Genomic DNA, 57,671 nt, shown 5'->3' with positions numbered 1-57,671 from the left:
GTGCGGCAGGAGCAGCCTCAACTACCAGATCTGCGAGTTCCGTCCCGGTCATCGTTCGTCCGGCAGCCCCGGTCACCGTCTCCCACACGGTCGGCGGGACATCGTCGATCCCTGGAGTCCGTGGCTCGATCTTGGCCCTATCGGGAAGCTCGGAGGTGGCGCCCTCGCGAATGTCGTGTGTGACGACATGCGCAGCGAACTCCCGCGTGGCCTTGGCGTGTTCCTCTCTGAGCTTCGTGGCCTCGCTGATCTCGTCCGCGTCCAAGCACCGGGTTGTTCCGCAGCCGAGAGGTGCCCCGGACCGGGTTCAGCCGTTCCTCCAGCCATGCGACTTTGTCACCCGCTACGCGGCGTCACCGATCACCGGTTCTGACACATCTCAACGAGCGGGCACGCATGTTGGAGAAGGTGCGGGAAGTGGTCGGTGGCCGGTTGTCACCGGCCTTCCGGTAGCGCCATGACCGGTGGGGCGGCACGGGCGGATGGGGCGTGTGCGCCTGGTGTGTCTCATTGCGCTGTCGGTGCGCCAATGGCTCGCACGTGGTCGGGCTGGTGATAGTGGTCGAGGAACGAGGTATTCCCCTTGCCCGCCTTTACCTTTGAGCCGGAGGCCCTTGATGGTGTCACAGTGGTTCTATCCCGATGATCTCAAGGACGATCTCCAGGGCATCGCGCTGCCGCCGGAGCGGCGCGCTGAGGCCCTGGCCTGCGCCTGGGAGTACAACAGGTGCGTGGTTCCGCAGTTCACCAACTGGGAGCGGTACATCGCTCTGGCGCGGTTGTGCGAGATCGCCATCGTCGCCGAGGTCTTCGGCGACCACGTGGATGTCCTGAGTGACGGGCCCCTCCTTGGACATGATGTGGACGCGCTCCTGGACATCCTCTTCGGACAGGGTCCGATACGCGAGGAGATGGCCCGGGAGTACCGGTGCTGCCTGCTGATGATGACCGAGAAGTCGACCGGGCGCCGCGACACCCCCTTGATCCGCCGCTACATCGAGGCGCTGGCAAGCTCGCCGCAGGCCTGGTTCCGGCTTCGTGACTGCGACGGCCTGTCACGCTTCTACATAGCCGCCGCCATCGCCTGCAACGATGAGGATGCCTGGCTCAGCGAGGAGGAGAACCAGCTGCTCGCTGAGATCGGCGTGGTCCTGTACGACGCCGTCGCGTTCCACAAGCACCGCGCCGAGGGTGAGATCCACAACACCTACGCCTATGCGGGGGCGGAAGAACGCACCTACGCCTACAGCACCTACCGTGAAGTGCTGTGGGCCCTGGACACTCACTGGTCGCGCTCCGCTGCCGGGCGCTCCGCGGTCAACTTCGTGCGCCTGGTCGGGGGACCGATCCACCAGATGATGCGCCGGTATCGCTTCGTTGAGGACGATCTGATGGTGGGCAGACCGGAGACCGGCGACGTGGTGAGCGAGACCCGGAACAACGTCAAGCTCTGGTACCGCCTGGACGCGGATCCGGCCCCGGCGGACGACAAGGCACGCTTCGAGGCCGTGATGGCGCAGGCGGACCGGGTTCTGCTTCCCGGTATGGCCGAGCTGCTCGAGCGCCCTGAGCGGGACCGGTGCCCCGACTGCCGGTACCGCGACTCGTACGGAGCCGAGGCAGCCGGTAAGTTCGGCGGGGTGGAGCTGTGCTCCGCTTGCCGCACACGGTGGCACGACCATCTGCATTCCTTCCCCGAGCGCGCCTCACACGCCTACCGGGCTCCCACACGGTCATGAGGACCGCATCCCGAGCCGCTGCCGGACAGCACGCAGGTCCGCTTCGGTGGTGCGGCTTGCGAACGTCGGTCGGCGGGCGAAGCTGAGCGCACCGCGATAGGCGCGGCCTGCCGGTCTGGACTGGAGTGGGCTCCTGCCAGGAACGCGTGGCTGTAGCCGGCCCGGTGGCGGGGGGCCCAAGGGGATACGGGCCCCCCGGGCCGTACGCCGCCCTTGTGCGATGGGCACTCCTCGCCATGTCCGTGGGTGTGTTCTGCATCCAGTTCGACTGGTTCGGACTGAAATTCGCCCTGCCGCGGATCGGCCGCGACCTGCACGTGGGCGGAGGGGGTCTCCCGTGGGTGGTCACTGCCTGACGCCTGAACAGCAGGCGTTTCGCGAGCGGTCCGGCTGGAGGCCGCGGAGCCATTCGCCGCTTCTGCCTCCGGCACCGAGGACTTGCGGGTGACTCTGCGCTCGGTCCAGCGATGGCGCCGGAGGTTGCAGGACTCCGGCGCTGAAGGGCTGCGGTCATCGGGGCCGGTGTCCCTGCCGAGGCTGAGCGACAGGTTGTTCGCGGTACTGGAACAGGAACAGGAACTGGCCAAGGGGCCGGCCGCGTACGGCTGGCCGGACCGCACCTGGACGCTGTCCCGGATCAAGACGCTGATGGACCGCCATTTCCACAGGAGCTTCACGCTCTCGGGCATCGCCCAGATGCTGCGGCGCAACACCTGGGAACCCGCAGACAGAAGCACCGCGGCGGCACTCGTGGCCTGGCTCGTCTTCGTGGACGAGTCCGGATTCCCACGGAGAATCCCGGCGGCGTGGCCAGCGAGAAACAGCGGGCGTACTTCCCGGGCCAGGAAAATCGCACGCACGCGTGAGTTCAGGCCGCCCTGATCAAGGACGTGCTGCGCGCAGGACGGTCATGTCGTGGGAGGCGGCTGCTGCCCCGCCGTCGAGGACTGTCGTGCCCAGAACCCCTCAAGTCCTTCCCTCACGGTGCGGACGTCCAGCTCGGTGCCCACCCGTTCGAATCGGTACAGCTCCGGCACCTTGTACTTCGCCGATATCACCGGGCCGGCCAGGCAGTACTCCTCACCGAAGTTGGTGCTGCCGCAGGCGATGACTCCGCGCAGCAGTGCGCGGTTGGCCTCGATGTCCAGGAAACGGATGACCTGTTTGGGGACCGCGTCCGAGCGCTCGTCGCTCCCGTAGGTCGGGACGATCAGCACGTACGGCACGGTCATCTGCGGCATGCCCTCGAGCTGCGGGTGTATGGGGATGCGTGTGGCGGGCAGGTCCAGCTTCTCCACGAAATGTTTGGTGTTCTCCGAGATGCTGGAGAAATATACGAGACCGCTCATCGGTCACCGCTCCTCTTGCTCGTTCCAGTGTCCGTCCGGGGGCCGGGAGGGGAGGAGCGGCGCGGCGCGCACGGCAGGCCGGTGGAGGCGGCGGAGGAACGGCACGCCTGACCCGGGTTCGTGCGGCTGCCACGTGGCCCTCCTTCAGGGCTTCGGAGCGCGTACGCCGCCGTTCGGCGTACGGAACGGTGGCAGGTCTTCGGACTCGCGGGGATGTCCTCAGGCCTCCCGGCGGGCGTCTGCCGGCTGTCGCCGCCCAGGCCCTGTCCACCAGGGTCCGTGCGTGTGACAGCACTCGTTTCCGCTCACCGCTTCAGGGCGGTCCCGGACTCGCACCCGGCTCCCCCCCTTGATTCGCCGGGCACACAGGTGCCTGGCGATCCACCGACACGATGAACCATACATTTGATTAGCTCTGCTTCAGAGATAGTTTCGGGTAAAGCTTAGGTTTACCTAAGTTTCGAGTGGGTGTTCGAGGGTGGGGGTCTTCGGGACCTCGGATTCGACTCGCTGAGCCGTTTTCGACCGAGGCGGCGGTGAAGTTCATGTCGCGGTGGCCGGCGTTCCGGGCCGATGGTGACCACGATCAGTGGTCGACGGGCAGCATGGGGTCGACGGCCCTGAACGTGGCACAGCGGTGCAGACACTGCTGCGGCAGGTGCTTTCCTTCGTGTTGCGCCGGTACTCGGCACAGTGCACTGCCTGCCACGGGTACGGCACTGCGTCCGCTACCTGCTGGGCAACCGCCCTGGCCTCGGAGAGCTTCGCCCGCTACCTCCGCATCCCCGCAACCGCCCGCATGACCCAGACCCGGATCACCGACGCCGTCTGCCACATCTACACCCAGCCGGGTGTCCAGTTCGTCCTCATCGACGAGATGCACAGTCCGAACAGCACATACCCGACCCCCCTCCCCCTTCACGCCCTGTACCTCCACCAGCGCACCGCGGGCCGCACCGGAAACCTCACAGGACCAACCACCGCCCCGAACACCAACAAGCCCCCTGCGAGCGTCAGTCCGCCCCTCACAGCGGCTGCTCGATGTGGTCCGGGTCGTAGGTGATCGCCGCCTCGGCCTGGGTGTCGAACAGGTCCAGCAGGCCGCTCAGCGGTTCGGTGGGCTGGTCCTGGCTCCAGAGTTCGACGGCCATCTCACCGTGGTACAGCATGGGCCAGCGTACGAAGTGCCGCGGGTCCTCGGGGTCGGAGAGGGCCCGGGAGCGTCGTACGGTGTCCTTGGCTACCTCGATCATCAGGTCCGTGCCGCAGCCGAATCCGTACGGGAAACGTTCGCGGTCCGCCGGGACCGTCTCGATGCGTGAGGGATCCGCGGCGCTGACGCCGACGTGGGCGTGGAGTCCGGCGCGGATCGCCGGTACCTCGTGGGTGCCGTGCGGGTCCCAGGCCCAGGCGCCGTCCGTGTCCTGGCGGACCCGGACCGTGGGAACCGCCTCCAGCAGCGCGCACACCTCCCACGCCTCCACCGACGGGCCCTTGGGACTGGCCGACTCAGGAGCCAGTACACGCAGACGCCCGTCATCGAGACGGTGGTCGACGACCGTCACGTCATCGCGGCACAGGACACGTTTGTCCACCTCCCAGCTTCCCGACGCGGTGACCACCAGGGCGCCCAGGCCCGGATCGAAGGCGAAGAGCATCCCCTCGCTGAACGCCTTCATCCCGAGATATCGCTCGTAGACGGCCGCCAGCCGCGGCGAGACGTAGTGCGTCAGGCGGTGCGGCGCGGGGAGCAGCCGCAGTTCGCCCATCCGACGGCCGGCCGTCGCGAGCGCCTCGGGCACCGAGGTGTTCTCCCACTGCGCGGCGGTGATGGCGCCGGTCTGGACGTCGTAGCGGCCGGCGACCTCGCGCGTGCAGGCGGCGGCGATCAGGCGGTCGCAGATGCCCTGGGCGATGTTCTCTGTCTCCGAGGGATGGCCGCCCTCCATCGTGCACAGGGTCGCCTCGGTCACTTCGCCCGACGCCGCGTCGACGGTCACGACCAGAACCTTGGGAGCCCCGAGACGCGCCATCAGGACCCGTCCCGTGTGGACGGCCTCGGTGTGGCTCATCGTGCTCATCCGCTCGGGCACCTCGACCACGGCGACCGAGTGCGCGATGTTTCCCAGTGAGCCGCGTGCGCGCCGCATCCTCAGCAGCAGAGGCGTCGCCGCCTCTTCGACCCGCTCGCTCAGTGGGGCGCTGCCCTCCCGTACGCGGACGACGGCCAGTGCCACATCGGTTGCCGATGCCGCCGCGTGCCGCACACGATGCCCGCCGCGCTCAAACGTCGCCTCCAGTGACTCCAGGAACGCGGACAACGCGCTACTGGGCGGGTCGTTCTCGACGAACCAGATGGCTCGGGGGCGCCACCAGTCGAGGTGCTCCAGCCCGGTCCGCCGGGGTGAGCTGCTCAGGGGTGGCCGCTTTGACGGCACCGCGTCTGCCGGTACTGACTCCTGTCGCGTCACGAGAACCTCCTTGAGGTAGCGCAATCGGCCCGCGGGTGCGAGACGGACGCGACGAGGAGCCGCCCTTGTGTGACTCGCCCGCCTCGCCGTCACCACCGACGGCCGACGGTCTGCTTGGCGAGGCGCTGATAGCCGGCGAGGAGCTGCGCGCAGCCCCTGTCGGTTGCGAACTGGGCGGCGGCCGTGCGGGCTTGGCCGGTGACCTTCCCGTCGTCGGCGAGCGCCGCGCGCAGGGCTCCGAACAGGGCGTCGGCGTCACCGGGCGGGAAGAGGTAGGCATGGTGACCTGCGGAAAGGGTGTCGCTGATGCCTCCGCTGGATGGGGTGACCACCGGGACTCCGGACGCCATTGCCTCGACGACCGTACGGCCGAAGGTCTCGTACGGCGAGCCGGTGCAGAACGCGTGGCAGGAGGCGTACAGGGCGCTGCGGTCCGTGCCGTGGACAAAGCCAAGGAGGTGGACACGGGGTGAGGCTGCGGCCAGTTTCCTGATCTGGGTGGTGATGTCGCGCGGGCCGTCGCCGGCGATGAACAGGGAGAGGTCCTCGTTGCCGGGTAGGGCGCTGAGCCTGAGGAAGGCGCCGATGACCAGGTCCAGCCGTTTCTCCCGGGCGAGACGGCCCAGGTAGAGCACGCGTTTGCCGCGGCCGTCGTAGTGCGGTGCCAGTCTGGCGAGGACGGCGGGGTCGGCCCGGTCCGCGCCGAAGTCCTCGATGTCGACACCGACGAACGGGACGTGCTCGGTCGGTACGTCACTGAGCCCGCTCAGCGTCGCCGCGGCGTGCGGGGTCGCGCAGAGGGCGGCGTCGAAGTGACGGTACACATGGCGCATGACCGGCCGGAACACCGGCGTGCGCAGATGGCGCCAGAGCGGGTAGCTGTCGGCGAAGTTGAAGTAGTCGCTCTGGTACTGGGCCACGTACGGCACGCCGCGCCGCCGGGCGTGGGCATGTCCCGGCATCCCCCACGAGGCGAACATGAACGAGCGTTCGGGATCGGTGACGACCACCAGGTCCGGCGCGATCTGTTCCAGCGCGGTGTCGATCTGCGCGAGGGCCGCCCGGCGCGGAACGCGCAGTACCGGATACGGCAGCCAGGGCTTGGATGCGTAGGGGAACAGTTCCAGGCCGTGCGGGACCGCCGCCGCGGGCGGCGTGGCTCCGTTGGCGGAATCGGGGACCAGCAGGCACAGACGTACATCCGGACGGGCCGCGAACCAGCGGGCGCGTTCCGCGTTCCCCAGTGCCACGCCGCTGACCTCAGGTGGAAAACTTGCGGTGATCCAGACGACCGTCAGGGGCTTGGGCTGTGCATGTGCGAGCAAGATTTCGACCTGCCCTTCGGTCTCGGGACATTCATGATCCAACGGACAGTGCCGGACCACAATCCATGACCGGTACATGTGATCGATGTCGCCGAGCCGATGTGGACCCCACCTCAAATGGCGAGTTCACAGCTTAAGTTGGGGGTTGTTGATTGGTTCGTGGGAGATCCTCGACAGGGGGACGGATCGGCTGCGAGGCGATCGAAGGTGACCTCGGGGAGCCCGGAAGGCACCTTGCGGCGCTCTGGCATCCGGGGTAATTTCTGTTCGCGTCTTTCGTATCGCAACCCGTGTGACCGTTCCTCCACCGGGGGGTGTGACGAACCAGCCACAGAGACGTCGACGAAACCGGCTCCCAGACCACGCTCGTCTAGGACAACCTCAACCAGGCCCGCGAGATCACCGACCCGCTGGGCAGCACGACCGCCCTCGGCTACGACGCCAACGGCAACCTCACCACCCTCACCGACGCCCGCGGCAACACCACCGCCTGGGCCTACGACGACGCCGACCGCCCGACATCGGCCACCGACCCGTTCGGCGCGCAGGCCCTCTTCGAGTACGACCCCGCCGGATCCCTGACCCGGGCGACGAACCGGTCAGGCGCCTCGGCGACCGCCGAGTACGACCTGCTCGGATGCCCCACGACCACCCAGTACGGCGTCGACGCCGCAGGCCAGGCCGAATCCACCGTCGCCTACGACTACTACGCCAACGACCTCCTCAAGGAGATCACCGACAGCCAGGCCGGTAGTCAGACCTTCGCCTACGACACCTACACCCGGCTGACCTCCACCACCGGCCCGAGCGGCACCGTCGGCTACGGCTACGACGCCGCGGACCGCACCACCTCGATGACCGCAGCCAGAACCACCACCACCTACGGCTACGACCCCTCGGACATCCTCACCTACGTGACGTCCGGCGGGCAGGAGGTCACGTTCGGCCTGGATCCGGCCGGCCGGGAGACAACCGCCACCCTGCCCGGCGGCATCACCCGCACCACCGACGTCATCGAATCGATCTCCTACGCCCGAGACGCCCAGGCGATCGGCGACTCACCTACACCCGCGACGAACGCACCCTCCAGACCGGGCTCACCGGAACCCTCGCCGGTGTCGCGCTGCCAGCCGCCGAGAGCGGCACACAGTTCGGCGACGACAACCGCATCACCAGCTACGACGGCCGCACCTTCGCCTACGACGCCGACGGCCAGCTCACCAGCGACGGCATACGCACCCACACCTGGAACGCCCGCAGTGAACTCATTGGCCTGACCAGGGGAACGGACACCTCGTCCTTCGGCTACGCCCCGCTCGGCGACCGGTGGTCGAAGACCATCGACGGCACGACCAGCCGCTACCTGACCGACGCCTCGAACCCTCTGGTCGAGCAGGACAGTTCGGGCACGACATCGGCGATGGTGGCCCTGGCACGGGACTCGGCGCCAGAGCCGGCGCACGGGCCACGAACTGCAACAGTTTCACCGCCGACAACCCCGTCGTGATGGCCGGCGGCACCCGCAAACCCATCCAGGACGTCCAGGTCGGCGACACCGTACTCGCCACCGGCCCCGAAACCGGCCGCCCCCGCAAAGTCACCGCCCTGATCACAGGTAGCGGCGGCGAACATCTGGTCGATATCACCGTCGACACCAACGGCGCCAGCAAGGCCGGAACCTCCACGATCACCGCCACCGACGGCCACCCCTTCTGGGTCCCCGATCTGTACCGATGGACCGACGCAGGCGACCTCACAGCCGGGCAGTGGTTACAGACCAGCGCTGGCGCCTGGGTCCAGATCACCGCCGTCGACCACCGCACCATCTCAACCACGGTCCGAAACTTCACCGTCGACGACCTGCACACCTACTACGTCAGGGCCGGCGGTCAGGACCTCCTCACTCACATCTCCACCTGCCTCCTCGGCACCAAGAGGCACCGGACGGGCAGCAGCGAAGAGTACGGCTTCGTTGGCGTCGGGAGGTGGAACTGGACCCGCAACAAGCGGTTCATCGATGACGCGCTGGCAAGCGGCAGGGAGATCCGTCTGGTGACCGACCCCGCCGCGCTGAGATACGAGAAGGGCAACGTCTTCGCGAAGGAGCTGAGGTCTCTCCAGGGCAAGGGCTACGGATGGCGCAAGGAAGGCAGCTACTGGGTAGTAGTCCCTGTCAGGTAGACCCACCAGAAACTGAGCGCAGGAGCGTCGTGTCGTGTCCGCATCCAAGTCCTTCTTCGATGAAGTCCGCACTGCCTTCGCCGCCACGGCAGCCGAACTGGAACTCACCGGGCCCGAGGAAAGCAACCAGATCATGCCGCATTCCATCTACCGTGGCTCCGGCGTCGAGTACCGGGTCGGACTCGACTTCGAGAGTGGTGGCTATGTGGAAATCACTGCCAAGATCGAAATGGACTCTGTCCGGCTGAGGGCAGAAGTCGAGCCCCTGGCCATCGCAGCCGGCATCGTGGAGAAGCGCGGGGGTGTCTCCTCCAGCGCCCGGAATCAGAAGCAGATGAGGAAGTCCCTTGTGGGACAGGTCGACTATCTCCGGCGGGTGCATCCCTTCCTCGCCGACCCCGCCACCGCCGAGGACGTCATGCGACGGGCCGGGGCCCGCGAGACGGAGAAGAGGAAACCGTGATCCGGCACCGCGACAGGACCATCACCCGGATCCGCGAACACACCGCCGACGGCATCTACGCCAACTAAACCGCCATCGTCCACTTCGCGGCCGACCTCCCCTACCCATCGCCCCGGGCACGCTCGTGGCTCTCCGTCGAGGATCTGCCGCCCGGTATCGGGCGCGCCGGCGAGGAGGAACTGTGAGCACCGAACCCAGAGCATCGTGGCGTACGACGCCGGCCCCCGCGACACCGAGGGCTGGAAGCTCCACGACGACGGCACCTGCGTACACGGCTACCGTTACACGATCCATGACGGCCAGGGTTGTGACGGGCACTGCGGTCCGCTCCCTCCGTCGGACCCGACCGAGGAGAACCCGCCGCCGGACGTGATAGGCGCGGCCGGTAGGCGCCGGCGGCGCAGGGCCGGGGGCCCGGGTCGCCGTGGCCTGGCGGGCACGCTCGGCGCGGGCCTGCTCTCAATCGGCGCCAGCCGGTCGTCGGTGACCGGCTCTGGCTCGGGGACCGGAGGCTCAAGCCCGAGCGTTGCGGCGTTGTGTCGCTCCGCCGCCTGAGCGATACAGAGCCAGGCTCATGGTATGCGGCGGCGGTGGAGCCGCTCACGCGTGCGGTGGCGGAGGTCGTCCTCGGCATTGTCTGCGGGTGACGGCCTGCTCGGCTGGGTGCGCAGTTCGGTGCCGTACCGGTCCGTCTGTTTGTGGATCTCGTCCGGGCTGGGCGCTGCCGGCCAGACGGAGAGGAGGTAGTCCTCGGCGGATTCGGCGGGGACGCCGTCTGGAGTGGTGTCGCGGCCGCGGGCGTGTATCCGGATGCGGTAGGTTCCCGGTCCCTGCGGCGTCAGGAGGGGGAGATCCGGCGCATCTGCCATGACACTGGTGACGCGCAGGGTGCCGGTTGGCGTTTCCACGCTGTGGTCGATGATCTCGTCCCATGCGTCGGCATCCACGCGTGGGGGTGGCTGCCGACGGACCTGGACGCTGACGTTTACCCAGCCCGTGCTGATGCCGGTGCAGATGACGGCCTGGCCGGGTAGTGAGAACACCAGCCCGTTCGAGGTGTCGAACCCGGTGCGGGAGCGTGTGTCGGAGCCGGTCAGTTCGAACGTGTGGTGGTCCACGTGGACCGGGCTGGAGGCCGTGGCGGGCGCTGACTCCGTCATGCGGCCATGCTAGTGCCGCATCAGGCAACATCGCCCTGTCGACGACGGCGCGTAGGCTCCGATCGTCGGCGTGGCCGTTTCTCCAGATGATGTAGCGGCGGATCATGCTGCCCCGCCCTTTGTGGGTGGCATGTTCGGTTGTCGAGGGTGAAGTAGCGCAGGGGGGTGAACTGGGCCTCGATCCGGTTCAGCCAGGAGCTGTTGGTAGTCAGGTGCGGGGAAGTTGTCACTGACGATCGCGATCCGGACCGCGAGTGGGTAGAGGCTGCGCAGGTAGCGGCAGAACTCCAGGAACTGGGTGCGCCTCCTGGCCGGCTTGATGTGGCCGTAGAGCCTGTCTTTGCCCAGGTCCAGGGCAGCGAACGGATGTCGCACTCCGTCGTAGCGGCTGTAGGTCGCCCGCGCCTGCGGCGTGGTTCGCGGTCGGGGTCCTTGTGCTTGCCTCCGTATGCGGTCCGCTGCCGGCCCGGGTGCGGCATCAGATTGGCGGGAACGAACTCGTCCACGCAGAAGATGACTCCGGGGTTCGCCGTCCTCGGGTATGACCTCGTTGTCGGCGATCGCGTTGAGGTGTTTGACGCGGGCCTTACTGGTGGCGTAATCGGGGTCGCGGGAGGTCTTCCAGGTCTTTGTGCGTTGAAAGGGGATGCCTGCCCTCGCGGAGCAGGATGTGCCGTCCGCCCCTGTGCTTCAGGTATAGCGAGTCGAAGCCGTCGGTGTTGAAGTCGTGGGGCACGTCCCGAACACGGTCGTCGCTGGTGACCTACACCTCGGCGATCCCGGCCACCGTCATGCCCGGCGCGGACAGCAGCACCATCTGAGCCCGCCGTCAGGTCACCACCGACCCGGCCGCCCCTGCGGATGATCCGCGGCAGCCAGGGCCCTCGTCGTCATCGATTTCACGGACCTGCACTCGTATCGCCACCCGGCAGCCTGGCGGGACGGCGCTCGCCGCACCAGGAGGCGTTTTCGGCTGGTCAGCCTGCTGTCGGGCTCCGCAGAACCTACGCTCGTATGAACCCGTGGCTCCGTTCCGCTTTCGCCACGTGCAGCGTGTAGCTCTGGTACCACTCGGCTTGCCCACGCTTTTGCGCTGCGCGGTGCTCGGCGTTGGTCCGCCACTGTGTGAGGGCGTCAGCGTCCCGGAAGTACCCGACGGTAATGCCCAGCCCGCCAGGAGTCTGCGCGTGGTCCATCCCCAGGAACCCAGGGACGTCCTTCACCAACTCTTCCATACGGGCGTTGGTCTGGCTGTAGCCGTTCTGTTCCGGTGATCGTTCATGGCGTCACCGTAGGGCGGGACGTGCCCAACGATTCAGCGTCTTTCCTGATCGGGATACATGAGGGATCGGGTTCCTGACCCGGCTCACAGAACGGTGCAGGGGGGCGGGGGCACCAGGGCGAACGTTCTCTGATGCGGTACTGGGTGCACCTAGTGACGACGATCCACACGTAGAACTCGTCTTTGTGTTCGTTGAGTTGGCCCCTTCGAGAGTGAGACCGCGGACTACGATTCCGTACCCGGTCCGTATCAACTCCGTCGGCCCGGTCCCCGAACGCCTTCCCGCCGCTCGCGGATCACCGTGTGATAGTCGTCGTACCAGGGGGTGGCGGCAGCCACACGGACCACCTCGCGTGCCCGCCGGTAGTGGCCCCGGTCACGGTGTGCCACCTCCAGCACAGCCCACATGCCCAGGACGGGAAGCAGCCAGCGTATCCAGGAGGCCGGGACGAGAGCGGCCACCACCACGCCGATACCTCCGGCCAGGCTGATGGCGATACCCAGTCCCCACATGTAGACCCGGGGCCCCAGCTCCTTCACCTCATCGGCGTCGGTGTCGGCGTCAGGTGCTTCGTCCTCGGGCAGCCTGTAGAGCCAGATGATCCTTCCGAGCGGTACGGCCACCACCGCCGCGAACAGCGGCAGATAGGCCACCGAGGCAAAGGCCACGGCCCTGGCGTCCTCCGCCGGAATCACCCACACCACGACCGCGCAGGCGACAGCGATCACGGCGTGCGTCCAGGGCTGGATGACCTGTCGCGCCGCGAGGGTGCCCTCGGCCTCGGCGAGTCCCCTGATCTCAGCGGTGTATCTCTTGCGTCGCTTCACTTCTCGTGCCCCCCTTCTTCAGCTGTTTGCCGGACTGTCGGCTGGCTGCGCGCAGCAGCAGCAGGTGCCCGGTCCCACCTGTTGTCGTTCTTGGTTCCCGACGAGCACGGTGATGTTCTGGTTCCGTGGATTCGCCTGGGAGTGGATGGTTTTCTCCGGAGACGTCATGTGCTCGTGGATGTCCGTACGCCGGCTCTGGCCGAGGTCAGCGTCGATCATCAGGTCTAACGCCTGGGCCAGTCTGCCAGACCCTCCACGCCGCACTCGCCCGCTCCTGCGTCGCCGCGCTCTGACCGAAGGGCCGCCCATCAAGGTGTCGGGACGACCGTGGGGTTCGTGGCCATTGACCCGCGGACGGACGAGGACGTTCTGACTGGAGGTGGCCGTGGCCGACCGCGAGTGCGGCGAGCCATTCCCAGGTCTCACGGTGGGCGACGGGTTCGGCGGAGGCGACGCCGGCCGCTTTGAGGAGCAGGACGTCGTGGACGACTTTCGGGTCACCGGGCGGCTGCCGGATGCGGGGGCTGCGGGGCGGGCGGGGCCTGCGCGGAGGGGTCCGTGTCGTGGTGCCCGGCCTCGATCGGGTTCTGTCGGGGCGGGTGCGTTGTCCGGTTGGGGGAATGCTCGGCGGCTCAGCTCCTGCTTCTCGGCGGTCTGTCGCTCCGCCGCTTCTGCGATGGCCGGGTCCAGTCGGTGCGGCGGTGTCTGCTGGTGGGCGGTGAGGGCGTGGCAGGGGCTGTCCGGGGCGGTGTCCCGGGTGCGCATCGGCCGGGTGGGCACGGCCGCGGGCGCCGGATGGGTGTGGCTCGGCCCGGGCATCGGTAGGGAGGCGGGCGGCCAGAGGGGGAAGGCCCGGACGCCCGAGGCGTCCGGGCCGGTGGTGCCCTGGTCGTCAATACCAGTACCAGCGCCGGGCTGGCTTGTTGGTGACGAAGGCGTCAGGGGAATCCCAGTGGCGTTCGTCGTGGTGCAGCAGGTAGCCGGGCCCTGGGCCTGATGCGGGCAGACCACCACCGTCAACGCCTTTGCCGCTGGTGGCACGGACAGGCGCGAATGAATGGCAACCGGTGTTCTGGCACCCAGTGAAGCCCACGGGGGGCTACCCCCACCCAGCAGCCTCCCGACTGCCGGATGGGCGCCGCGTACTCCGTCAACCACTCTTGTTTCATGGCTACTTACCGCAAGCCCACGGCCCTGACTCTCTCGGTCGCCGCCGCCATCACCACCCTCACCGGAGTCGCCGCTGCGACCCCCTCACCGTCCGCCGCCCCCGCCGAGGCGTCCATCCCGGCCCTCGACTGGAGGGACTGCGCCAAACCCGACGGCCCGCCCACGCAGCAGTGCGCCACGCTGGAGGTGCCGCTGGACTACAGCGACCCGGGCGGCGAGACAGTCTCCCTCGCGGTGTCGCGGGTACGGAGCGCGGACCCGGGCCAGCGGCGCGGCACGCTCCTTGTCGTCCCCGGCGGGCCCGGTGCCTCCGGGGTGCAGCGGCTGGAGCAGAAAGCGGAAGTTCTGCGGGAGCAGGTGGGTGACGCGTACGACCTGGTGGGCTTCGATCCGCGCGGGACCGGCAGCAGTACCAGGGCGGCGTGCGGGCTGCCGGCCGAGGATCTGTATCTGACGTCCCTGCGGTCCTGGCCCGACGCGGACGGCGGCATCGAGGGCAGTACGGAGCGGTCCCGGCGCATCGCCGAACTGTGCGCCCGTAACGGCGGTGCCGTGCTGCGCAGTATGAGCAGTGTGAACGAGGCGCGGGACATCGACCGGCTGCGGCAGGCGCTGGGCGAGCGCAAGCTGTCGATCTGGTCGACCTCGTACGGAACGTACGTCACGGCGGTCTACGCGCAGAAGTTCCCGCAGCACACCGATCGTGTGGTGATGGACAGCGTTCAGGACCCCGATCCGCACCTGGTGGGCCGGGGCTGGCTGGCGAACACCTCCCGTGCCGTGGAAGACAGGTTCCCCGACTTCGCGAACTGGGCGGCGGACCCGGCGCGGGAGAGCAGCGGGCTGCGGCTCGGGCAACGGCCCGAGGACGTACGAACCCTGGTCGTCGACCTCATGGCGGCGCTGGACCGAGAGCCGAAGGACACCACCCACCCGATCCTGAAGCTGACCGGCAACGGCCTGCGCCAGTCGCTGCTCGACGCGCTCTACGACGACAAACGGTTCACCGACCTCGCGAAGCTGGTCAAGGCCGCGCAGGACCCGGACGGCGTACCGGTGCTCGGGCCCGCGCTGACGCACTTGCTGGAGGACGCTGACGCGGCCGTGTCGATCGCCGTCGTCTGCAACGACGTACGCTGGCCGGAGCCGGGGTCCTCGGCCGGGTACGAACAGGCAGTCGCTGTCGACCGGGCGCTCTACCCGCTGACCGGCGGTATGCCGAAGAACATCACGCCGTGCACCTTCTGGCAGAACGACCAGCGGGAGAAGCCCACCCGGATCACCTCGGACGGGCCCTCCAACATCCTGCTGATCCAGAACCGCCGGGACCCCGCGACGCCGCACTTCGCCGCATCGGAGATGCGCAGGGCCCTGGGTGACCGGGCCAGGATGGTCACCGTCGAGCGCGGTGGGCACGGGGTGTATTTGGGGACGGGCAACGCCTGCGGGGACCGGGCGGTGACGACGTTCCTCACGACGGGCGAGCGGCCGACGGGAGACGTCTCCTGCTCCTCCTAGCCGGCGCACTCCCCGGGCGGGCAGGGCCGCGAGGGCGGGAATCACGATCGAGGTCACGAACAGGGCGGGGTAACCACCCGGATGCGTCACCATCGGTGAGGCCATGAACGGGGGCCAGGGACAGCGCGACACCGCTGGAGAGGAGGAAGATCCCCATGTCCTTGCCGATGGCCTCCGTGCGCGGGCGGACCAGGGTCATCAGCACTCCGTCGGAGGGGTAGTAGCCGCCCAGCCCTGTGCCCAGCAACACCACGAAGACAATCATTGCGGGCCAGATGGGCCAGGTGGGCCAGATCAGCGGCACCGCCCTCCCCACGCACATCACCACCGTGGAGCCGATCACATAGGGCTGGGGCGGCCGGAGCGGTCGGTGAGCCATCCCACCGGGGGCCGGCCAGCAGCAGGGCCGCTATCAGGAGTGCCAGGACCGCGGCGGCCTCGGCGGCGTCGCCCCCGTAGCCGATGTTGTCCTCGAGTTGATAGAGCAGGAAGGCGGGGTTCCCTCACAACTTGCTTGCCTCAACACCGTGTTCGCGGCATGGACGAGCCGGGCGTATCGCTCGGGTTGTGCTGCTGGTGGGCGGGTGCCCGCGTGCGGGCGTGCGTGGGTGCGGCCGTGCCAATGGCCCATGAGTGCGGCGAGGAACGGGGTGGTGGTCTCGGGGCTGTCGGCTGCGGCGGGGTGGTTTTGGAGCAAGCGGGCGATGCCTGCGGGCTGCCGGTGCCAGGCCGCCGGTCGGCATCCTGCGGCACTACCAGCACCGAGCCCTGTCATGGATGCACCGGCTCACCGACCTTTGCCGGTCGACGGCGCGCGTCCAGGCAGCAGGAACCACTTGATCACAGACCGGCACGCAACATCGGCGCCGCCGGGGGTGCCCAGAGCGCGGCTATGCGTTCCCGCAGCTCATCAGGCACAAGATCATCCGGAACACGCAGAACTCCGCTGCTTCCTCTGGAACCTCAGATCCCCAGGCTCCTGTACTTCGCGGGGCGGACGATCCTGGCCGCGCAGGCCGGAGCCGCTCACCTCGACCCGACCGCCTCCCAGCGCAGTGTGTGCGGGCCCTGGCCCGAGTCATCGGCAGGGAGACGGACCACACTCACGACGGTTCGGTCACCGTGCGAGTGTGGAAGGACGGATACCGGCCAAGATCTGGCGGCGTTCGGGCAGGCCCTGGGGCTGGACGTCGGCTATGTCCCGCTGGAGGTGGCCCGGTTCGAGGAGGGCCTCGGCCACGCGATCGGCGCCCCGGCAGCGGCCGGTGTGGCGGGGATCTACCACTACGTCCGCGAAGGCCGGGCGGGCGACTTCCTCGCCCCGTCGCCCGCGCAGGTGGAGGCCGTACTCGGGATCCGGCTCACGCCGGTCGTCGAGTGGATCAATCAAGGCACAGCTCTGGGAGCACTGGGCCCGGCCCGCCGAGTGACCCACACCCGTTGCCGGGCACATCAGCGGCCCGGCAACGGCTCATCCGTCGACACACATCGGTCGACACACTGGGGGGAGACAATGCCGGGCCACATCTGTTCGCGCGAGGACGGAACAGGGGACGGAACAGAGGCAGTACCGATCGCGGTGATCGGGATCGGGATCGGGATCGGATGCCGGTTGCCGGTTGCCCATGGGTCCGGCCGGTTGCGGGAACCGCTCGCCTCGGGCGGGGACGCCACACGATCCGTACCCGCGGACCGCTTCACGGCGGGCACGGTCCTGCCGGCTGGCGTTCCCGTGGCGGGAACGCCAGCAGCCGCAAGGCATCCGGGCCCCGGTGCTCGCGCCAGTCCATGCCCTCAGCAGCGATGAGGGGGAACCGGCGCCGCAGGTCGTGCGCATACGCGCGGATCGTATGCGGCGACATACGCCGGTCGACCAGGTGTTCCAGGAACCGGCAGGCCGCCGTGAGCTATTCGCCCTCGCCGTCGCCATCGATCCATCGGGCTCGCCGTACGACACCGCCGCCGCCTGCCTTGACCATCCGCCCACCGGCCTCCCCGAGCCTGCACTCAGGTGGCCCAGCAAACCCTGCGCTTCGATCGCCACGGCGCCGGTTCAGGTGTCACCCCGAAGGTGTCCAGGCAAGGAGATCCCGGGTCGCGAGCTGTTCAGCATCACCGCCAGCGGCCCCGGCCAGGGCCTGTGCCCCTTCCACGACCCCTGTGCCACCTACGTTAGGCCGTTCGTGTACCCCGTGTGGGCCGGGCCGCACGTCTGGGTACCCGGCGCGGAAGGAGGACGCTGATCGCCGAGATCTCCGTGCTCGCCGACCGGCCGTGGCCCAGCCTGCGAGGCGGGAACAGGAGGCTCAGCGGGCCAGCAGGTCCTGGATCGTCGACGCGATCTCGTCGGGTGCCTCCTCGGCCATGAAGTGCCCCGCTCGGGTCAGCCGGTGGTCCAGGTCCGGGGCCCACGCCTTCCATACCCCGGCGGCGTCGTAGCCCAGCCGCGCGCCCCAGTCCTGCTGGACGACCGTCACGGGCATGGCCAGCTGCGACCCGGCGTCCAGGTCCGCCTGGTCGTGCGTGACGTCGATGTCCGCCGAGGCCCGGTAGTCCGCGACGATCGACGTCACCGCCGCGGCGCTCGCGCGCAGGTACTCGGCACGCACATCGTCGGGTATGGCGGTCGGGTCGTTGCCCCAGGCGTCGAGGAACGAGCCGAAGAACGCGTCCGCGCTGCCTGCGATCATCGCTTCCGGCAGGCCCGGCGGCTGTGCCATCAGGAAGAGGTGGTAGCCGACCGCCGCCGAGACGCCATGCAGGACGTTCCACATGTCGAGCGTCGGCACGATGTCGAGGATGCCCAGGTGCGTGATGGTCTCGGGGTGGTCCAGGCCCGCCCGGAAGGCGACCAGGGCGCCCCGGTCGTGGCCGACGAGGGCAAAGCGCTCATGGCCGAGCGCCGCCGCCAGGTTCACCACGTCGGCGGCCATGGTGCGCTTGGCGTACACATCGGGGTCGGTGGCCGCCGGCTTGTCGCTGGCGCCGTAGCCCCGCAGGTCAGGACAGATCAGTGTGTGCTCGTCGGCGAGCCGCTCGGCGACGTGCCGCCACATCAGGTGGGTCTGGGGAAAACCGTGGAGCAGCACGACCGGGCTGCCGCTGCCGCCGACAGCGGCGGCCAGCTCCACACCGTCCGCACCGGGCAGGCGGATGTGATCGAAGCCGGGAAGGGTGAGCGTCATGAGGGACCGTCCTTTCGGGTCGGGGACTTGACCGGATCAGCTTGCGCGACGGCGATCAGCAACCGATCAGTACGGTTGGGCGCGGCCGGCCCCTGGCACGGAGGATGGGGGCATGCGAATCGACGTGCTCGGTATGGTGCGGGCCCTCGGCGACGACGGCGGCCCGGTCGACCTGGGCGGCCCCCGCCATCGTGAGGTACTCGCCCGGCTCGTCGCCGCCGAGGGACGGATGGTCACCACCGACACCCTCGTCGATGACCTGTGGACCGATCCACCGGCCCGCGCCGTGGGCGCTCTGCGTACGTTCGTCGCCGCGCTGCGCCGCGCCCTCGAACCCGACCGGCCGCCCCGCAGTCCGCCGCGCGTCATCGTCACCGAAGGCCCGGGCTACGCGCTGCGCCTGCCGCGCGAGGACGTGGACGTCCATCGGTTCCAGGACGCCCTGGCCCGAGCCCGCCGCACCCCCGACGCGGTGACCGGCCTCGGTGCGGCACTCGCGGCCTGGCGCGGACCCGCCTACGCCGATGTGACCGACTCCGCATGGGCGCGGCGCGAGCGGACCCGGCTGGAGGAACTGAGGTTGGAGGGGGTGGAACTGCGCGCCCGCATCCTCCTCGACTCGGGGGAAGGGGCCGACCTCGTCGCCGAACTGGGTGCCCATGTCGCCGAGCACCCGTGGCGCGAGCCGGCCTGGGAGCTGCTTGCCCGCGCGCTGTACCGCGTGGGCCGCCGGGCCGACGCGCTGGCCACCCTCCGCCGCGCCCGCGCGATGCTCGTTGACCAGCTCGGGCTCGACCCCGGCGCCGGCCTTCAGCGCCTGGAGACGGACATCCTCAACGGGTCCGCTCCCCCCGAAGGAGCACATACCACGTGGACCGGCCCTGGTGTCCGGCTCGGGCCGCGCACCACCGTGGATCTGGCCCGCACCCTCGCCCTGGCGGGTGGCGACGCCCTCGTCCACTCCCGGCGCGACCGCCTCGCCGCCATCCAGGCGGCCGAACGCACGGGGGACCTCTCCCTGACCGCCCGGATCATCGGCGCCTACGACGTGCCCGCCATCTGGAGCCGGGCCGACGACCCCGAGCAGTCCCGTGCCGTCGTCGCGGCCGCCGAGCGCACGCTCACCGGGCTCGGCCCGGACGGCCCCGCCGACCTGCGCGCCCGCCTCCTGGCCACGGTCGCCGTCGAGAGCCGCAGTGCCGATCTGTCCGGGACCGAGCTGAAGCACGCGCAGCAGGCGGCGCGTCAGGCCGAGGAGCTGGCACGGCACCTGGCCGATCCCGCCCTGCTGGCCTTCGCCCTCAACGGGGTGTTCCTTCAGTCCTTCACCCGACCCGGGCTCGCGGCGGCACGGGACAGGACCGGCGCCGAGATCCTCGACCTGGCCACCCGGCACGACCTGCCCAGCTTCGCCGTACTGGGCCGACTCGTCCGCCTGCAATCCGCCTCGGCCCTCGGCGACCTCGACGCCGCGACCTCGCACGCCAACGCGGCCGACCTGCTCGCCGCCACCACCGAGGCGCCCCTCGTCTCCGTCCTCACCGGGTGGTTCAGGGCCCGGGCCACGGCCGCCCGCAGCGCCGAGCCCGGCGGACCGACCGCCGCCACGGCCGCCACCGCCGCAGCGCAGTACCGCACTGCCGAGGACGCCCTCCGGGCGGCCGGAATGCCGGGGCTGCACCGCGGCCTGTTCCCGCTCGCCCTCCTGGGACTGCGCCTGCTGCACGACCGGCCCGCGCCCACCGACCCGCACCTCGACTGGGGCCCGTACCGGCCCTGGGCGCGACCCCTCGTACTCCTCGCCCAAGGCCGGGGCGAGGAGGCCCGTACCGCCCTCACCTCGATGCCCGAACCACCGTGTGACCACATGCAGGAGGCCATGTGGTGCCTGACCGCCCGTGCCGCCGTACGCCTCGGCGAGCGCGGAATCGCCGCGCGCGCTGCGGTTGCCCTGCGTGATGCCTGTGCCGAACATGCCGGCGCCGCCAGCGGAATGCTGACCCTGGGTCCGGTGGCGCGGTATCTGGCGGAGGCGGAGGCATGCGCCGGAGCGGGGTGAGCGGCCGCAATTCCGCGAGCCGCGAACCCGCCCGCCTCATTCGCCTCGTTCTCGTACCGGCGCTGGGCGAGTAGCTGGCGGTGCCGACGCCGGAGGGCCGCGACCCGGGGCGGCCGTGGAAGGCAAGCTCGCCTGGCGAGGCGCTGTCGGCCGCGGCAGCCGGTACCTGCAAGACACCGTGGCCGGACTCGCCACGGCGCGAGTGACGCAGTTCTTCGAGCTGAGATGCGGGCTGCCGCGCCAGGACGACGTGCACAGCGTCGCCCGGCGCTGGCAGCCGGACCGCCCATACCGTCTACGTCGACAACGACCCCGTGGTCCTCGCCCACGCCTACAGGGGGACTACTTCGACAGCTGGACCTCCCCACCGATCCCCGTCTCGTTGCCGTCGGGGTCGCGAAACACCCACTTGCAGACGTTGCCGTGCTGCTCCACCTCGATTGGCTTGAGCCCTCGCCCAGCGATCCGCGCGACTTCGGAACCGGGGTCGTCGACCCAGATCATGCTCACCGCGCCACCAGCACGTTGCGTGTCTTCGATGATGTACACATACCGGTCCTCAGCCAGCTGCCACACCGCTTCGACGTCATTGGGGCAGAACGTTGGATCCGAGCCGAGCAGCTGCTTGTACCACTCCAATGCGCTCTCATAGTGACGCACTGCAATCCCTGCGAAGATCCCTACCGCCACGACAGGCTCCTACTCCCTCAAGATCAAATTTGGCCAGACTGACTACGTGTCGGAAGGCAGACCCCATCGGCGAGCAAGACTCATCGGATCGCAGACGACCGGTGCTCTGCCGCGCCCTGCCCTGCCGCGCCCTGTCGCGCCCTGCCCCGCCCCCGGATTTTCGCGGATCACGGACTTCGTGTCCCCCACGAATTGAAGCGAGACGCTTCGTCTTGTTAAGGTGACGCCATGGCTTTCCTCTTCTTCGTCTGAGTCCGGGCACGGCCCCTGCCGCCGTTTCTGCTGCCCGTGGACCCCGTAGACCCTTCTGCCCAGGGAAAGCCCCATGCGCGACCGCGCCCATATCGCCCTGCCCACCACCGTCCCCGCCGTGGCGCAGCTGGCCGTCAGGTCCGTCACCAAGTCGTACGGCACCCGGACCATCCTCGACCAGGTCTCCTTCACCGTCCGGCCGGGCGAGAAGGTCGCCGTCATCGGTGAGAACGGCTCCGGCAAGTCCACCTTGCTGCGGCTGCTCGCCTCGGCCGAGATTCCGGACGCCGGGGAGGTCACCGTCCGCTTTCCCGGCGGAACCGGGCACCTCGCCCAGACCCTCGGCCTCGGTGCGGACCGCGCCGTGCAGGACGCCGTCGACCTCGCGCTGTCCGAACTGCGCGAGATGGAGCGAAGGCTCCGTGCGGCAGAGGAGTCCCTCGCCGACGCGTCGGACGAGGAGCTTGCCGCGTACGGTGAGCTGCTGATCGCTTACGAGGAACGCGGCGGATACGAGGCGGACGCCCGTGTGGATGCCGCCCTGCATGGGCTCGGGCTGGCCCGGATCACCCGGGAGCGCCATCTCGGCTCACTGTCCGGCGGCGAGGAGTCGCGCCTCGCGCTCGCCTGTGTCCTGGCCGCCGCCCCCGAGCTGCTGCTCCTGGACGAACCGACGAACCACCTCGACGCGGCCGCCGTGCGCTGGCTGGGGGACCACCTGCGCGCCCACCGCGGCACCGTCGTCGCGGTCACCCACGACCGCGGCTTCCTGGAGCGCATCGCCACCACGATCCTTGAGGTCGACCGGGACGAGTGCACCGTGCGCCGGTACGGCGACGGGTGGGCCGGCTACTGCGCCGCGAAGGCCGCCGCCCGGCGCGGAGCGGAGCAGCGGTACGCGGACTGGGTCGAGGAGGTGGCCCGCGCGGAGGAGTTGCTGGAGGCCGCGGGCAGGAGGCTGGCCACCACCGGCCGCGATCCGAAGCAGGGCTTCGGCAAGTTCCGCCGCTCCAGCGAGGGGAAGCTCGGCGGGCAGGTGCGCTCGGTGCGGGAGAGCCTGGAGCGGCTGCGGCGCAACCCGGTGGCAAAGCCGCCGGTACCGCTCCGGTTCACCACGGCGCTGCCGTCGGCGGCCGGCGGCCCGGTCCAGGGGACACTGGCCGAGCTGGACAACGTACGGGTCGGGCAACGGCTGCGTCTGGACGGGCTCCTGGCGATCGAGCCCGGACAGCGGCTGCTGGTCACGGGCGAGAACGGCGCGGGCAAGACGACGCTGCTGCGTGTCCTTGCGGGCGACCTTCAGCCGGACGCGGGCACGGTGCACCGCCCCGCCCGGATCGGCTACCTCACTCAGGAACTGCCCGCGCACGCCCCACGGCTGACGCTGCTCGCCGCGTTCGCCGCCGGGCGGCCCGGGCTGCCGGACGAGTACGCCGGACAGCTCCTGTCCCTGGGCCTGTTCCGTGAACAGGATCTGCACGTGCCGGTCGCCGCACTGTCCGTGGGGCAGCAGCGGCGCCTTCAGATCGCGACCCTGGTGACCCGGCCCGCGGACCTCCTCGTCCTCGACGAGCCGACCAACCACATCGCACTCGACCTGGCCGAGGGCCTTCAGGCGGCGCTCGCGGCGTACCCGGGGGCGGTGGTCGCGGTCTCCCACGATCGCGACTTCCGTGCGCGCTTCGAAGCCGAGCAGGTGGAACTGCACGCCGGCCGCAGGCGCTGACCCGGTCCGGCCCGCCCGGCCCTGAATCGCCTGGCATCCATCAATCCACCGAAGCGAGGGATCCATGACCACCTTCCTGACACCACAACAGCGCGCCGACCGCACCTCCGCCGCCGTCGAGGCAGCCGTCACGGCCGGGCGTGGGCTCGGCCTGGCCGTCACCGACCCCACGGTGCTCCACGACGTCTTCTCCGTCGTCGTCCACCTGGCCCCCTCGCCGGTCGTGGCCCGGATTCCGACCGTCCTGCCCCGCCCGGTCGACCTGGCCGCCCTCGCGCGCCGCCAGCAGGACGAGCTGGATGTCACACGGTGGCTGGCCGGCCGGACAGTCCCGGTGTTCGCGCCCAGCCCGCTCGTGCCGCGCGAGCCCGTGCAGCGCGACGGGTTCTCGATGACGTTCTGGCCGTTCATCGAGGAGGCCCGGGACAAGGAACCCGACTACGTGGCGAACGCCGAGAGCGTCGCCGACCTGCACGCGGCACTGCGCGCCTACCCGGGCCACCTGGAGTTCCTGTCCACGGCCGACCCGCGGTTCATCGCGGACAGCCTCACCCTGCTCGACCAGCATCCCGACCTGATCGGAGCGGCCGAACTCGACGGGGCCCGCCGTCAATGGCAGCTCCTCGAACCCCTCGTACGCTCACGCGGCGCCTTCGAGGCCCGGTTCCCCGGGGTCGACCTCCAGCCCATCCACGGCGACTCCCCGCCCGCGAACATCTTCAACGCGGTGGACGGCGACCTCTACGCCGACTTCGAACTGGTCACCCTGGGGCCCGTCGAGTGGGACCTGGCCGCTCTCGGACCCGAGCACGAAGCCGCCTACAACCGTGGCGCACTGCGCAACGGCACGAGGCCGCTCGACGAGGAGGTCCTCGCCTTCGTCAACGCCCTGGGCATGCTGCGGATCATCGCCACCCTCACTCTGGTTCCGCAGCTTCCCGAACTGGTGGAGTACCTCAAGCCCGCGCTCGACCACTGGCGGAGGACGCCCTTCACCGCCGGCATGAACGGCTGATACCGACCGACTGGTGGCTGAGCCTGACACTCACAGCCCGTCCTTGAGCCTCGTTACCCGGCCGACCTGCTGTTCCTCGCGGCTCTGCTCCCCGGTCGAGGGTGACGTTTCGCCCCTGGGCATCTGGGTGAGCCGACCCAGGCCCAGGTGGTTTCCGTTCCAGCTCGTGGACGCCGTCCTCGGGAGGCGAGCCACACCAAGGTGATCGGCTCACCGCACTGCCGACACCCCCACTCCGGCTACTCGCGGGCCGATCACACCCCGCCGGCCGACCCCCCGGTGTCAGGCCCCCCGCAAGCCCCCCACGCCACGGAGTTGCCAGTCGTGACGGGCCCTCGGGGCGACGGCGGTGGACGCGCCGGGGGCTTGCGGGCGCAGGAGGTATCCCTCGCGGACCACGCTGCGTTCGGTGTACGCGTCCTGGGTCCACGGGATGAACTCGACGAGGGGCGGGGCGGCCGACAGGCCGACGCCGACGAGGTGCTGGTGGAGTTGCATCATGTCGCCCGCGTGCGGGGTGACACGCAGGCCGCGGGCGGCGGCGAGCCGGGTCACCTGGAGCCATTCGGTCACCCCGCCGAGCCGGGTGGCGTCGGGCTGGACGACGCGGAGGGCGTCGTGCGTGATGAAGCCGGCGAACTGCTGGTAGCTGTAGATGCTCTCACCGGCGGCGATGTCGAGGTTCGTCGACCGCTGCACGGCGATGTGCCCGTCGAGGTCGTCGGCGTGCAGCGGTTCCTCGACCCAGTCCATGCGGGTCTCTTCGAGGACCGGCATGATCCGGTGCGCGGTCGACAGATCCCAGCGCTGGTTGGCGTCGCACATCAGCGTCACGTCGTCGCCGAGCGCCGAGCGCACCGCCCGCAGCCGGGCGGCGTCCTCCCGCCAGTCCGGCTTGCCGACCTTGATCTTGACCCGGCGCCAGCCCTGGTCCACGAGGCCGGTCAGCCCGCGGATGAGTTCGTCGACGGGGGCGTTGAGCCAGCCGGCATCGGTGTTGTACGCCTCGATGGGGTCGGCGGTGCCACCGAGGAGCCGCCACAGGGGGACACCGGCGCGCTGCGCGGCGAGGTCCCAGAGCGCGATGTCGACCATGCCGAGTGCCATGTGCACGGGACCGGCACGGCCGATCCAGTGGGTGGGCAGCCAGTACAGACGGTTCCAGGTGCCGAGGATGTCCTCGGACGAGGCGCCGAGCAGGGTGGGGGCGTAGTGGTCGTCGATGACGGAGCACAGGAGTTCCGGACCGGTGTGGACGCCGGAGATGCCGGTGCCGGTCAGACCGTCGCGGGTGCGGATCTCGACGACGGGTACCGTCCAGTGGTCCATGGCGGCGGTGGCGTCCGCGATGGGCCGGGCCAGCGGTACGGCGAGTGCGTACGTCTCCACGGAGACGATGTCGGCGCCTTCGTCGCCGTGGATCAGGTCGCTGAGTCCGGGCGACAGCACACCGAGCACCTGCGGAGCGTCATCGGGCATGGGGTGTTCTTCTCCTTCGCTATGTGACGGAACCGGGCCGGCCCGGGGCGCCGGACAGCGGGCGCGTCGGGGAGGACCGACGGCCGTGGCACGGCGGGCCTTTCGCGGTCCGCCGGCGTTCATTGCATCCAGTGCCCTCCTGATCGGGCAATAGTGGGTTACGGATGGCGGCCATCCGGGATCCAAGAGTGGCGGCTACGCGCTCGGCGGGACCGGTGTCGTGCCGGGCGGCAGCGGCGCCGCCGTGACCGCTTCGACGAACGCCTTGGAGGCGCGGGGGAACGGTCGTTCGCTGTGCCACCAGACACCGACATCGCGGTGGCGGTGCAGGTCACGGATCGGACGGTGTTCGAGTCCGTCCTGCCGGACCATGGACGCGGCGAGCAGATTGACGACGCCCACACCGAGCCCGGCGCGGACCATGGCGGCGAGTGTGGTGGGCTGCTGCGAAACCTGTCCCATCGGCACCTCCACATAGCTGGCGTGCAGTGCGGCCTCGGCCTCGTAGCCGAGGTAGGAGTCGAGCAGCGGGTTGCCGATGGTGATGACCCTGGAGGAGGCGAGCTGTTCCAGCGCGATCGACTCCTCGGCCAGCAGGGGATGGCCGGTGGGGAGCAGGACGACGAACGGCTCTCGCCACAGCGGGAGATAGGTGAGGGCGCGGTCGGCGGGTTCGGGGCGCAGCGGGCGCAGCGCGACGGTGACGCGGCGGTCGGTCAGCGCGGTCTCGATGGACTGGACGTCCCCGTCGAAGATGCCGACCTCCAGCCCCGGATGATCCCCGCGCAGCTGCCGCACGATGGCCGGCAGGAAGGCGTCGCTCGCGCTGGCGAAGCTGGCGACCTTGAGCAGGCCGGTCAGGGGTTCGCGGCTGTGGCGGTGGCCGGCGAGGTCGTCGACCGCCGCGAGCACCGCCCGTGCCTTGGGCAGCAGGGCGCGTCCGTCCTCGGTGAGCGCGAGCGGGCGGACCCGGCGTTCGATCAGTGTGCAGCCCAGTGCCCGCTCCAGGTTCGCGACGTGTGCGGAGACGCGCGGCTGTGAAAGGGGTATGGCTTCGGCGGCTCGGGCGAAGCTGCCGGTGTCGACGACGTCGAGCCATGTCTTCAGCCAGACCAGCTCTATCCCCATGGTGATCTCCGAATCAGGAACGCGCGGCCAGTTTGCCCTCCACCAGTGCCTGGATCGCCGAGGCCGCGGAGCCGCGTGCCCAGTCCTCGAAGGTGTGGGACTTGGCGACGATAGTGCAGGCCCTCGCCGAGCCGAAGGCGTGTGCCTCGAATGCCTCGCGCACCCGCAGCTCGAAGAGGTCGTAGTTGGTGACGGATTCACCGGCCACGAGGATGCTGCCCGGATCGACCAGGTTCGCCACCGTCGCCAGCGCGAGGCCGATCACGGTTCCGGCGCGCTCGAAGGCGCCCCGGGCGTCGGTATCGCCGTCGCGTGCCAGCGCGACGGCCTCGCGCATGGTGAGCAGCGGGTCCTGTCTGGCGGCGCGGATGGCCTGGATGATCGCGCTCGACGAGGCGACCGTCTCCACGCAGCCGTACCGCCCGCAGGTGCACAGCAGGTCGCTCGGGCCGAGCGGCAGGTGGCCGATCTCGCCGGCGACGCCGTGATCGCCCTCGACGATCTCGCCGTTGACGTACAGTCCGCAGCCGATTCCGGCGCCGATGGTCAGGATCGCGAAGGAGCTGGCGTCCACGCCGATGCCGAACCACTCCTCGGCGATGGACAGGGCCCGCACGTCGTTGTCGATGAGGACGGGCAGGTCGTGGCGTTCGCGGACGAGGTCGCGCAGCGGTACGTCCGTCCAGTTCAGGCGCGGTGAGTCGCGGACGAGGCCCGAGGCGGTGTCGACCTCGCCGGACACCGACACCCCGGCGCCGAGCACCCGCGCGGCGTCGGGGCCGAGTTCGGTGAGCAGGATACCGATCACGGTGGCCACGCTGTCGGCCACGGCCGCCGGCACCGTACTGGCGAGTGGGCGGTGGATGGAGTGCCGCACGTCGGCGCGCAGGGTGGTGACCACTCCGAAGATCGCGTCGACGCGGACCGTGATCCCGATCGCCAGGGCCACGTCCTCCTGCACACTGAGCGGCTGCACCGGGCGGCCGGGTGCAGGCGACCGGCGGTGGTCGTGGGCGGAGATGAGGCCCTGCCCGGCGAGCAGGGCGACCGCCTTGGTCACCGCGGTCTGGGACAGACCGGTCCGCCGGGCGACCTCGATCCGCGGGATCGGGCCGCGCTTGAGGATCTCGGTCAGGACCGTGGTCACGGCGGGTGCGGTGGGCAGCCGGTCCCACTGGGGAACCGGCGGAGCAGGCGGGTCGCCGATCGTCGGGTCGTGGTCGCGGGCTGCCGGCACATCGCTCATGTTTCTCCCCCGTGTCCGATGCGGAACGTCCTGCGCACGGCTTCTTTAGTTTCCATCACCATGCAAGACAACTGTACCTGCCCAGCCCAGTACGCAGGATTACTGGACAGTGGAATGTATTCAACTTATGGTCGCCTCACGCCGACGACCCGCCGGCGTGCTGCCCCAGGCGGCTGCTCAAGGGAGAGTCCATGGCAACGACGCTGAGAACCCGGCCGGGAGGGCGTGAACGTGCCATCCGCCAGGGTCGGTTGCGCACCCCGACACACCGCAACGACTGGCGGCTGGCCCTGCTGCTGATCGCGCCGGCCACACTGGGCTTCGCGGTGTTCGCGGTCTATCCGACCCTGCGGGGCGTCTACCTCAGCTTCACGGACTTCAAGATCCTGACCCCGCCGGTCTGGACCGGGCTGGAGAACATCAGGACGCTGATCGGCGACGAGAAGTTCTGGCACTCGCTCCGGGTGACCCTGTACTTCGTCGTCCTCTCCGTAGGGGTCGGCCTCGCGGTGTCGCTGGTCACCGCCGTCGTGCTGCACCGGCTGACCAGGTCGACGGTGATTCGCGGCCTGGTCATCCTGCCGTTCCTCATCTCCGGAGTGGTCGCGGGGCTGGTGTGGCAGTGGATGCTCGATCCGCAGCTGGGGATCGTCAACGTCCTGATCGGGAAGTTCTCCGGCGAACCGGTCAAGTTCCTCGGCTCGCCGCAGTGGGCGATCCCGTCCCTGGCCCTGATCAGCGTGTGGAAGTCGATGGGCTACAGCACCATCCTCATCGTCGCCGGCCTCCAGACCATCCCGGACGACGTCTACGAAGCGGGCCGCCTGGACGGCGCCAGTGAGATCCAGATGTTCCGGCGGCTGACCCTGCCCCTGCTGCGACCGATCATGGCGATGGTCGTCGTCCTCAGCGTCATCAGCTCGTTCCAGGTGTTCGACATCGTCCAGGTCACCACCAAGGGCGGACCGGCCGACGCGACGATGGTGCTCCAGATGTACATCTACGACAAGGCGTTCGGCCAGTTCGACTTCGGCTACGCGGCCACGATGTCACTCGCCCTCTTCGCGATGCTCATCGCCATCACCTTCCTCCAGATGCGCCTGCTGCGCGCCAACGACTCGGACACGAGGTGAGACCGGCCATGGCCACCACTGCCGTCAGCGCTCCCGAAGGCCGCGCCGCCAAGGACTCCGCGGTACGCCGACGCCGGCGGCGACCGTCGGTGGGCCGGGCCGTCGCCTGGGCCTACGTCATCGGATTCCTCCTGGTCACGATCTTCCCCTTCTACTGGATCCTGCGCACCGCGCTGTCGGACAACTACGCGCTGAGCACCGATCCGGCGTCCATGCTGCCGCCCGGCTTCTCGTTCCACGCGTTCGAGCGCGTCTTCGGGATGACCACCCAGGCCGAGGCGATCGCCCAGGGCGGATCGGGTGCCTCCCTCGACATCCCGCTCTTCCTGCGCAACTCACTGATCTACGCGTCGCTGCTCACGGTCGCCGTCGTCACCTGTTCCGCGTTCGCCGCCTACGCGTTCGCGCGACTGCAATGGCGGGGCCGCAACGTCGTCTTCTCCCTCCTGCTCACCGGGTTGATGGTGCCGGGCGTCCTGATGCTGCTGCCCAACTTCGTACTGATCAACGACCTCGGTCTGATCAACACCTTCGCCGGGCTCGTCCTGCCCGGCGCGCTGTTCTCCGCCTTCAACATCTTCTTCCTCCGCCAGTTCATGCTCGGCCTGAGCAGCGAGGTGGAGGAGGCGGCGCTCATCGACGGCGCCGGTCCGTTGAAGATCATGTTCCGGATCACCTTCCCGATGACGTCCGGCCCGCTCGTCACCCTGTCCATCCTCACGTTCATCGGTGCCTGGAACGACTACTTCTGGCCCCTGCTCGTCGCCAACGATCCGCAGGTCAGGCCCCTCACGCTGGCGCTCGGTGTCTTCCAGCAGGCGGCCCCGGAGTCGCAGCCCGACTTCGCCGGCCTGATGGCCGCGACGCTGGTCGCGGCGGTGCCCATGCTGCTGCTCTTTGTCGCCTTCGGTAAGCGGATCGTCAACTCCATCGGATTCAGCGGGATCAAGTGACCCCGTCCGACACTCACAAGAGGCAACCATGAGAACCGCAAAGATCGCCGCCACCGCCGTCGGCGCAGCTGCTCTGCTCACCCTCACCGCCTGCGGCGGAGGAAGCGGCGGCAGCGAGGGCGCGGGGGGCACTGTCGACTGGTGGACCTGGTCCCCCGACCAGGCCGCCGCGTACAGCAAGTGCATACCGGCCTTCGAGAAGGCGAACCCCGGCGTCGAGGTCGAGATCACGCACTACAACGTGGCGGACTACTTCACCAAGCTGACCGCCGGCTTTGTCGCCAAGGACGCGCCCGACGCCTTCCAGAACAGCGTGACCTACTTCCAGTCCTACGCGAGCCAGGGGCAGATCCTCGCCCTGGACGACCTCATCGAGGAGACCGGCTACGACGTCGGCGTCTTCGCCGACGGAGTCGACCTGTGGAAGTTCACCGACGGCAAGCAGTACGGGCTGCCGCTCGACTGGGCCGCCAGCGCCCTGTACTACAACCAGGACCTGGTGAAGGAGGCCGGGCTGACGGAGGAGGACCTCCAGAACCTCACCTGGAACCCGGAGGACGGCGGCACCTTCCAGAACGTGGTCGAGCGGCTCACCGTCGACAGCAACGGCGTACGCGGCGACGAGCCGGGCTTCGACAAGTCGAAGGTCAAGGTCTACGGCGTCGGAAGCGTGGCCTCGGACGACAACATCGGTCAGACGACCTGGGGTCCCTTCGCCGCCAGCACGGGCTTCGAACTCACCGACAAACCCAACTGGCCCACCCGGTTCAACTACGCGGACCAGCGGTTCATCGACACGATGGACTCTCTGCGTGGCCTGATCGACGACGGCTACGCCCCCGAGTACGAACAGTTCACCACCGGCAACGCGGACCAGATCGGCTCCGGCCAGGTGGCCATGGTCATGGGCGGGTCCTGGGACGCGCCCGCGCTCGCGAAGCTGCCCGGTGTGAATGTCGGCACCGCCCCCGTGGTGTCCTCGGCCGACGGTACGCGTTCCGTGCTCAGCAACATGAACGGGAACAACATCTGGGCGGGCACCGACAACCCGGAGCAGACCTGGAAGTGGGTCTCCTACATGGGCTCCGAGGAGTGCCAGACGACGGCCGCGGTCTTCAACGGTTCCTTGTTCCCCTCCATCGCCGCATCGATGGACAAGCTCGTCGACTCCACCGCGAAGGACGGCCCCGACCTGTCCGTCTTCGGCGGGTACCAGGCCGACGGCGAACTCTTCGCGGCCCCGGCCTACAGCAACGGCGCCAAGATCGAGGCCGAGGTGAGGCCGAAGTTCGAGGCGTACTTCCTGCACCAGGAGAACGACAGCCTCTGGCCCGCCCTGCAACAGCAGACGAAGACAATCATCGCCGAGTAGTTCCCACACCGCCCCCGGCGGCCGGCCGGTGCCTCGATCCCGGCCGGCCGGCACCACTTGACGACCCACGTGAGGAACCGTGCCCGACACCGACCACTCGGCACCCGTGATCCAGTTGCGGGGAGGCCCCGCCGGCTTCCTCGTCGACCTCGGCGGCCCGCTGCCACGGGTCCTGCACTGGGGCGCCGACCTAGGCGAGCTTTCGGCCGCCGAACTCGACGCCCTGCGCACCACCGCGACACCGAGTGTGACCCACAACTCCACCGACGCACCCCGGCTGCTGACCGTGCTGCCCACCGAGGCGGACGCCTGGTCGGGCACGCCCGGAATCGAGGGCCGGATCCGCTCGACCGGAATGCCCTACCCGCGGTTCCACCTGGCCGGTCACGCGTATGACGAGCCGGCGTCGACCCTCACCCTCGAACTCCACAGTGACCTGGGCCTGGAGCTGTCGCTGCGCTACCGACTCGACGAGCACGGCATCCTCTCCGTCGACGGCCGGCTCCGCCGCGGCGGCGGCGCTCCCGACCGGAGTGATGTCTTCGACCTCACCGCCCTCACCGTCATACTCCCCCTGCCTGAACGGGCCACGGAGCTGGTCGACTTCACCGGCAAGTGGTCGCGCGAACGCAGCCCTCAGCGCCTCCCCGTCCCTTTCGGCACTCACCTGCGCGAGAGCCGGCGCGGCCGGCCGTCGCTCGACTCGCCCTACCTGCTCATGGCGGGCACCCACGGGTTCGGCTTCCGCACCGGCGAGGTCTGGGCCCTGCACGTCGCCTGGAGCGGTAACCAGCGCTGCTTCGTGGAACAGCTCCCCGAGGGCGCCGGCGTGCACCGCTCGGTCATCGGCGGCGGAGAGCTTCTGCTGCCGGGTGAGGTCGCCCTCGGCGACGGCGACACCTACGACAGCCCGACGCTCTGCTTCGCCTGGTCCGACAGCGGCATGGACGGCATCGCCGACCGATTCCACGGCCTGCTCCGCTCCCGGCCGCACCATCCGGCGAGCCCCAGGCCACTGGTGCTCAACACCTGGGAAGCGGTCTACTTCGACCACGACCTGACCACACTGCTCGAACTCGTCGACCGCGCGGCCTCGGTCGGCGTGGAGCGGGTCGTCCTCGACGACGGCTGGTTCCTCGGCCGCCGTAACGCCCGCACCGGCCTCGGCGACTGGCTGGTCGACCCCGAGGTCTGGCCGGACGGCCTGACCCCGCTGGTCGAGCGGGTCCGCTCGCACGGCATGCAGTTCGGTCTGTGGTTCGAACCCGAGATGATCAACCTCAGTTCCCGGCTGGCACGGGAACACCCCGACTGGATCCTGGCCCCGGCGACCGGCGCGGGCCCGTCGATCCGCCACCAGCACGTACTCAACATCGCCCACGAGGACGCCTGGAAGTTCGTGTACGACCGCATCGACGCCCTGGTGTCGGAGTACCGGATCGACTACATCAAGTGGGACCACAACCGTGAGCTGCACGAGGCGAGCCGCCGCGACGACGACGGCCGGGCCGGCGTCCGGGCCCAGACCCGGGCGCTCTACCGGATGCTCGACGCCCTCCGCGGCAGCCACCGCGCGCTGGAGATCGAATCCTGCGCGAGTGGCGGCGGACGCATCGACCTGGGGATCCTCCAGCACACCGACCGGGTATGGGCCTCCGACTGCAACGACCCCGTCGAGCGCCAGCAAATCCAGCGGTGGACCGGTCAGCTGCTCCCGCCCGAGCTGATGGGCACCCACCTCGGCGCACCCGAGGCACACACGACGCGCCGCGTCACCTCGCTGCCGTTCCGGCTCGTCACCGCACTGTTCGGGCACGCCGGAATCGAGCAGAACCTCAATGCCTGTGACGCCGACGAGCTGAGCGCGATCCGCGCCTGGGCCGGGCTCTACAAGGAGCTACGGCCGCTGCTGCACAGCGGGCGCATCGTGCGGGCCGACCTCACGGACGAGCAGACCCTGCTGCACGGCGTCGTCGCCGGCGACGGGACGTCCGCGGTCTTCGCCTGGGCGCGGCTCGGCACATCACCGGCGATCACATCGGGCCGGATCCCGCTGCCCGGCCTCGACCCGGACCGCCGCTACCGGATCCGGGCGCGCACCGAGACAGGCAGGCCCGCATTCCAGGAACGCCCGCCGGGCTGGCTGGCCGAGGCCGAGGACGGCTCGCTGAGCCTGAGCGGTCACACCCTGTCCCGGCTCGGCCTGCCCATGCCGACCCTTCAGCCCCAGCAAGCGCTGCTCCTTCAACTCGACGCCCACTGACCGGCCCACGCCCGTTCACCGAAAGCCACCCACATGCCCCTCAACAGCACCGACCTGACCGACCTGACCGACCTGACCGACACAGCACCCCCGCTGTCCGCCGGCTCGCTCTGGTTCAGGGCGCCGGCCGGCCGATGGTTCGAGGCGCTCCCCATCGGCAACGGCAGGCTCGGCGGCATGGTCCACGGCGGCACCGGCGTCGACCGTATCCAGCTGTCGGAATCCACCGCCTGGTCCGGTGCACCGTCCGAGACGGATGTCTCCGACAGTGGCCGCGAGCTGCTCCCCCACATCCGCGCACTGCTGTTCGCCGGCGAGCACGCCAAGGCGCAGGCGCTGGCGAAGGAGCACCTGCTGGGCCGCCCGGCATCCTTCGGCACCAACCTGCCGCTGCCCCAGGTGCAGATCGCGCACGGCTCCCCGGGCCCGGTCCGCGGCTACCGGCGCGGCCTCGGCCTCGACGACGGCGTCGTCCGGTCCGCCTTCACCCGCTCCGGCGTCGACTACGCCACCACGGTGCTCTCCTCGCACCCCGCCCGCGTCATCGCCTACCGGATCACCGCCTCCGTACCGGGAATCCTCAGTCTCCGGGCCGAGGTCGGCGAAGCCGTCTTCCCGCTCCGGCGACGGATCGACGACGGTGATCTCGTGCTCTCGGGCCGGGCCGTCGAGACGCTGCACAGCAACGGCCTGGACGGCGTCGACCTCACCATCCGGATCCGGCTGCTGCCCGAGGGCGGCAGCCGGTCCACGGACGGCGACACCGTGTGCGTCGACGGCGCGGACGCCGCGACCGTCCTGATCGCCGTCGGCACCGGCTGGCGCGGCACAGACCCGGAGGCCGACGCGATGGCGGCGCTGGACGCCGCCGAGCGGCAGGGATGGCCCGGGCTGTACGCCGCTCATGTCGCCGATGTGTCCGCGCTGATGCGGCGCGCGGGCATCGACCTCGGCCGCACCGACCCCGCTGTGCGCGCACTGCCCACCGACGAACGCCGTGACCTGCTGGCGCGCGGCGGCGAGGACCCCGAACTGGTCGCGCTCTACTTCCAGTACGGCCGGTATCTCACCGTCGCCGGATCCCGGCACGACTCACCCCTGCCGCTCGCGCTCCAGGGGCTGTGGAACGACGGCCTGGCCAGCAGCGCACCATGGACGAACGACTTCCACCTCGACATGAACACCCAGCAGAACTACTGGGCGGCCGAACCGACCGGACTGCCCGAATGCCAGGAGCCCCTGCTGCGCCTCGTGGAGAACCTGCGCGTGTGCGGGCGGACCACGGCGTCGCGGCTCTACGGCGCTCGCGGCTGGGTCGCCCACACGGTCACCAACGCCTGGGGCTACACCGCCCCCGGCTGGGGCATGGGCTGGGGCCTGAACGTGACCGGCGGTGCGTGGATCGCTTTGCAGCACTGGGAGCGCTGGGAGTACGGCCAGGACCAGGACTTTCTGCGCACCCGGGCCTACCCCGTCCTCAAGGAGGCCGCCGAGTTCTTCCTCGACCACCTCGTCCCCGAGCCCGAGCACGGCCGGCTGGTCACCGGACCGTCCGAATCACCCGAGAACTGGTACATCGCACCCTCCGGCGACGAATGCTCCGTCTCCATGGGGCCGACCGCCGACCGCGTCTTCGTCGAGGCCCTCTTCCGCAGGTGCGAGGAGGCGGCCGAGCGGCTGGACCTCGACGCCGGGTTCCGTGAGCGCGTCGCCGCCGCCCGCGGCAGGCTCGCCCCGCTGCGGACCGGGCGCCATGGGCAACTACGGGAATGGCTCGACGACTTCGAGGAGGCCGTGCCGAGCCACCGTCACACCTCGCATCTGATGGCGCTCTACCCGGAGCGGCAGATCTCCCCGCGCACCACACCGGAGCTGGCCGAAGCGGCACGCGTGACCATCGACCGGCGCGAGGCGGCACCCGGCTGGGAGCAGACCGAGTGGGCCGAGGCGAACTTCATCGCCTACTACGCGCGCCTCCTCGACGGCGATGCGGCACTGCGCCACGTCCGCAGCCTCATCGCGGAGGCGAGCGAGGCCAATCTGCTGTCCTTCTCACGCGGCGGGGTGGCGGGCGCCGCGCAGAACATCTACTCCTTCGACGGCAACGCGGGCGGCACCGCGGGTATCGCCGAGATGCTGCTCCAGTGCGACGGCGAGGAGATCGAGCTGCTCCCGGCGCTGCCGGCCGCCTGGCCCGACGGGCAGGTGCGCGGGCTGCGCGCTCGCGGCGGCATCGAGGTCGACATCACCTGGTCCGGCGGCCGGCTGGAGCGGGCCGTCCTGCGGGTGGCGGCGGCGCGCGAGGTCCGGGTCCGCTACGGCGAGGACCGCCTCCGGCTGTGCCTGCGGCCGCAGCAATCCTGCGAGGTGACGCCGGTGTGCTGAACCCGCGCGTCAATTCCTTTCGCGAAAGTCGGTCATCCGTCCCTCGGTGTTGTCCGGCAGGGCCGAGGATGGCTGAATCTTGCTTGTACCATCCGCCACTGAAGTCGGGAGGCAGCGTGACGAACACCACCCGCGACCTCGACGGGACCGGCACCGGCCGTGTCGGGATCGGCGAGCACGGACTGGAGCTGCCGCGCATCGGCCTTGGGACCGCGTCCCTCGGGAACTTCCTCGGTGCCATCACCGACGAACAGGCCGTCGACACGATCCGCCGCGCGTACGACGCCGGCCTGCGCTACGTCGACACGGCGCCGCTGTACGGACACGGCCTGGCCGAACAGCGCACCGGCAGCGCCCTGCGGGACAAGCCGCGCGGTGACCTGGTCGTCTCCTCCAAGGTCGGCCGGCTGCTGCGGGCCGACGCGCCCCGCGACGAGAGCCAGTACGTCGACGGAGAACCCTTCTACACCGAGGTCCCCGCCACCGGCCCCGTCTGGGACTTCTCCTACGACGGGGTGCGCACCTGCCTGACGGAGAGCCTCGACCGGCTCGGCCTGGACAGCGTCGACATCCTGCACCTGCACGACCCCGACGACCACTACGAGCAGGCCGCGTCGACCGCCTATGCGGCGCTGCGGGACCTCCGGGCCGAGGGCACGGTCAAGGCGATCGGCGCCGGAATGAACCGCACGCCGGTGCTGACCCGCCTGGTGGAGAACTGCGACCTCGACGTCGTCCTGCTCGCCGGCCGCTACACCCTGCTCGACCAGAGTTCCCTGGCGGATCTCCTGCCCGCCTGCCGGGAGCACGGGACCAAGGTCGTCGTCGGCGGCGTGTTCAACAGCGGCATCCTGCTGGATCCCTCGCCACGGGCCCGTTACGACTACGCCCCCGCCGACGCCCGGATCGTCGAGAAGGCACAGCGGATCCAGGCGGTCTGCGACCGGTACGACGTCCCGCTGGCCGCCGCCGCGCTGCAATTCCCGCTCGCCCATCCGCAGGTCGCCGCCGTTCTGGTCGGCGCCCGGTCCGTCGCCGAGCTGGACATGGACCTCGATCTGCTGGAAGTGGTCGTCCCGGACGCGCTCTGGCACGACCTGCGCGCGAGCGGGCTGCTCCCCGACACCGTCCCCGTCCCGTCCGGCCCCCTGTTCACGGGTCTGGAGAGGGGGCTTTGATGACCGCCCGGCACGCCGTGCGCATCGACGCGCACCAGCACTTCTGGGACCCGCGGCGATTCCACTACCCGTGGATGCAGGGCGCGGCACTGGACCCGTTGCGCCGCCCCTTCGCGCCCGACGACCTCGCCCCCGAACTCGCCGCCGGCGGCATCGACGGCTCGGTGCTCGTACAGACCGTGTCCGAGGTCGCCGAGACCCGGATGTTCCTCGACATCGCCCGCGAGACCCCGTTCGTGCACGGCGTCGTGGGCTGGGTCGACCTCACCGCCCCGGACGTCGGCGATGTGCTCGACGAACTCCGCGAGGAGTACGGACCCCTGTTCGTCGGCGTCCGGCACCAGGTCCACGACGAGGACGACGCGTCGTGGCTGGAGCGGCCGGACGTGCGGCGCGGGCTCGGCGCGATCGCGGCCCGCGGGCTCGTCTACGACCTGCTCGTGCGGACCCGTGAACTGCCGGCGGCCACCTCCACCGTGGCCGCCCTTCCCGACCTGCACTTCGTCCTGGACCACATCGCCAAGCCGCGCATCGCCGACGGCTGGGACAGCGTGTGGGCGACCGCCCTCGCGGACCTCGCGGACCTCCCCAACGTCGACGTCAAGCTCTCCGGCATGGTCACCGAGGCCGACTGGAAGGACTGGTCGCCGCACACACTGCGGCCGTTCGTCGACCACGTCCTGGGCCTCTTCACCGTCCAGCGGGTGATGTTCGGCTCGGACTGGCCCGTCTGCCTGCTCGCGGCCGACCGCTACGGCGACATCACCGACGCGCTCGCCACCGTCCTCGGCGACCTGAGCGCCGGCGAGGCCGAGCGGGTGTTCGGCCGCAACGCCCAGCAGTGCTATCGGCTGCCGGGCGTGTAGCTCCGTATCGCGGCTCCCGGGGTGTGGTGTGCGTACGCGCCACACCCCGTCCGTGTGCCCGGAGATGTTTTGGCGAATCCCGAATGGCTGACATTCCCATTCCGGATGTCCGGGCTCTTGAGCGCCCAGTTTCCCGGAAATATGTTCCTCCTGCGTTTCCGAGTCGTGTCATCCGCCCCCACCGGAATTCCAGCAGACAGGAACACCATGCAGGCACCCAGACCCACCGATTCCACGCCGCCGAGCCGCCGGAACTTCCTCGCGCTGACCGGCGCGGGAGCCGCCGGAACTCTCGCCGTCCTCGCCGGAATTCCACCGTTCCGTGCCGCCGCGGCGGAACCGGTGCGACCCGTCACCGACCCCAGCGTCCCCACGGCCGAGGCGGTACGGATCTGGTACACCGCGCCGGCTTCCCGGCAGCTGATGCTCCAGCAGGGCCTGCCCATCGGGAACGGCCGGCTCGGCGCCCTGGTCACCGGCGATCCGGCCGGTGAGACGCTGTACATCACCGACGCCTCCATGTGGACGGGCGGCCGCAACAGCATCCTCAGCAGCGACGGCCAGTTCCCCTACGACCGCACCAACTTCGGCTCCCTGACCCAGCTCGCCCATCTCACCGTCGACATACCCGACCACGCGCTCGGCTCCGTCACCGGCTACGAGCGGGCACTGGATCTCAGCAACGGTCTACAGACGACCACTTACGTGCACCAGGGCGTCACCTACCGGCGTGAGGTCTACGCGAGCCGGCCGGACGACTCCGTGGTCGTGTCCTTCACCCAGAGCGGCGGCGGCACCTACACCGGGCGGATCCTCCTCACGGGCACACACGGCGAGACCGTCACGACCGACGTGGGCGACGCGACCGCCTCCTTCGGCGCCGCCCTCCCGGGCGGCCGACGCTACGGCGGCGCCGTCACCGCCGTCAGCCGCACCGGGAACGTCCAGGTCGGCAGCGGTGCCCTGGAGTTCACCGACTGCGCCGACCTGACGGTCGTCTTCAGCGGAGGCACCGACTACGCGCCCGACTTCGCACAGAACTACCGCGATCCGTCGATCGATCCCCAGCCCCTGGCCCGGTCCAAGGCAACCGCCGCGGCGGCCCTCGCCGCCGGGGTCCTGCGCCGCACCCATGTCGCCGACTACCGCGCCCTCTTCTCCACCATGGAGATCTCGCTGGGAACGTCGACCGAGGCCCAGCGGTCCTCCGACACCTGGAGCCGGCTGCACACCCGCGCCGGGTCCGGGGCCGCCCCCGACCCCGAGCTGGAGGCGTCCTACCTGCAGTACGGCCGCTATCTGATGATCTGCGGCTCCCGCGACGGACTGCCCATGGGCCTGCAAGGCTCCTGGATCGACTCCAACGAGCCCGGCTGGATGGGCGACTACCACACCGACGTCAACATCCAGATGAACTACTGGATGGCCGACCGCACCGGGCTGCCGAGCTGTTTCGACGCCCTCACCGACTACTGCCTCGCCCAGCTGCCGTCCTGGACGGAGAACACCCAGCGCCTCTTCAACGACCCGCGCAATCGCTTCCGTAATTCTTCGGAGAAGGTGGCCGGCTGGACCGTCGGAATCTCCACGAATATCGATGGCGGCTCCGGCTGGCAGTGGCACCCGGCCGGTAGCGCCTGGCTCGCCAACAGTCTTTTCGACCACTACGAATACCGCAATGACCCCGAATTCCTCGCACGCATCTATCCCCTGGTCAAGGGCGCCTGCGAATTCTGGGAAGCACGGCTGATCCCGCACCAGGTCACCGATCATGTCACCGGCGAGACACGTGAAGCGCTGGTCGCGGACAAGGACTGGTCACCCGAGCACGGTCCCCAGGACGCCCTCGGCATCACCTATGCCCAGGAGCTGGTGTGGACGCTCTTCACGAACTACCGCACGGCGACCCAGGTCCTCGGCCGGGACTCCCGCTACCGCAAGACCATCGACGGCCTGCGCCGGCGCCTGTATCTCCCGCAGGTCAGCCCCACGACCGGCTGGCTGGAGGAGTGGCTGACGCCGGACAACCTCGGCGAGGTCGAGCATCGCCACCTCTCGCCGCTGATGGGCTTGTTCCCCGGCGACCGCATCGACCCCGACACCTCACCGGCCGCCCTCGTGGCGGGAGTGCGCAAGCTGCTTCAGGCCCGGGGCACCAGCATGTACGGCTGGGCCAACGCCTGGCGCGCCCTGTGCTGGGCCAGGTTCCGGGAGGGCGAGACCGCCTACGAGAAGATCATCAAGAATCTGGCGCCCTTCGACGGCCGGACCGGAGGCACCGCCCTCAACCTCTTCGACACCTGGCCCCTCGACGCCAACAGCAGCATCTGCCAGGTCGACTCGAACTTCGGCACCCCGTCGGCGATGGTCGGCATGCTCGTCCACTCCCGCCCCGGCAGCATCGAACTGCTGCCCGCGCTCCCCGCGGCCTGGGCGGAGCGGGGCCGGATCACCGGGGTCGGCGCCCGGGGCGGCTTCACGGTGGACCTGTCCTGGCGCGACGGAGTGGTCGAGAAGGCGGTGATCCGCAGCGTCGGCGGTCGCAGCACCGAAGTGGTCGCCGGCGGCAAGGCACGCTCCGTGCGGCTGGCACGCGGCGAATCGGTGACGCTCCGCTGGTAGCGGGCGTCCCCACGCCGATGTGCCGGACAGCGCCGATCGGCGGCCGACTCCACCAGCCTTCCCATGAAAGGTGATCTCTTCATGACCACAGCCCGTCGCCTCCGCCGCGGACTCCCCGTGGCGGCCGTCGTGACCATGACCCTGATGTGTACGACCGTCCCCGCCCAGGCCAAGAGCGACTTCAGCGTCAAGCCGTTCATGGGCTGGAGCAGTTGGAGCGTGCAGTCCTCCACCCACCCGGACTACGGGACGGAATGGCTCACCGAGGAACACATCAAGCAGACCGCCGACGCCATGGCGGCGAAGCTGAAGCGCTCCGGCTACACCAACATCAACCTGGACGCCGGCTGGAACGCCAGCTGGGACTGGCAGTTCCGCTTCGACGCCAACGGGATTCCCGAGGCCGACCCCGCGCGCTTCCCGAACGGCATCGCGAGCCTGGCCGACTACATCCACGACAAGGGGCTGAAGATGGGCCTCTACGGGGCCGCCGGACTGCCCCGGACGGTGTACGACCAGAACGCACCCATCCTCGGCACCAACTGCACGACCCAGGACATCACGGTGCAGCCGCTGACGCCGACGAACATGTGGGGCGGTGACTGGAAGATCGACTACACCGAGCCCTGCGCCCAGGCGTACATCGACTCCATCGCCGACCGGTTCGCCTCCTGGGGAGTCGACTTCGTCAAGATCGACGGCGTCACGACCGACAACGTCGTCGACATCGAGGCGTGGTCGAAGGCGATCGACCAGAGCGGCCGCAGGATGTGGCTGACCGCCAGCGCCTGGCCCATCCCCCGCGAGGCGGGCGAGGGCCTGCGCCCGTGGGCGAACAGCGTCCGCGTCGACACCGATGTCGAGTGCTACTGCGACACCGTCGCCACCTGGCAGGCATCGGTCGACAACCGGTGGGAGGACCTGCCGAAGTGGCTCGACGTCGTGGAGCCGAACTACTGGCCGGACCTCGACTCCATGCCGGTCTCCAACAACACCGGCGACGGAATCCAGGACGGCATCAACGACACCGAACGCCAGAGTGTCATGACGTTCTGGTCCATGGCCTCGTCCCCACTGTACGTCGGCGGTGACCTCTCCAAGCTCGATGCCAAGGCCACCTCGATCCTCACCAACCGGGAAGTCATCGCCGTCAACCAGGCAGGGGTGCTCCCGACCCAGGTCACCGACGGAACACTCCAGGTGTGGACGAAGCGCCTGCCCGACGGCAGGCTCGCCGTCGGCGTGTACAACCTCGGCGACACTCCCGCCGACATCACGGTGACCTGGGACCAGCTCGGCATCGACGGCAAGCAGGAGGTCCGCGACCTGGTGAACCGCAAGGACATCGGCAAGGCCAGGAACTCCTGGACCGCGAAGGCGGTTCCCTCTCACGGATCCCGGCTGATCACCCTGTCGCGGGGGTGACATCCACCGGCTGGGCCGGGTGACGGGACGTCCCGTCACCCGGCCGGCGCCTTCGGGCGGAGCGGTGAGCCGACGTCCTTCACCCGATGTGACGCCCCCGTCCGTCCACCCGGTCACGCCTCACCGTGGTGTCGCCGTCCGGTCTCCGTGTCCATGGCTCGCACGCGGTTGACGAAGTGCTCCGGATGCACCAGGTGCGGGTAGTGGCCGCAGCCCTGCCACGCCTCGACGGTGATGTACGGCTGCGCCTTGGCCAGCCAGGCCCGGTACTGCGGGCCTGGCTCCCAGCCGTGCAGCGCGAGGTAGGGCGCGCGGATGGCGCCGAGCAGCCCGTCGGCCAGTTCGGTGAGTTCGGCCGGTGTCGCCCGCTGGAGACCTTCGCTCCAGATCTCCAGGACAAGGTCGCGATCGTAGTGCCGGAGGCCGCTGAGGCGGGCGGACGCGGTGGCGGGGAGCGCGCCCGCTTCCAGCTTCGCGAACATCGCGTCGAGTGCGTCGGGAAATTTTGCCGTCCGCAGCCTCGGCACCAGGTCCAGCACCATCCGCTGCATTTCGACGAAGTCGAGGGACTGGTCCACGTTCACCACCGCGCGTACCGGATGCATGGTGGCGTACACGGTGGCGACCAGCCCGCCGAGGGAGTGTCCGACGATCAGCGGTGGCTCGTCGGGGGCCAGGGCGTCCAGGGTCGCGTGGACGTCCTCGGCGAGGGTCAGCATGTCGTAGGGCGTCTGCGCCGGGGAGCGTCCGTGACCGCGCAGGTCGAGGGCGACGACCCGGTGCGTGGTGGCCAGGCGCCCGATGACCGGGTCCCAGGCGGTGCTGTTCTCCAGGAGTCCGTGCAGCAGCACGGTCAGTGGGCCTTGGCCGGCGTCATGGTGGTGGAGCACCTGCGTTCCCTTCCTGAGCGGATGTGTCGCACGGGTCGAACAGCGAGTCGCGGATGCCGTACCCGGGCTGTTCTCCCTGCCACCGGGAACAGTGGCCGACAGGGTCCGGCGGTCGCCGACACGTGTTCACCGTGCACGATCCCGCAATGTACCATTGGAACATTCACTGTGTACCATTGGAACATTCGAATCTCCGTGTGGGCGAAGGAGCGACTCCCTTGACAGACACCGTATGGACCGGTCTCGACCAACTGGTCGCCGAACTCACGCCGTTCTACCGGGACTTGCACGAACATCCGGAGCTGTCGCTGCAAGAACACCGCACCGCGCGGCGCGTGGCCGATGCCCTTCGGCCCCTCGGCTTCGAGGTGACCGAGCGGGTCGGCGGGACGGGGGTCGTGGGCGTGCTGCGCAACGGGGACGGCCCGGTGGTGCTGGTGCGCGCCGACCTCGACGCGCTTCCCGTCGAGGAGGACACCGGCCTGCCCTACGCGAGCACCGCCCGGGCCACGGACGCCGACGGACGCGAGGTGCCGGTGATGCACGCGTGCGGTCACGACATGCACACCACCTGTCTGCTCGGGGCCGCGACCCTGCTGGCCCGCGCCCGCGGCAGTTGGTCCGGGACGCTCTTCGTGGTCTTCCAGCCGGCCGAGGAACTCGGCCGCGGAGCACGGGACATGGTCGACGACGGGCTGTTCCGTCGGTTCCCCACGCCGGACATCGTGCTCGGCCAGCACGTGGGCCCGCTGCCCGCGGGCATGATCGGCCACGCGGCGGGGCCGATCATGGCCGCCTCGGACTCCGCGAACGTCGTCCTGCACGGCCGCGGCGGCCATGGATCCCGCCCGGAGGCAACCGTCGACCCGGTCCTGATGGCGGCGCATGTCGTCACCCGGCTCCAGGGCATCGTCGCGCGGGAGGTCCCGCCCGCCGAGACCGCCGTCGTCACCGTGGGACGGCTCCAGGCCGGGACCAAGGACAACATCATCCCCGACACCGCCGAGCTGGGCATCAACGTCCGCACCTACTCCGCCCAGACCCGCGCCCTGGTCCACAGGGCGATCGAGCGCATCGTCAGCAGCGAGGCCACCGCCGGCGCCGCGCCCCGCCCACCCGAAGTGGAATGGACCGTCACCGTGCCTGTGCTGGTCAGTGACCCCCGTTCCACCGCGACCACCGTGGCGGCGTTCGCCGAACACTTCGGTGAGCAGCGGCTGCTTCCCCTGCCACCCCTGACCGCGGGCGAGGACATCGGCATCCTGGGCGAAGCGGCCGGCGCTCCCACGGTGTTCTGGTTCTGGGGAGGGCTGGACACCGACACCGTCACCGCCGCGTTCCGTGACGGCCGGATGGACCAGCTGCCGACCAACCACTCACCGCACTTCGCCCCGGTCCTCGACCCCACCTTGACCACCGGCGTCCAAAGCCTGGTCGTCGCCGCCCTCGCCTGGCTGGGAAAGCCCGCGGGAGCCGTCGTCTAGACTGGGCCGCCAGGACGGTCAGAGAGAGACATGAGCGACGAGACGCCCCGCGCGAAACTGCTCCGCAAGGGCCGGCAGCTCCTCGCCGAGCGGGAAGGCCGGCTCAGCGACCTGACGCTGCGCAAGCTCGCCGAGCACCTCGGCACCAGCCACCGTATGCTCATCCACCACTTCGGCTCCCGAGACGGTTTCCTCGCCGCCCTCCTCAGCGATCTGCGCCGGCAGGAGCAGACGACCCTGCGCGCCGTCGCCGCACAGGGCAGCTACGAGGACGCCATGCGGCTGCTCGAATGCCTCTATCTCGACCCCGCCCAGGGCCCGAGGATCTCCGCCTTCTTCTACGTCCTCGGCCTCGCCGTCCAGGATCCCGAGTCCTACCGCGAGTTTCTCGACTCCCTGGAGGACTGGACCGAGCTGTTCACCACCCTCGGGGAGCGCGACGGCCTCCCTCCCGAGGCCGCACGAGCCCGCGCCCAGGCCCTCGTCTGGACCGTGCGCGGTCTCTTCGTCCAGGGCATCACCACCGGCAGGCGCGACGAAGCGTTCGAAGAACTCCGCAACGTCATCCGCCACCTGGGCTACTAGGGCGTGTCTGACCATTCCCGTCGTCGCCCGGAGGGCGGCGCCGCGGGGTCAGGTGCGTGCTCTCGGCGTGCCGGGCACGAGTCCTCGTGCTGGTTGTACGTGGGCTCGTGCCCGGTGTGGCGAGAGTGCGTGCATGGCGTCGCGGGGCAGACGGGAATTGTCAGACCCGCCCTAGCCACCGGCCCGCACTGCTCCGGAGTGGCGGTCGCGGCACAGATGAGCCGGGTGCGCGCGAGCGGTCAGTCCGAGCGGCCGGGCCGGGTCCACAGCGATCGAGGGTGCGGGCGTTGTCACTTGTGCCGCCTTCCGGGCAGTGTGCCGTGCAGGAGGTGACCGGCGTCGGCGTACGTCGTTGCGACGGCGCAGGTGCTGGGCTTCGGCTCTGGCGTCACCTGCTGTCGAACTCCGTTGCCGTCACAGCACCGCTCCGATCCGCCACGGGACGATCTCCTCGGAGCCGAACCCGAGCAGCTCGGACTTGCTCGGTTCGCCCGACGCCAGGTCCACCAGTTGCTCGAACAGGGTGATGCCCGCGGCGATCTGTTCCTCGCGCCCGAACGCCGCCCCGGCGTCGAAGTCCATGTCGCCGGTCATGTGCCGGTACAGCCGGCTGTTCGTGGCGATCTTGAAGCAGGGGGCCGGACGGGATCCGAACACCGAACCGCGGCCGGTGGTGAAGGCCAGCAGGTTCGCCCCGCCGGCCACCATGCCGGTCGCCGACACCGGGTCGTAGCCGGGGGTGTCCATATAGGTCAGCCCCGGGGACTCGACACGCTGGGCGTAGTCGACGACGGCCCGCAGCGGGCTGCTGCCGCTCTTGAGGACCGCGCCCAGCGACTTCTCCCAGATGGTCGTGATGCCTCCGTCGCGGTTGCCACGCGAGGGATTGTTGTCCAGCTCGGCGCCGTTGGCACGGACGTACTCCTTCCACCACTGAAGGATCTCGTCGAGCCGATCCGCCAGCCCCGCCTCGGCGGCCCGCGCCGCGAGCAGATGCTCGGCCCCGAAGATCTCCGGGGTCTCTCCGAGGATCGCCCGGCCGCCCGCCGCGACCAGCAGGTCGGCGGCCACACCCAGGACGGGGTTGGCGGTCAGGCCCGAATAGGCGTCGCTGCCGCCGCATTGCAGGCCGAGGGTGAGCCCGGACAACGGCAGCGGCTCCCGGTGGAGCCCGGCGACTCCTTCCGCGATCACGGCGACCCGGCGCAGCGCCTCCTTCACCGTCGCCGCGGACCCGCCCAGCTCCTGGATGGTCAACTGCTCGACCGGCCGGTTGAGATCCTCCAGGAAGTGCTCGGGCTGGTTGACCTCACAGCCCAGGCTGACGGACACGACCCCGACCAGGTTGGGATGGGTGGCGTAGCCGTGCAGGGTACGGCGCAGGATCTCATCGCCCCGGGTGCCCTCCGCCAGACCGCAGCCCAGGTCATGGCTCAGGGCGATCACCCCGTCCAGGCCGGGGGTCCCGGCGTGCGCGGTTCGGGCGGCCTCGGCGACCATGCGGGACACCGTGGCCGCGCAGTTCACCGACGGCAGGATGCCGATGTAGTTGCGGGTTGCCACCGCGCCGCCGGGCCGCTGGTAGCCGAGGAAATGGTCGCGGGTCGGAGCCGCCGGTGGCGTCCACGCGGCGGCGGCCCGCCGGGCATCGCCGCGATTGGGTGAGGCCGCGCCCCTGACCGCGACGTTATGGGTATGGACATGATGCCCGGGGGCGATCGGGGCCGTCGCGTACCCGATCACGGCGCCGTACTTCACGATCGGGCCGTCCGCCGGGATGCCGGTCAGGGCGACCTTGTGGCCGGCCGGAATGTCCTGGGCGATCGGGATCCGAGCCGGACCGGCCGCACAGATTGCCCCCGCACGTAGATCGCTCAACGTCAGCCCGACATTGTCGGCGCTGCGGTCGGCCACCAGCAGCCGGGGCCGCCCGGAGGCCGGTGGGCGGCCGGTCGTCGTCTCGTTCACCCGAACTCCTTCGCGTTGACATGCGGAGTCCGATGCCGAAACCGACGCCCACCGCAGTCACCCCGCAAACGCTAGGCCGGGGGTGTCACCGTCGTGAAGCGCGCATAGCGGATGCGGAACATCCGTGACGCGACGGAAGTGGGCGTGTGCCCGCGCAATCGACCCCGGCCTCCCGGACGCACACCTCCCTGCGCGAGTTCGACTCCCCGCGCCGCTCCCGTGCCAAGCGGACCGCACCTGGCCCGAACACGACTGACACCGGTGCCGTACGGCGCTGATAGTCTCCCGTCCGTGTTCCGCAGGCGGCGCGCTCGGCCGAGCGCGCGGTGGGCGGACACGGACCCCAGAGGTTCCTTCACTTCATGTCTGACGAGAATCGACTCAAGGAATCACGCGAGTTCCAGCGGGGAGTCATCAACGAGTTCCGCGCCAATCAGGGCAAAGTCGGGGGGATGTTCGAGGGTTCCACCCTCTGCCTTCTCACCACGACGGGAGCACGCAGCGGTCAGCCCCGCACCCAGCCTCTCGGCCTGATGCATGTCGACGGGCAGGACTTGGTGGTCGCCTCGGCGGCCGGCGCTCCGGCTAATCCAGCCTGGTACCACAACATCCGCAAGAACCCGATCGTGACGGTCGAGACCGGCATCCGCACCTACCGGGCGATCGCCTCGATCCCCCCGCGTGAGGAGCGCGATCAGCTCTTCACGCGGATCACCGAACAGGAACCGGGATACGGCGAGTACCAGAGGAACACCGATCGCGTCATTCCGGTCGTCGCACTGCACCCGGTCGATCTTCCTCCTGACCGGGTCAAGCATCTCGGTGACGAACTGATCGAGCTGCACGACTGGCTGCGCGGCGAACTGACGGATCTGCGCAAGCGGATCGACGGAGTCGTCGACGGCAGGACCGGGAACATCGCGGCGAAGGGCGAGGGCAGCAACCCACTGGCCGAACTGCGGTCGCACTGCCTCGATTTCTGCCACGCGCTACGCGTCCACCACACCGGCGAGGACATCGGTGCCTTCCCGGTACTCCGCGAGCGGTTCCCGGCGCTGGAGCCGGTACTCACCAAGTTCGCCGAGGAGCACAAGGCCGTGGCCGAACTACAGAACCGGATCAAGGAACTGGTCGAGGCATTCGCACCCGGCCAGGACGACCCGGTGCTGCTGCGCGCGGACGTGGAGCACCTCGCGAGCCGACTGGAAGCCCACTTCGCCGAGGAGGAACGTCACCTCGTCACCGCGCTGAACGCGATGGGGCCGGCACCGGTTCGCGAGTAGGTGGCGGGGGGGCACGGGCGTAGCACCGCCTGTGCCCCCCGGCTGTTCAAGTCGGGGTGGGTCGACTGTGTGCCAACTCCGCTGTCATGGCGTCGAGATGTGCCCAAGGGACGTCGCAGAAGCCTGGGATGGGATAAGGCCGGACGGGCCGAGTTCCTGACCACGCTCGAAGAACCCGCGCAGCCGTTGTCCCGTCAGGGCCGTAGAAGGCAGCCTCTCGCATCATTGCAGGTCAGCACTGCCCACGAGTGCTCCCCAGCGCCCCGGCGGGCGCATCATGAAGACCTCGATCGGGTCGTACTCACCCGACCCGCCATAACCGACGACCCAGGCTCGTACCACTAGGGCAACAGGGCCTCCGGGAACCGCTCGGAGTGGGTTCGCGCCCCCGAGCCACCAGGAGGCCCTGCCTTCATGCGCGTACAGCGGGAAGCCTGTTCGGCCCCGCACGGGACATGAGCGTGAGGTACGGCTACTTACGCCGAGCCGCTTCCTGGTTGGGGCGATTCGCCCGCGCGGCGCAGGAGGCGGCGTGCTGCCTGCCCGTTGGCCGGGTCGAGCATCCGTCCGCGGTCGGTCGTGACACCGACACCCGAACGTGCGGCTTCATCCAGAGCGGCGACCACACGGTGAGCATCCGCGATCTCCGCAGCGCTCGGCATGAAGACCCCGTTGATCGTGTCGAGCTGCTTGGGGTGGATGGCGACCTTCCCGTCAAAGCCCAAGGTGCGGGAGATGTCGCACTCGCTCTTCCAGACACTCGGGTCCTGGAGATTCATCGACGGTCCGTCGATGGCGGGCAGACCTCCGGCTGCTCGGACGTCGCAGACGAAGCGGCTCTTCGGATAGTGAAATGCCAAGCCGTCCGGGGTCCAACGGCCGCCCAGGTCGGCCATGAAGTCGCCGGCCTCCGCACCTGCGAAGGACATGGCCACCACGCTTGGCGCGGCACAGGCGATGGCGTCGACGTATCGCAGTGCCGAGCAGTCCTCGATCACCGGGACGATCCCGATCGTCCCGGGGGTCAGCCCCTGCCTGAGTTCGGCGGCGCGCAGCTGTTCGGCGAGTTTCTCGATGTCGTCAGGACCGGCCACCTTCGGCACGATCACGGCGTCCAGCCATGGACCGATCACCGTGGCCAGGTCCCTGGCGATCTCGGTGGTGCCCACGGGGTTGACCCTGATGAGGTGCGTCACCTCCGGATCGTCGGACGCGGCCAGCGCCTGGGCGGCGGATCGTCGGGCCTTCTCCCGCTGCGACGGGTGCACCGCGTCCTCAAGGTCGACGATGACCCCTCCCGGGTGCGCGGCGATGGCCTTGGCGATCCGGTCGGGGCGGTCTCCGGGACAGATCAGCAGGCTGCGCCAGTGTCCGCGCCTCATGAGGCGAAGCCATCGGCAGGTCGGTCCGCTTCACCGGAACGGGCACTCGCCGCGGCGAGTGGGAGGCCGGGTGTCGCTGGGACGTCGGCCTGATCCAGCCATATCGGGGGTGCGCTCGCTGTCCGCATGATCCTCATCTCCTTGGTCATCCGACATCTCCCTGGTCACGCCACACGCCACACGCCGGACGCCACACGCCGACCGCCCAGTCCGCCCAGGGCGCGACAGACCCACGCGGTCGTCGCTCGTTACGGCAGAGGCAGAGGCAGAGGTATGTGCTCGGCAGCCCGCCAGGATCGGGCCTGCGTCAGTCTTCGCGCATGCCGAGTGGCGACGGCGTCACGTCGCGGGCCCCTCCCCCGCCACCCTGCTGGCATTCGACAGCACAAGCTGCCGGCCGCGCACGAGGAAGGCGTGGATGGCCGAGTCCGCCGCCGCCGCATCCCGCCTGGCAACGGCGTCCACGATGGCGAGGCGCTCGTCGATCAGCTTGCGGGCGACCTTGCCCCACATCTCGCTGCTGATGAGGGCCGCCTCCCGCGCGAGAGCGATGTGTTTCTGGATCAAGAAGTGCGACATCGCGATGAGAAGGCTGTTGTGAGAGATCTGCACGAGTGCACTCATGAACCGTTCGATGGCGGCGGCGTGCTCGGTCTCCGAGTGCGTGGGGGCGCGGAAACTCTCAGCCGCCTCTCGCAGTTCGAGGATCTCGTCGTCCGTCGCTCGCTCCACACCGAGACTGACCGCCTTCCCGTACACAAGATCGGAAAGGTCCAGCACGCTTTCGAGGTCGACCTTCTCCAGCTCGACCACCGCCTGCAACGCCTGGGCCAGCACCGAATCCGAGTCGGCGGTCACATAGGTCCCCGAGCCATGCCGGGCTTCAACCAGCTTCAGCGCACTGAGCGCCCGGATCGCCTCGCTGATGGTCGGCGCGCTCACACCGTAATACACGGCGAGGTCCTTCTCGGAGGGGAGCTTCACCCCTCGCTCAAGCGCACCCGAGTAGATCTTTGAACGCAAGTGGTCGGTGACCTGATCGGCAGCACGTGGCCTCGCCCGCCTGAAGCCCTCGGATTCGAAGGCCGACGAGGTGTTCGTGGTCATCCCGGCTGCTCCCTCTGAGGTGACCGGGCCGACCCTCAGCCGACTGACTCCAGCCCCCGGAACCACACCGTAACATTGCCCAGCTCTCCAAGTCTATTGCTCTCTTGGGTGCTGGGAGCTACGGTCTGGCCCATCGGAAGGTGTCCGGGTCGCTCCCGCGGCGTCCGATGAACGGCCCCGAAGACGTCGGCCAGGCAGGAGGCGGCGTCTTCCGAGCAAGAAACAAGGAGCGCACGATGCCCACTCCGACCAGGCCGAACGCCGAGGGCGAGCCCTCGGCGGAACCCCTTGATCCACACCCACGCGAAACGGCCTCGCTCCCGCTGGCGGGTATCCGGGTGCTCGAACTCGGCACATTCGTCACGGGCCCGTACGCCGCAGCGATGCTCGGCGACATGGGTGCCGACGTCATCAAGGTCGAGCCACCAGCGGGTGACCCCATGCGCGGGTGGAGCGAGGACGCGTACAGCCCGTACTTCCAGGCGTACAACAAGAGCAAGCGATCCATCGCCCTCGATCTGCGCACCCCGCGCGACCTGGAGGTGATGCATGCGCTGATCGCCAGGAGCGACGTGCTGATCCACAACTATCGGCCCGGCGTCGCCGATCGACTGGGCGTCGGTGCCGAGCAGGCGAGGAAACTCAATCCCCGGCTCGTCTACTGCCAGATCAGCGGGTTCGGCGAGTCAGGGCCGTATGCGAAGCGGCCGAGCTACAACCAGGTCGTCCAGTCCATCAGCGGCCTGGACAGTCTCATCGTCGACGAGGCCCTCCCCGCGCCGGTGGGCCCGAACTTCGGCGACACGATGACCGGCATCTACGCTTCGCACGCGCTTCTCGCCGCGCTCCTGAGGCGCGAGCGAACCGGCGAGGGCGCCGTCGTGGAGGTGACGATGCTCGGCTCGATGCTCTCCTTCCTCGGCGCCGACGTGCAGGACTACCTGGTGAGCGGGATCGCCCCCCGGTCAGGGTCACGACCGGCCTTCTCCCAGTCCTATATGGCCGAGGCGGGGGACGGACTGCCGTTGACCGTCCATCTGTCCTCGCCGGAGAAGTTCTGGAGGGGACTGCTCGCGGCGATCGAGCGTCCCGAGCTGGCCGACGACCCGCGCTTTCGCACCTGGGCCGACCGCAAGGAGCACTACGCGGAGTTGCGGGACGAACTACAGGCGGCCTTCGTCCGGCATCCCCGGGCGGAGTGGCTGCACCGCCTGGAGCAGCACGACGTACCGTCCGCGCCGGTGAACGACATCGCCGAAGTGCTGGCCGACCCGCAGGTGGCCCATCTCCAGGCGGTCGTGGAGCTGTCCGGCGACCGCGGAACGCGGACGGTCATCGCGTCGCCCTCGCGCATCGACGAGGTGTCCATGCTGGGCACGCCGGCGCCCCGTCTCGCCGAGCACGACGAGGCGATCCGGGCGGAACTGGGCCTCGACGCGGCGGGACCACCCAAATCGTCATGAGCGCGTCCCTCGGATGCCACCCGCTCGCACGCTCTCCGTGCCCCGCTTCGGACTGTCACGGCCATCCGCCGCAGGTGGCCGGCCGATAGAGCCGGTCGCGCCACCGGAACCGGGCGCGGCACCACTGGCTCAACGGCGTCTCCGCACAGTTCGTGAACCTGACACAGGTCGGGGCACGACAAAGAAGAAACGGACCAGGATAAGCATGGCGAAGCTCCATCGCTACGTGATCGGCCAGGACCCGGACGGTGTGTCCAAGGTCGTCGACACTCAGATCTCCAACGCTCAGCATCGCGAGGGCTACTACTGGCGGTCCACACTCTGGATCACGCAGTCATATCCGCCCAGCACCGACGCGGATGACCTGTCTGCCGAGGTCACGGCACGTGAGCCCGGACCGTCCGGGGTGATATTCCGCGCGCTCGAAATCGCGCCGGATGACCCCGACCCGGCCCGTCACCGGTCGGTCATGGCGGAGATCCACAACGCCTTCGACCAGTCCCATATGCCGAGCGAGGCCGATCTCAAGCTTCATCCGGGTATGCACCGCACCGCGACAGTCGATTTCGTGACCTGTGTGTCAGGATCGGTGTTCCTCGTGACCGACACCGATGAGGTGCTGATGACTCCGGGGGACACCGCCATCATCCGCGGCAACAATCACGCCTGGAGCAACCGGTCCGACACACCGTGCATGCTCACGGTCGTACTCGTGAACGCGGCGGACCACTGAGCGCGAGCACCTCCGAGAAGTGGTGGCCAGCAGCGAACCATGCCGTCGCCGTTGACGGCAGGAAACCGGAAACCCACGATGACCACAATCACTGAGCGACCCGTCGACCATGCGCTCGCCATTCTCCGCAAGCGTGCCGAGGTCGGCCTGAATCCCTTCTTCTCCGTCTCCGCGGCGGAGGAGAGCGTGGCGGCCATCGATCAGCTCCGCTCACCCGCCTCCGACGAATGGGCCGGGGCATTTCTCCACCTGGCGTCGGACTGGGCGACGCGGGCGCGGGAGGCCGGCCCCGGTTCCGAGGGCGCGGCATCGGCGTGGATGATGGCCTATGACTACGCTCACATCGCCCGCTACCCCTGCATCGACACCGCACTCAAAGGTGACGCATACGATCGCAGCGTCGAGTACTTTCGGCGGGCACATGCCGACAGAGATGACATCGAGTTCGTGGCAGTCACCTCGGCACTCGGTCCGCTCCCCTGTGTGCTGGCGCTCCCCGAAGGTGCCGGCCCGTTCCCCCTCCTGGTCGCTGTCGGCGGCCTCGATGTGTGGAAGGAGGAGCTGGTCACCGTCGTCGTGGGTCCCTACATCGCAGCGGGGTTCGCGGTGCTGGCTGTCGACGCGCCGGGAACAGGGCAGTCTCCCGTCCGGATGACGCCGGCCGCCGACGCCATGTGGGACGCGATCCTCGACTGGGCCGGCACCCGGCCGGACCTCACCGGCTTCCGGTCGATCCTCGGTACGAGCCTGGGCGGCTACTGGGCCGCCCGGGCCGGCCACACCCACGCGCAGCGTTTCCACGCGGCGATCAACCACGGCGGCCCGGCGCACTACAGCTTCCAGGCCGAGTGGCTTGACCGCTGGGTGGACCGCGGAGAGTATCCATGTGCGTTCACCCGTGCCCTGGCGACCGTCATGGGCAGCGCGGACGAGCACGAGTTCACGGCGTCACTCCCGGCACTCTCGCTCCTGGACACCAAAATCATCGACAGCCCGAGCGCGCCGATGATCCTGGTCAATGGCGTCCACGACCGCACGATCTCACCCGAGGACATGTATCTCCTGGCGCGCCACGGGCGCCCGAAGTCCATCCGGCTCTACGAAGCGGGCCATATGGGCTTCACCCCGACGACCGTCCCGACCATCGTCGATTGGCTCGTCGATGTGAATTGCCGAAACCGGCATGCGGCCGACGTCAGCAGCTAGACAGCACCACCAGTTCCTGAACGACTGTGTACAAGGAGGTACCCGGTGCGTTGCAACCCACGTTCACTCCCCGCGCTCGGCGCGGCCCTCGTGACTCTCACGCTGATCTCGGCGTGCGGCGGCACGGACAGCTCATCTTCTGGGACGCCCGAATCCAGCGGGCTCCGCGAACTCCGGGTCGGAGTGTCGGCGACCGCGAACTCTCTGTCCGTGTACACGGCGGAGGAGGAAGGCATCTTCGCCGAACACAACATCAAAGTTGACTACGTGACGGTCACCAACGGTGCCGAGGCCATACCGATGCTGGTGAACGACCAGCTCGATGTGACCATCGGAGACGGGTTCGGCACCATTTCGGCAGCCACCAACGGACTGCCGCTCTCGGTCTTCGGAATCTCGACGATCCAGCCGAGTGACGTGACCCTCGATCCTGCGATCATCTTCACCAAGGACAAATCCGTCACGGTGGATGATCTGTCGGGGAAGAAGTTCGCGGTGAGTGCGCTCGACGGCTATCACGAGCTGTCAGCCAAATCCACGATCGACACCCTGGGTGGCGACTCCAGCAAGGTCGAGTACGTGGAACTCGCTCCCGCCTCGATGGCTGACGCCGTCGAGAGCGGCGATGTGGCGGGCGCGTTGATCACGGAGCCCTACTCGACCGCGGCCGAGCAGCGCGGACTGTACCCGCTGGCACCTCAGGCAGTCGGAACGCAGGGGGTGTCCGGAACCCTGTGGGTGGCTACGAAGGACTCCACGACCAACAATGCTGATGTCCTCGCGGATTTCGCGGCCTCGGTCGAGGAAGCGGGGCATCTGGTGAACAAGGACCGGGATCTCGCCCGGACTGTCGCCGCGACCTATATGACCGTGGAACCGGAGGTGATCAATGTCATGCGATTCCCCACCTTCACGGACAGCCTGACCGACTTCTCCAGCCTCAATGTGCTCGTGGATCTTGCACTCAAGTACAAGATGCTCGACAAGGAGCCGGACATCGACTCGCTCACCGTCGATCTGACGGGATGAACCGGTGAGTTCTCTAGTGGTGAACGGCGCCGTGCGCCGTGTCGGAGAACTCCGCTCGGCCGGGGTTCTGCGACGGCTCCTCGCCGTCGCGGCACTCCTGGCCGTCTGGGCCCTGGCCAGCACCGCGATCACGGGCATCGTGTCACCCTGGCGGACCACCCTGGCGCTCGTGACCCTGGTGAAGGGCACGGTGCTGTGGAGCGCTGTCGCACAGACTCTGCTGAGCACGAGCCTGGGACTCGCCATCGCGGTCGCGATCGCGGTTCCCTTGGGAATGCTGGTGGGAGTCAGCAGCTTCGCCCATGCGAGCAGCCGCTTCCTGCTCGACTTCGTGAGTGCCATCCCCGCGGTCTGCTTCCTGCCCCTCGGCCTTCTCATGTTCGGGCCGACACTCCCCATGAAGCTCTTGCTGATCAGTTACGGTGCTTGCTGGCCGTTGCTGAACCGGACCACCGATGCGATCCGTGAGGTGGACCCGCTCCAGCACGACGTGCTGGACGCGTTCGGGATCGGCAGGCGGTTCCGCTGGCTGAAGGTCTATCTGCCGGCGAGCCTTCCCGGGATCCTCGTCGGCGTCCGTGTCGCCCTCACCCTCGCGCTCCTGCTGTCCATCGCCTCGGAGTACGTAGGCGGGGCGGCGGGGCTCGGCGGTGAGCTGATCACGGCGCAGCAGGCCGGCCGCGGGGACGACGTACAGGCTCTGGCGATCGCCACCGCGTTCCTCGGAGTTGCTCTGAACCTGGCGATGCGCACCGTCGAACGTGCGCTGATCAGTTGGCATCCGTCCGTGAGGAGGCGATCCACATGACGCCGATCCTGCGCAAGATCGTCATCTCTCTCTGGCTGCCCGTCGGTCTGCTGGTGCTCTGGTGGCTGCTCTCGGCGAACAGTACGAGTCTCTACTTCCCGTCGCTCGCCAACATCATGTCGACCGTCCGTGAACTGTGGATCTTCGACAACACGGTGACCGACCTGCTGCCGAGTCTGCGCAACATGCTGATCGGGTATGTGATCGCGGTCGTGGCGGGTGTGCTGGCAGGGCTGCTCATCGGCAGCCTCCGCCGCCTGTGCGATGCGCTCGACCCCATCCTCGAGTTCGCGCGGGCCATGCCGGCAGTTGCCGTCCTGCCTGTGGCGATCCTTCTGCTGGGGCTCGACGAGAGCATGCGGATCACCGTGATCGCGTTCGGAGCCGTATGGCCCGTCCTGATCAATACGGTCGCCGCGGTCCAGGGTATCGACCCCAGTGTTCGCGATCTCGAGGAGGCTTTCCGGCTGTCACAGGTCAGCCGGTTCTTCCGGGTTCGTCTGGGTGTGGCACTCCCGCAGATCATCGCCGGGGCCAGGACCGCGCTCTACATCTCGATCGCGCTCATCGTCGTCAGCGAGATGCAGGGTTCCGCTCATGGGATCGGGCACTTTGTCCTTAGCTCACAGCGGAGCTGGGCCGTGGTCGACATGTGGAGCGGGATGGTGGTGCTCGGGGTGACGGGCTACGTCCTGAGCGTGCTCTTCCGCTCGGCGGAACGGTTCCTGCTCCGCAACTATCCGCCGACCAAGTCCCGGAGGGAGCCGGTATGAGTCACGACGCCGCCACCCCTTTTCTGAAGAAGGCCCGAGGAGCCCGCCCCATGACCGTCGACGAGCGTCCGACGGACGCCCCCGCATCTCACCTGGTCGAGGTCCGCTCCGTGGGCCACGAGTACGCCGTCAAGAAGAACCGGCGACGCGTCCTCGGTGAGGTCTCCTTCACCGTCGGCCCGAGCGAGTTCGTGTGCATCGTCGGGCCGTCCGGGGTGGGGAAGACCACGATCCTCCGGTGTATCGCGGGCCTTCAGATCGCCACGTACGGCGAGGTGCTCATCAAGGGCGAGAAGCTGACGGGTCCCAGCCGGGACATCGGTCTGGTGTTCCAGGACTACAGCCGTTCACTCATGCCCTGGATGACGGTCGAGGACAACGTCGCTCTCCCGCTGCTCGGCCGGATGTCCAGCAGTGAGCGGCGTGCCCGTGTGCAGAGCGCGATCGCCGAGGTGAACCTCGACGGTCACTGCCGGAGCAGGCCATGGCAGCTCTCC

Annotated in this window: 45 protein-coding genes, 3 pseudogenes and 1 riboswitch (2 of these 49 only partly in view); of the genes and pseudogenes, 29 read left to right on the top strand and 19 right to left on the bottom strand. The window is 69.3% G+C overall.

What is annotated here, in order from left to right; genetic code table 11:
- Positions 1-265, bottom strand: partial view of a hypothetical protein gene (locus tag ACFRFC_RS01850; RefSeq protein WP_382680074.1) — the 5' portion only. It extends 170 nt beyond the left edge of the window; 265 of the gene's 435 nt are visible here — the first part of the coding sequence; its start codon is at positions 263-265; its stop codon lies off the left edge, out of view.
- 352 nt (positions 266-617) lie between these two features.
- Between ACFRFC_RS01850 and ACFRFC_RS01845 the strand changes: the two genes are divergently transcribed.
- Together ACFRFC_RS01845 and ACFRFC_RS01840 are read left to right on the top strand one after the other, a co-directional pair.
- The gene (locus tag ACFRFC_RS01845; RefSeq protein ID WP_382680072.1) at positions 618-1,739 is read left to right on the top strand and encodes a hypothetical protein; all 1,122 of its coding nucleotides are present in this window, start codon (positions 618-620) and stop codon (positions 1,737-1,739) included.
- Between the two features lie 444 nt (positions 1,740-2,183).
- Positions 2,184-2,621, top strand: a complete 438-nt coding sequence (locus ACFRFC_RS01840; protein ID WP_382680070.1) for a transposase — start codon at positions 2,184-2,186, stop codon at positions 2,619-2,621.
- A gap of 26 nt (positions 2,622-2,647) precedes the next feature.
- Here ACFRFC_RS01840 and nrdI read toward each other — a convergent pair whose 3' ends face one another.
- The 3 genes from nrdI to ACFRFC_RS01825 all read right to left on the bottom strand — a co-directional run bounded on the left by nrdI (position 2,648) and on the right by ACFRFC_RS01825 (position 6,809).
- Complete coding sequence (gene nrdI / locus ACFRFC_RS01835; protein WP_382680068.1) at positions 2,648-3,088, bottom strand: class Ib ribonucleoside-diphosphate reductase assembly flavoprotein NrdI; 441 nt, start codon at positions 3,086-3,088, stop codon at positions 2,648-2,650.
- A gap of 172 nt (positions 3,089-3,260) precedes the next feature.
- A riboswitch (cobalamin riboswitch) is annotated at positions 3,261-3,492 on the bottom strand.
- Positions 3,493-4,113: 621 nt separating this feature from the next.
- The gene (locus ACFRFC_RS01830; RefSeq protein WP_382680066.1) at positions 4,114-5,559 is read right to left on the bottom strand and encodes a hypothetical protein; all 1,446 of its coding nucleotides are present in this window, start codon (positions 5,557-5,559) and stop codon (positions 4,114-4,116) included.
- An 89-nt stretch (positions 5,560-5,648) separates the two neighbouring features.
- Positions 5,649-6,809, bottom strand: a complete 1,161-nt coding sequence (locus ACFRFC_RS01825; protein ID WP_382680064.1) for a glycosyltransferase — start codon at positions 6,807-6,809, stop codon at positions 5,649-5,651.
- 467 nt (positions 6,810-7,276) lie between these two features.
- On the opposite strand from ACFRFC_RS01825, the pseudogene ACFRFC_RS01820 reads away from it, so the two are divergent.
- The 4 genes and pseudogenes from ACFRFC_RS01820 to ACFRFC_RS01805 form a co-directional block, all read left to right on the top strand.
- Positions 7,277-7,417 (top strand): annotated as a pseudogene (locus tag ACFRFC_RS01820) (RHS repeat domain-containing protein); the annotation flags it as partial.
- Positions 7,418-7,462: 45 nt separating this feature from the next.
- On the top strand, positions 7,463-8,161 hold the full coding sequence (locus tag ACFRFC_RS01815) for a hypothetical protein (RefSeq protein ID WP_382680172.1): 699 nt from the start codon (positions 7,463-7,465) through the stop codon (positions 8,159-8,161).
- Between the two features lie 229 nt (positions 8,162-8,390).
- Complete coding sequence (locus ACFRFC_RS01810) at positions 8,391-9,065, top strand: polymorphic toxin-type HINT domain-containing protein (protein ID WP_382680062.1); 675 nt, start codon at positions 8,391-8,393, stop codon at positions 9,063-9,065.
- A gap of 34 nt (positions 9,066-9,099) precedes the next feature.
- The gene (locus ACFRFC_RS01805; RefSeq protein WP_382680060.1) at positions 9,100-9,528 is read left to right on the top strand and encodes a hypothetical protein; all 429 of its coding nucleotides are present in this window, start codon (positions 9,100-9,102) and stop codon (positions 9,526-9,528) included.
- A gap of 572 nt (positions 9,529-10,100) precedes the next feature.
- Here the strand turns inward: ACFRFC_RS01805 and ACFRFC_RS01800 are convergent.
- The 4 genes and pseudogenes from ACFRFC_RS01800 to ACFRFC_RS01785 all read right to left on the bottom strand — a co-directional run bounded on the left by ACFRFC_RS01800 (position 10,101) and on the right by ACFRFC_RS01785 (position 12,798).
- Positions 10,101-10,688, bottom strand: a complete 588-nt coding sequence (locus ACFRFC_RS01800) for a hypothetical protein (RefSeq protein WP_382680176.1) — start codon at positions 10,686-10,688, stop codon at positions 10,101-10,103.
- A gap of 31 nt (positions 10,689-10,719) precedes the next feature.
- A pseudogene (locus ACFRFC_RS01795) lies at positions 10,720-11,613 on the bottom strand (IS630 family transposase); the annotation flags it as partial.
- A gap of 79 nt (positions 11,614-11,692) precedes the next feature.
- Positions 11,693-11,965 (bottom strand): annotated as a pseudogene (locus ACFRFC_RS01790) (antibiotic biosynthesis monooxygenase family protein); the annotation flags it as partial.
- A gap of 254 nt (positions 11,966-12,219) precedes the next feature.
- Entirely contained in the window at positions 12,220-12,798 is a 579-nt protein-coding gene (locus ACFRFC_RS01785; RefSeq protein WP_382680058.1) for a hypothetical protein, read from the bottom strand.
- 1,167 nt (positions 12,799-13,965) lie between these two features.
- Between ACFRFC_RS01785 and ACFRFC_RS01780 the strand changes: the two genes are divergently transcribed.
- The gene (locus ACFRFC_RS01780; protein WP_382680056.1) at positions 13,966-15,486 is read left to right on the top strand and encodes an alpha/beta hydrolase; all 1,521 of its coding nucleotides are present in this window, start codon (positions 13,966-13,968) and stop codon (positions 15,484-15,486) included.
- Positions 15,487-16,603: 1,117 nt separating this feature from the next.
- Here ACFRFC_RS01780 and ACFRFC_RS01775 read toward each other — a convergent pair.
- The 3 genes from ACFRFC_RS01775 to ACFRFC_RS01765 form a co-directional block, all read right to left on the bottom strand.
- Entirely contained in the window at positions 16,604-16,876 is a 273-nt protein-coding gene (locus ACFRFC_RS01775; RefSeq protein ID WP_382680054.1) for a hypothetical protein, read from the bottom strand.
- A 307-nt stretch (positions 16,877-17,183) separates the two neighbouring features.
- Positions 17,184-17,372, bottom strand: a complete 189-nt coding sequence (locus ACFRFC_RS01770; protein WP_382680171.1) for a site-specific integrase — start codon at positions 17,370-17,372, stop codon at positions 17,184-17,186.
- 420 nt (positions 17,373-17,792) lie between these two features.
- Positions 17,793-18,671, bottom strand: coding sequence for an alpha/beta fold hydrolase (locus tag ACFRFC_RS01765; RefSeq protein WP_382680052.1), 879 nt, complete (start codon positions 18,669-18,671; stop codon positions 17,793-17,795).
- Positions 18,672-18,783: 112 nt separating this feature from the next.
- Between ACFRFC_RS01765 and ACFRFC_RS01760 the strand changes: the two genes are divergently transcribed.
- A complete protein-coding gene (locus tag ACFRFC_RS01760; RefSeq protein WP_382680050.1) occupies positions 18,784-20,730 on the top strand; it encodes a BTAD domain-containing putative transcriptional regulator in 1,947 nt (648 codons plus the stop codon).
- A gap of 342 nt (positions 20,731-21,072) precedes the next feature.
- Here ACFRFC_RS01760 and ACFRFC_RS01755 read toward each other — a convergent pair whose 3' ends face one another.
- Complete coding sequence (locus tag ACFRFC_RS01755) at positions 21,073-21,420, bottom strand: VOC family protein (RefSeq protein ID WP_382680048.1); 348 nt, start codon at positions 21,418-21,420, stop codon at positions 21,073-21,075.
- Positions 21,421-21,745: 325 nt separating this feature from the next.
- On the opposite strand from ACFRFC_RS01755, the gene abc-f reads away from it, so the two are divergent.
- On the top strand, positions 21,746-23,398 hold the full coding sequence (gene abc-f / locus ACFRFC_RS01750; RefSeq protein ID WP_382680046.1) for a ribosomal protection-like ABC-F family protein: 1,653 nt from the start codon (positions 21,746-21,748) through the stop codon (positions 23,396-23,398).
- A gap of 64 nt (positions 23,399-23,462) precedes the next feature.
- Positions 23,463-24,413 carry a phosphotransferase family protein gene (locus ACFRFC_RS01745; RefSeq protein WP_382680044.1) on the top strand — a complete coding sequence of 317 codons (951 nt, stop codon included), beginning with the start codon at positions 23,463-23,465 and terminating at the stop codon, positions 24,411-24,413.
- Between the two features lie 282 nt (positions 24,414-24,695).
- On the opposite strand, the gene ACFRFC_RS01740 is transcribed toward ACFRFC_RS01745, so the two are convergent.
- The 3 genes from ACFRFC_RS01740 to ACFRFC_RS01730 all read right to left on the bottom strand — a co-directional run bounded on the left by ACFRFC_RS01740 (position 24,696) and on the right by ACFRFC_RS01730 (position 28,266).
- A complete protein-coding gene (locus tag ACFRFC_RS01740) occupies positions 24,696-25,892 on the bottom strand; it encodes a mandelate racemase/muconate lactonizing enzyme family protein (RefSeq protein WP_382680042.1) in 1,197 nt (398 codons plus the stop codon).
- Between the two features lie 195 nt (positions 25,893-26,087).
- Positions 26,088-27,020, bottom strand: a complete 933-nt coding sequence (locus ACFRFC_RS01735; RefSeq protein ID WP_382680040.1) for a LysR family transcriptional regulator — start codon at positions 27,018-27,020, stop codon at positions 26,088-26,090.
- A 13-nt stretch (positions 27,021-27,033) separates the two neighbouring features.
- Positions 27,034-28,266, bottom strand: coding sequence for an ROK family protein (locus ACFRFC_RS01730; protein WP_382680038.1), 1,233 nt, complete (start codon positions 28,264-28,266; stop codon positions 27,034-27,036).
- A gap of 191 nt (positions 28,267-28,457) precedes the next feature.
- Between ACFRFC_RS01730 and ACFRFC_RS01725 the strand changes: the two genes are divergently transcribed.
- The 9 genes from ACFRFC_RS01725 to ACFRFC_RS01685 all read left to right on the top strand — a co-directional run bounded on the left by ACFRFC_RS01725 (position 28,458) and on the right by ACFRFC_RS01685 (position 42,463).
- Positions 28,458-29,399, top strand: a complete 942-nt coding sequence (locus ACFRFC_RS01725; protein WP_382680036.1) for a carbohydrate ABC transporter permease — start codon at positions 28,458-28,460, stop codon at positions 29,397-29,399.
- An 8-nt stretch (positions 29,400-29,407) separates the two neighbouring features.
- On the top strand, positions 29,408-30,352 hold the full coding sequence (locus ACFRFC_RS01720) for a carbohydrate ABC transporter permease (RefSeq protein ID WP_382680035.1): 945 nt from the start codon (positions 29,408-29,410) through the stop codon (positions 30,350-30,352).
- Between the two features lie 28 nt (positions 30,353-30,380).
- Positions 30,381-31,724: an ABC transporter substrate-binding protein gene (locus tag ACFRFC_RS01715; protein WP_382680033.1), complete on the top strand. Its 1,344-nt coding sequence runs from the start codon at positions 30,381-30,383 to the stop codon at positions 31,722-31,724.
- A gap of 79 nt (positions 31,725-31,803) precedes the next feature.
- A complete protein-coding gene (locus ACFRFC_RS01710; protein WP_382680031.1) occupies positions 31,804-33,987 on the top strand; it encodes an alpha-galactosidase in 2,184 nt (727 codons plus the stop codon).
- Between the two features lie 33 nt (positions 33,988-34,020).
- Entirely contained in the window at positions 34,021-36,372 is a 2,352-nt protein-coding gene (locus tag ACFRFC_RS01705) for a glycoside hydrolase N-terminal domain-containing protein (protein WP_382680029.1), read from the top strand.
- A gap of 116 nt (positions 36,373-36,488) precedes the next feature.
- The gene (locus tag ACFRFC_RS01700; RefSeq protein ID WP_382680027.1) at positions 36,489-37,550 is read left to right on the top strand and encodes an aldo/keto reductase; all 1,062 of its coding nucleotides are present in this window, start codon (positions 36,489-36,491) and stop codon (positions 37,548-37,550) included.
- Positions 37,550-38,416: an amidohydrolase family protein gene (locus tag ACFRFC_RS01695; protein ID WP_382680025.1), complete on the top strand. Its 867-nt coding sequence runs from the start codon at positions 37,550-37,552 to the stop codon at positions 38,414-38,416. The genes ACFRFC_RS01700 and ACFRFC_RS01695 overlap by 1 nt, the downstream gene beginning before the upstream one ends.
- A 207-nt stretch (positions 38,417-38,623) precedes the next feature.
- Positions 38,624-41,038, top strand: a complete 2,415-nt coding sequence (locus ACFRFC_RS01690; RefSeq protein ID WP_382680023.1) for a glycoside hydrolase N-terminal domain-containing protein — start codon at positions 38,624-38,626, stop codon at positions 41,036-41,038.
- 81 nt (positions 41,039-41,119) lie between these two features.
- Entirely contained in the window at positions 41,120-42,463 is a 1,344-nt protein-coding gene (locus ACFRFC_RS01685) for a glycoside hydrolase family 27 protein (protein WP_382680021.1), read from the top strand.
- Between the two features lie 113 nt (positions 42,464-42,576).
- Here the strand turns inward: ACFRFC_RS01685 and ACFRFC_RS01680 are convergent, their stop codons facing one another.
- On the bottom strand, positions 42,577-43,353 hold the full coding sequence (locus ACFRFC_RS01680; RefSeq protein WP_382680019.1) for an alpha/beta fold hydrolase: 777 nt from the start codon (positions 43,351-43,353) through the stop codon (positions 42,577-42,579).
- A 218-nt stretch (positions 43,354-43,571) separates the two neighbouring features.
- Between ACFRFC_RS01680 and ACFRFC_RS01675 the strand changes: the two genes are divergently transcribed.
- Complete coding sequence (locus ACFRFC_RS01675; RefSeq protein ID WP_382680017.1) at positions 43,572-44,837, top strand: amidohydrolase; 1,266 nt, start codon at positions 43,572-43,574, stop codon at positions 44,835-44,837.
- A gap of 30 nt (positions 44,838-44,867) precedes the next feature.
- On the top strand, positions 44,868-45,422 hold the full coding sequence (locus tag ACFRFC_RS01670) for a TetR/AcrR family transcriptional regulator (protein WP_382680015.1): 555 nt from the start codon (positions 44,868-44,870) through the stop codon (positions 45,420-45,422).
- A 414-nt stretch (positions 45,423-45,836) separates the two neighbouring features.
- Here ACFRFC_RS01670 and ACFRFC_RS01665 read toward each other — a convergent pair whose 3' ends face one another.
- Positions 45,837-47,390 (bottom strand): UxaA family hydrolase, encoded by a 1,554-nt coding sequence (locus tag ACFRFC_RS01665; protein ID WP_382680014.1) that lies wholly within the window; start codon positions 47,388-47,390, stop codon positions 45,837-45,839.
- Between the two features lie 362 nt (positions 47,391-47,752).
- On the opposite strand from ACFRFC_RS01665, the gene ACFRFC_RS01660 reads away from it, so the two are divergent.
- Complete coding sequence (locus ACFRFC_RS01660) at positions 47,753-48,673, top strand: nitroreductase/quinone reductase family protein (protein WP_382680012.1); 921 nt, start codon at positions 47,753-47,755, stop codon at positions 48,671-48,673.
- 476 nt (positions 48,674-49,149) lie between these two features.
- Here the strand turns inward: ACFRFC_RS01660 and ACFRFC_RS01655 are convergent, their stop codons facing one another.
- On the bottom strand, positions 49,150-50,055 hold the full coding sequence (locus ACFRFC_RS01655) for an HpcH/HpaI aldolase/citrate lyase family protein (protein ID WP_382680010.1): 906 nt from the start codon (positions 50,053-50,055) through the stop codon (positions 49,150-49,152).
- Between the two features lie 339 nt (positions 50,056-50,394).
- Positions 50,395-51,162 carry a FadR/GntR family transcriptional regulator gene (locus ACFRFC_RS01650; protein WP_382680008.1) on the bottom strand — a complete coding sequence of 256 codons (768 nt, stop codon included), beginning with the start codon at positions 51,160-51,162 and terminating at the stop codon, positions 50,395-50,397.
- A gap of 236 nt (positions 51,163-51,398) precedes the next feature.
- On the opposite strand from ACFRFC_RS01650, the gene ACFRFC_RS01645 reads away from it, so the two are divergent.
- The 7 genes from ACFRFC_RS01645 to ACFRFC_RS01615 form a co-directional block, all read left to right on the top strand.
- Complete coding sequence (locus ACFRFC_RS01645; protein ID WP_382680006.1) at positions 51,399-52,625, top strand: CaiB/BaiF CoA transferase family protein; 1,227 nt, start codon at positions 51,399-51,401, stop codon at positions 52,623-52,625.
- 226 nt (positions 52,626-52,851) lie between these two features.
- Entirely contained in the window at positions 52,852-53,358 is a 507-nt protein-coding gene (locus ACFRFC_RS01640; protein ID WP_382680004.1) for a cupin domain-containing protein, read from the top strand.
- Positions 53,359-53,397: 39 nt separating this feature from the next.
- On the top strand, positions 53,398-54,564 hold the full coding sequence (locus ACFRFC_RS01635; protein WP_382680002.1) for an alpha/beta hydrolase family protein: 1,167 nt from the start codon (positions 53,398-53,400) through the stop codon (positions 54,562-54,564).
- 45 nt (positions 54,565-54,609) lie between these two features.
- Positions 54,610-55,593: an ABC transporter substrate-binding protein gene (locus ACFRFC_RS01630; protein WP_382680000.1), complete on the top strand. Its 984-nt coding sequence runs from the start codon at positions 54,610-54,612 to the stop codon at positions 55,591-55,593.
- A 19-nt stretch (positions 55,594-55,612) separates the two neighbouring features.
- The gene (locus ACFRFC_RS01625) at positions 55,613-56,401 is read left to right on the top strand and encodes an ABC transporter permease (RefSeq protein ID WP_382679998.1); all 789 of its coding nucleotides are present in this window, start codon (positions 55,613-55,615) and stop codon (positions 56,399-56,401) included.
- Entirely contained in the window at positions 56,398-57,174 is a 777-nt protein-coding gene (locus ACFRFC_RS01620; protein ID WP_382679996.1) for an ABC transporter permease, read from the top strand. Before ACFRFC_RS01625 ends, ACFRFC_RS01620 begins: the two co-directional genes overlap by 4 nt.
- Positions 57,171-57,671, top strand: partial view of an ABC transporter ATP-binding protein gene (locus ACFRFC_RS01615; RefSeq protein WP_382679994.1) — the 5' portion only. The gene runs 390 nt beyond the window's last position; the window shows 501 of its 891 coding nt (coding positions 1-501); its start codon is at positions 57,171-57,173; its stop codon lies beyond the right edge, outside the window. The genes ACFRFC_RS01620 and ACFRFC_RS01615 overlap by 4 nt, the downstream gene beginning before the upstream one ends.

Origin of the sequence: Streptomyces sp. NPDC056734, from assembly GCF_042790455.1 — a bacterium.
Lineage (GTDB): Bacteria > Actinomycetota > Actinomycetes > Streptomycetales > Streptomycetaceae > Streptomyces.
This window is presented reverse-complemented; position numbering and strand designations above follow the sequence as displayed.

Bases quoted from the DNA above. Each gene is read 5' to 3' on its own strand.
- ACFRFC_RS01715 (WP_382680033.1), top strand. From the start codon at position 30,381: ATGAGAACCGCAAAGATCGCCGCCACCGCCGTCGGCGCAGCTGCTCTG.
- ACFRFC_RS01720 (WP_382680035.1), top strand. From the start codon at position 29,408: ATGGCCACCACTGCCGTCAGCGCTCCCGAAGGCCGCGCCGCCAAGGAC.
- ACFRFC_RS01695 (WP_382680025.1), top strand. From the start codon at position 37,550: ATGACCGCCCGGCACGCCGTGCGCATCGACGCGCACCAGCACTTCTGG.
- ACFRFC_RS01690 (WP_382680023.1), top strand. From the start codon at position 38,624: ATGCAGGCACCCAGACCCACCGATTCCACGCCGCCGAGCCGCCGGAAC.
- ACFRFC_RS01685 (WP_382680021.1), top strand. From the start codon at position 41,120: ATGACCACAGCCCGTCGCCTCCGCCGCGGACTCCCCGTGGCGGCCGTC.
- ACFRFC_RS01645 (WP_382680006.1), top strand. From the start codon at position 51,399: ATGCCCACTCCGACCAGGCCGAACGCCGAGGGCGAGCCCTCGGCGGAA.
- ACFRFC_RS01660 (WP_382680012.1), top strand. From the start codon at position 47,753: ATGTCTGACGAGAATCGACTCAAGGAATCACGCGAGTTCCAGCGGGGA.
- ACFRFC_RS01725 (WP_382680036.1), top strand. From the start codon at position 28,458: ATGGCAACGACGCTGAGAACCCGGCCGGGAGGGCGTGAACGTGCCATC.
- ACFRFC_RS01670 (WP_382680015.1), top strand. From the start codon at position 44,868: ATGAGCGACGAGACGCCCCGCGCGAAACTGCTCCGCAAGGGCCGGCAG.
- ACFRFC_RS01655 (WP_382680010.1), bottom strand. From the start codon at position 50,055: ATGAGGCGCGGACACTGGCGCAGCCTGCTGATCTGTCCCGGAGACCGC.
- abc-f (WP_382680046.1), top strand. From the start codon at position 21,746: ATGCGCGACCGCGCCCATATCGCCCTGCCCACCACCGTCCCCGCCGTG.
- ACFRFC_RS01760 (WP_382680050.1), top strand. From the start codon at position 18,784: ATGCGAATCGACGTGCTCGGTATGGTGCGGGCCCTCGGCGACGACGGC.
- ACFRFC_RS01650 (WP_382680008.1), bottom strand. From the start codon at position 51,162: ATGACCACGAACACCTCGTCGGCCTTCGAATCCGAGGGCTTCAGGCGG.
- ACFRFC_RS01740 (WP_382680042.1), bottom strand. From the start codon at position 25,892: ATGCCCGATGACGCTCCGCAGGTGCTCGGTGTGCTGTCGCCCGGACTC.
- ACFRFC_RS01845 (WP_382680072.1), top strand. From the start codon at position 618: ATGGTGTCACAGTGGTTCTATCCCGATGATCTCAAGGACGATCTCCAG.
- ACFRFC_RS01765 (WP_382680052.1), bottom strand. From the start codon at position 18,671: ATGACGCTCACCCTTCCCGGCTTCGATCACATCCGCCTGCCCGGTGCG.
- ACFRFC_RS01745 (WP_382680044.1), top strand. From the start codon at position 23,463: ATGACCACCTTCCTGACACCACAACAGCGCGCCGACCGCACCTCCGCC.
- nrdI (WP_382680068.1), bottom strand. From the start codon at position 3,088: ATGAGCGGTCTCGTATATTTCTCCAGCATCTCGGAGAACACCAAACAT.
- ACFRFC_RS01810 (WP_382680062.1), top strand. From the start codon at position 8,391: ATGGCCGGCGGCACCCGCAAACCCATCCAGGACGTCCAGGTCGGCGAC.
- ACFRFC_RS01705 (WP_382680029.1), top strand. From the start codon at position 34,021: ATGCCCCTCAACAGCACCGACCTGACCGACCTGACCGACCTGACCGAC.
- ACFRFC_RS01635 (WP_382680002.1), top strand. From the start codon at position 53,398: ATGCCGTCGCCGTTGACGGCAGGAAACCGGAAACCCACGATGACCACA.
- ACFRFC_RS01780 (WP_382680056.1), top strand. From the start codon at position 13,966: ATGGCTACTTACCGCAAGCCCACGGCCCTGACTCTCTCGGTCGCCGCC.
- ACFRFC_RS01730 (WP_382680038.1), bottom strand. From the start codon at position 28,266: ATGAGCGATGTGCCGGCAGCCCGCGACCACGACCCGACGATCGGCGAC.
- ACFRFC_RS01735 (WP_382680040.1), bottom strand. From the start codon at position 27,020: ATGGGGATAGAGCTGGTCTGGCTGAAGACATGGCTCGACGTCGTCGAC.
- ACFRFC_RS01800 (WP_382680176.1), bottom strand. From the start codon at position 10,688: ATGACGGAGTCAGCGCCCGCCACGGCCTCCAGCCCGGTCCACGTGGAC.
- ACFRFC_RS01620 (WP_382679996.1), top strand. From the start codon at position 56,398: ATGACGCCGATCCTGCGCAAGATCGTCATCTCTCTCTGGCTGCCCGTC.